This window comes from Commensalibacter sp. M0133 (genome assembly GCF_016101485.1).
GTDB classification, from domain to species: Bacteria; Pseudomonadota; Alphaproteobacteria; order Acetobacterales; family Acetobacteraceae; genus Commensalibacter; species Commensalibacter melissae.
Window position 1 is genome coordinate 173,015 of record NZ_JACFQI010000002.1, and the last position, 57,671, is coordinate 230,685.

54 protein-coding genes and 2 tRNA genes (2 of these 56 running past the window's edge) are annotated in these 57,671 nt (G+C 39.4%); 18 read left to right on the top strand and 38 right to left on the bottom strand.

The features are described 5' to 3' along the window. Positions 1 to 11 carry the end of a helix-turn-helix transcriptional regulator gene (locus H3T46_RS05680; RefSeq protein ID WP_155572375.1) on the top strand. It extends 715 nt beyond the left edge of the window, so 11 of the gene's 726 nt are visible here — the last part of the coding sequence; its start codon lies off the left edge, out of view; the stop codon is at positions 9 to 11. A gap of 40 nt (positions 12 to 51) precedes the next feature. Here H3T46_RS05680 and H3T46_RS05685 read toward each other — a convergent pair. Next, positions 52 to 127 (bottom strand) — tRNA-Ala (locus H3T46_RS05685). 109 nt (positions 128 to 236) lie between these two features. On the opposite strand from H3T46_RS05685, the gene H3T46_RS05690 reads away from it, so the two are divergent. Further along, positions 237 to 539, top strand: a complete 303-nt coding sequence (locus H3T46_RS05690) for a YggT family protein (protein ID WP_155569721.1) — start codon at positions 237 to 239, stop codon at positions 537 to 539. Positions 540 to 634: 95 nt separating this feature from the next. On the opposite strand, the gene H3T46_RS05695 is transcribed toward H3T46_RS05690, so the two are convergent. The 8 genes from H3T46_RS05695 to H3T46_RS05730 all read right to left on the bottom strand — a co-directional run bounded on the left by H3T46_RS05695 (position 635) and on the right by H3T46_RS05730 (position 6,480). Further along, positions 635 to 2,320, bottom strand: a complete 1,686-nt coding sequence (locus H3T46_RS05695) for a glycosyltransferase family 39 protein (protein WP_198197822.1) — start codon at positions 2,318 to 2,320, stop codon at positions 635 to 637. Positions 2,321 to 2,353: 33 nt separating this feature from the next. Continuing rightward, positions 2,354 to 3,079 carry a glycosyltransferase family 2 protein gene (locus H3T46_RS05700; protein WP_155581010.1) on the bottom strand — a complete coding sequence of 242 codons (726 nt, stop codon included), beginning with the start codon at positions 3,077 to 3,079 and terminating at the stop codon, positions 2,354 to 2,356. A gap of 23 nt (positions 3,080 to 3,102) precedes the next feature. Continuing rightward, positions 3,103 to 3,612: a F0F1 ATP synthase subunit B gene (gene atpF / locus H3T46_RS05705; RefSeq protein WP_232350014.1), complete on the bottom strand. Its 510-nt coding sequence runs from the start codon at positions 3,610 to 3,612 to the stop codon at positions 3,103 to 3,105. Positions 3,613 to 3,627: 15 nt separating this feature from the next. Continuing rightward, positions 3,628 to 4,239, bottom strand: coding sequence for a hypothetical protein (locus H3T46_RS05710; RefSeq protein ID WP_110439175.1), 612 nt, complete (start codon positions 4,237 to 4,239; stop codon positions 3,628 to 3,630). A gap of 13 nt (positions 4,240 to 4,252) precedes the next feature. Further along, a complete protein-coding gene (locus tag H3T46_RS05715; protein WP_110439176.1) occupies positions 4,253 to 4,486 on the bottom strand; it encodes an ATP synthase subunit C family protein in 234 nt (77 codons plus the stop codon). Between the two features lie 45 nt (positions 4,487 to 4,531). Further along, complete coding sequence (locus H3T46_RS05720) at positions 4,532 to 5,299, bottom strand: F0F1 ATP synthase subunit A (RefSeq protein WP_110439177.1); 768 nt, start codon at positions 5,297 to 5,299, stop codon at positions 4,532 to 4,534. Between the two features lie 28 nt (positions 5,300 to 5,327). Next, entirely contained in the window at positions 5,328 to 5,639 is a 312-nt protein-coding gene (locus H3T46_RS05725; protein ID WP_110439178.1) for an AtpZ/AtpI family protein, read from the bottom strand. Between the two features lie 76 nt (positions 5,640 to 5,715). Continuing rightward, the gene (locus tag H3T46_RS05730) at positions 5,716 to 6,480 is read right to left on the bottom strand and encodes a hypothetical protein (protein WP_198197824.1); all 765 of its coding nucleotides are present in this window, start codon (positions 6,478 to 6,480) and stop codon (positions 5,716 to 5,718) included. A 145-nt stretch (positions 6,481 to 6,625) separates the two neighbouring features. On the opposite strand from H3T46_RS05730, the gene H3T46_RS05735 reads away from it, so the two are divergent. After that, the gene (locus H3T46_RS05735; RefSeq protein WP_198197826.1) at positions 6,626 to 8,119 is read left to right on the top strand and encodes an oligopeptide:H+ symporter; all 1,494 of its coding nucleotides are present in this window, start codon (positions 6,626 to 6,628) and stop codon (positions 8,117 to 8,119) included. Between the two features lie 9 nt (positions 8,120 to 8,128). On the opposite strand, the gene H3T46_RS05740 is transcribed toward H3T46_RS05735, so the two are convergent. Both H3T46_RS05740 and H3T46_RS05745 read right to left on the bottom strand, forming a co-directional pair. After that, positions 8,129 to 9,490: an MATE family efflux transporter gene (locus H3T46_RS05740; protein WP_230873116.1), complete on the bottom strand. Its 1,362-nt coding sequence runs from the start codon at positions 9,488 to 9,490 to the stop codon at positions 8,129 to 8,131. A 71-nt stretch (positions 9,491 to 9,561) separates the two neighbouring features. Next, positions 9,562 to 10,362, bottom strand: coding sequence for an SDR family oxidoreductase (locus H3T46_RS05745; protein ID WP_230882891.1), 801 nt, complete (start codon positions 10,360 to 10,362; stop codon positions 9,562 to 9,564). Positions 10,363 to 10,429: 67 nt separating this feature from the next. On the opposite strand from H3T46_RS05745, the gene gmk reads away from it, so the two are divergent. Genes gmk through H3T46_RS05765 form a run of 4 tightly spaced genes read left to right on the top strand, consistent with a single transcriptional unit; the run spans position 10,430 to position 15,295 of the window. Next, a complete protein-coding gene (gmk, locus tag H3T46_RS05750; protein ID WP_155567436.1) occupies positions 10,430 to 11,086 on the top strand; it encodes a guanylate kinase in 657 nt (218 codons plus the stop codon). 7 nt (positions 11,087 to 11,093) lie between these two features. Continuing rightward, positions 11,094 to 12,539 carry a D-glycero-beta-D-manno-heptose-7-phosphate kinase gene (gene rfaE1, locus H3T46_RS05755; protein ID WP_198197980.1) on the top strand — a complete coding sequence of 482 codons (1,446 nt, stop codon included), beginning with the start codon at positions 11,094 to 11,096 and terminating at the stop codon, positions 12,537 to 12,539. A 34-nt stretch (positions 12,540 to 12,573) separates the two neighbouring features. Next, a complete protein-coding gene (locus H3T46_RS05760) occupies positions 12,574 to 13,785 on the top strand; it encodes an AGE family epimerase/isomerase (RefSeq protein ID WP_155572381.1) in 1,212 nt (403 codons plus the stop codon). A 4-nt stretch (positions 13,786 to 13,789) separates the two neighbouring features. Further along, complete coding sequence (locus H3T46_RS05765) at positions 13,790 to 15,295, top strand: replicative DNA helicase (protein WP_347400856.1); 1,506 nt, start codon at positions 13,790 to 13,792, stop codon at positions 15,293 to 15,295. A gap of 32 nt (positions 15,296 to 15,327) precedes the next feature. Here the strand turns inward: H3T46_RS05765 and H3T46_RS05770 are convergent, their stop codons facing one another. From H3T46_RS05770 to H3T46_RS05835, 15 genes are all read right to left on the bottom strand, one after another. Next, complete coding sequence (locus H3T46_RS05770) at positions 15,328 to 15,873, bottom strand: hypothetical protein (protein WP_155581015.1); 546 nt, start codon at positions 15,871 to 15,873, stop codon at positions 15,328 to 15,330. Positions 15,874 to 15,887: 14 nt separating this feature from the next. After that, positions 15,888 to 17,462: a bifunctional phosphoribosylaminoimidazolecarboxamide formyltransferase/IMP cyclohydrolase gene (gene purH / locus H3T46_RS05775; protein ID WP_198197828.1), complete on the bottom strand. Its 1,575-nt coding sequence runs from the start codon at positions 17,460 to 17,462 to the stop codon at positions 15,888 to 15,890. Positions 17,463 to 17,511: 49 nt separating this feature from the next. Further along, a complete protein-coding gene (gene rapZ / locus H3T46_RS05780; RefSeq protein WP_198197830.1) occupies positions 17,512 to 18,438 on the bottom strand; it encodes an RNase adapter RapZ in 927 nt (308 codons plus the stop codon). Between the two features lie 90 nt (positions 18,439 to 18,528). Further along, positions 18,529 to 19,338: a metal ABC transporter permease gene (locus H3T46_RS05785; protein WP_232342162.1), complete on the bottom strand. Its 810-nt coding sequence runs from the start codon at positions 19,336 to 19,338 to the stop codon at positions 18,529 to 18,531. 23 nt (positions 19,339 to 19,361) lie between these two features. Continuing rightward, on the bottom strand, positions 19,362 to 20,120 hold the full coding sequence (locus H3T46_RS05790; RefSeq protein WP_110439190.1) for a metal ABC transporter ATP-binding protein: 759 nt from the start codon (positions 20,118 to 20,120) through the stop codon (positions 19,362 to 19,364). Beyond that, a complete protein-coding gene (locus H3T46_RS05795; protein WP_198197832.1) occupies positions 20,120 to 21,022 on the bottom strand; it encodes a metal ABC transporter solute-binding protein, Zn/Mn family in 903 nt (300 codons plus the stop codon). The genes H3T46_RS05790 and H3T46_RS05795 overlap by 1 nt, the downstream gene beginning before the upstream one ends. 48 nt (positions 21,023 to 21,070) lie before the next feature. Then, the gene (locus H3T46_RS08980; protein WP_255412377.1) at positions 21,071 to 21,202 is read right to left on the bottom strand and encodes a hypothetical protein; all 132 of its coding nucleotides are present in this window, start codon (positions 21,200 to 21,202) and stop codon (positions 21,071 to 21,073) included. Between the two features lie 97 nt (positions 21,203 to 21,299). Then, complete coding sequence (locus H3T46_RS05800) at positions 21,300 to 22,247, bottom strand: electron transfer flavoprotein subunit alpha/FixB family protein (RefSeq protein ID WP_198197834.1); 948 nt, start codon at positions 22,245 to 22,247, stop codon at positions 21,300 to 21,302. Between the two features lie 2 nt (positions 22,248 to 22,249). Beyond that, entirely contained in the window at positions 22,250 to 22,999 is a 750-nt protein-coding gene (locus tag H3T46_RS05805) for an electron transfer flavoprotein subunit beta/FixA family protein (protein WP_155568637.1), read from the bottom strand. Between the two features lie 39 nt (positions 23,000 to 23,038). Continuing rightward, complete coding sequence (locus H3T46_RS05810) at positions 23,039 to 24,685, bottom strand: electron transfer flavoprotein-ubiquinone oxidoreductase (RefSeq protein WP_155568638.1); 1,647 nt, start codon at positions 24,683 to 24,685, stop codon at positions 23,039 to 23,041. An 84-nt stretch (positions 24,686 to 24,769) separates the two neighbouring features. After that, a complete protein-coding gene (locus H3T46_RS05815) occupies positions 24,770 to 25,426 on the bottom strand; it encodes a 2OG-Fe(II) oxygenase (protein WP_155569737.1) in 657 nt (218 codons plus the stop codon). Positions 25,427 to 25,440: 14 nt separating this feature from the next. Continuing rightward, entirely contained in the window at positions 25,441 to 26,805 is a 1,365-nt protein-coding gene (gene hemN, locus H3T46_RS05820) for an oxygen-independent coproporphyrinogen III oxidase (RefSeq protein WP_198197836.1), read from the bottom strand. 18 nt (positions 26,806 to 26,823) lie between these two features. Then, a complete protein-coding gene (locus tag H3T46_RS05825; protein ID WP_110439197.1) occupies positions 26,824 to 27,690 on the bottom strand; it encodes an OmpW family protein in 867 nt (288 codons plus the stop codon). 367 nt (positions 27,691 to 28,057) lie between these two features. Continuing rightward, positions 28,058 to 29,776: an ATP-binding protein gene (locus tag H3T46_RS05830; protein ID WP_408869274.1), complete on the bottom strand. Its 1,719-nt coding sequence runs from the start codon at positions 29,774 to 29,776 to the stop codon at positions 28,058 to 28,060. Between the two features lie 85 nt (positions 29,777 to 29,861). Then, on the bottom strand, positions 29,862 to 30,572 hold the full coding sequence (locus tag H3T46_RS05835) for a response regulator transcription factor (protein ID WP_198193594.1): 711 nt from the start codon (positions 30,570 to 30,572) through the stop codon (positions 29,862 to 29,864). Positions 30,573 to 30,828: 256 nt separating this feature from the next. On the opposite strand from H3T46_RS05835, the gene H3T46_RS05840 reads away from it, so the two are divergent. The 6 genes from H3T46_RS05840 (at position 30,829) to H3T46_RS05865 (ending at position 37,765) form a co-directional block, all read left to right on the top strand. After that, positions 30,829 to 31,446 (top strand): nucleotide exchange factor GrpE, encoded by a 618-nt coding sequence (locus H3T46_RS05840; RefSeq protein WP_155579845.1) that lies wholly within the window; start codon positions 30,829 to 30,831, stop codon positions 31,444 to 31,446. Positions 31,447 to 31,680: 234 nt separating this feature from the next. Next, entirely contained in the window at positions 31,681 to 33,618 is a 1,938-nt protein-coding gene (dnaK, locus tag H3T46_RS05845) for a molecular chaperone DnaK (RefSeq protein ID WP_122124196.1), read from the top strand. 129 nt (positions 33,619 to 33,747) lie between these two features. Next, positions 33,748 to 34,884: a molecular chaperone DnaJ gene (gene dnaJ, locus H3T46_RS05850; protein ID WP_122124197.1), complete on the top strand. Its 1,137-nt coding sequence runs from the start codon at positions 33,748 to 33,750 to the stop codon at positions 34,882 to 34,884. Positions 34,885 to 34,918: 34 nt separating this feature from the next. Continuing rightward, on the top strand, positions 34,919 to 35,716 hold the full coding sequence (dapB, locus tag H3T46_RS05855; protein ID WP_198197838.1) for a 4-hydroxy-tetrahydrodipicolinate reductase: 798 nt from the start codon (positions 34,919 to 34,921) through the stop codon (positions 35,714 to 35,716). Between the two features lie 97 nt (positions 35,717 to 35,813). Beyond that, positions 35,814 to 37,001 (top strand): methionine adenosyltransferase, encoded by a 1,188-nt coding sequence (metK, locus tag H3T46_RS05860; RefSeq protein WP_198197840.1) that lies wholly within the window; start codon positions 35,814 to 35,816, stop codon positions 36,999 to 37,001. 11 nt (positions 37,002 to 37,012) lie between these two features. Beyond that, a complete protein-coding gene (locus H3T46_RS05865) occupies positions 37,013 to 37,765 on the top strand; it encodes a tRNA (guanosine(46)-N(7))-methyltransferase TrmB (protein ID WP_198197842.1) in 753 nt (250 codons plus the stop codon). On the opposite strand, the gene H3T46_RS05870 is transcribed toward H3T46_RS05865, so the two are convergent. Next, the gene (locus H3T46_RS05870) at positions 37,760 to 38,338 is read right to left on the bottom strand and encodes a DedA family protein (protein WP_155564739.1); all 579 of its coding nucleotides are present in this window, start codon (positions 38,336 to 38,338) and stop codon (positions 37,760 to 37,762) included. The two genes, H3T46_RS05865 and H3T46_RS05870, sit on opposite strands and share 6 nt — an antisense overlap. Before the next feature lie 168 nt (positions 38,339 to 38,506). On the opposite strand from H3T46_RS05870, the gene H3T46_RS05875 reads away from it, so the two are divergent. Next, a complete protein-coding gene (locus H3T46_RS05875) occupies positions 38,507 to 40,438 on the top strand; it encodes a S9 family peptidase (RefSeq protein ID WP_198197844.1) in 1,932 nt (643 codons plus the stop codon). 49 nt (positions 40,439 to 40,487) lie between these two features. Here H3T46_RS05875 and H3T46_RS05880 read toward each other — a convergent pair whose 3' ends face one another. The 8 genes from H3T46_RS05880 to dalD all read right to left on the bottom strand — a co-directional run bounded on the left by H3T46_RS05880 (position 40,488) and on the right by dalD (position 48,342). Next, positions 40,488 to 41,180: a pirin family protein gene (locus H3T46_RS05880; RefSeq protein WP_155566145.1), complete on the bottom strand. Its 693-nt coding sequence runs from the start codon at positions 41,178 to 41,180 to the stop codon at positions 40,488 to 40,490. 74 nt (positions 41,181 to 41,254) lie between these two features. Further along, entirely contained in the window at positions 41,255 to 41,524 is a 270-nt protein-coding gene (locus H3T46_RS05885) for a DUF333 domain-containing protein (RefSeq protein ID WP_196424063.1), read from the bottom strand. 159 nt (positions 41,525 to 41,683) lie between these two features. Continuing rightward, on the bottom strand, positions 41,684 to 42,799 hold the full coding sequence (nagA, locus tag H3T46_RS05890) for an N-acetylglucosamine-6-phosphate deacetylase (RefSeq protein WP_198197846.1): 1,116 nt from the start codon (positions 42,797 to 42,799) through the stop codon (positions 41,684 to 41,686). Positions 42,800 to 42,801: 2 nt separating this feature from the next. Beyond that, positions 42,802 to 44,103, bottom strand: coding sequence for a sugar MFS transporter (locus H3T46_RS05895; protein ID WP_198197848.1), 1,302 nt, complete (start codon positions 44,101 to 44,103; stop codon positions 42,802 to 42,804). A gap of 36 nt (positions 44,104 to 44,139) precedes the next feature. Further along, positions 44,140 to 44,928 carry a glucosamine-6-phosphate deaminase gene (nagB, locus tag H3T46_RS05900; protein ID WP_198197850.1) on the bottom strand — a complete coding sequence of 263 codons (789 nt, stop codon included), beginning with the start codon at positions 44,926 to 44,928 and terminating at the stop codon, positions 44,140 to 44,142. Beyond that, positions 44,928 to 45,821, bottom strand: coding sequence for a BadF/BadG/BcrA/BcrD ATPase family protein (locus H3T46_RS05905; protein ID WP_198197852.1), 894 nt, complete (start codon positions 45,819 to 45,821; stop codon positions 44,928 to 44,930). Before H3T46_RS05905 ends, nagB begins: the two co-directional genes overlap by 1 nt. 142 nt (positions 45,822 to 45,963) lie before the next feature. Continuing rightward, on the bottom strand, positions 45,964 to 46,866 hold the full coding sequence (locus tag H3T46_RS05910; RefSeq protein WP_155564745.1) for a glycosyltransferase family 2 protein: 903 nt from the start codon (positions 46,864 to 46,866) through the stop codon (positions 45,964 to 45,966). Positions 46,867 to 46,965: 99 nt separating this feature from the next. Beyond that, on the bottom strand, positions 46,966 to 48,342 hold the full coding sequence (gene dalD / locus H3T46_RS05915; protein ID WP_162988620.1) for a D-arabinitol 4-dehydrogenase: 1,377 nt from the start codon (positions 48,340 to 48,342) through the stop codon (positions 46,966 to 46,968). A 280-nt stretch (positions 48,343 to 48,622) separates the two neighbouring features. Between dalD and H3T46_RS05920 the strand changes: the two genes are divergently transcribed. Further along, positions 48,623 to 53,602, top strand: coding sequence for a type ISP restriction/modification enzyme (locus H3T46_RS05920; protein ID WP_198197854.1), 4,980 nt, complete (start codon positions 48,623 to 48,625; stop codon positions 53,600 to 53,602). Between the two features lie 256 nt (positions 53,603 to 53,858). Here H3T46_RS05920 and H3T46_RS05925 read toward each other — a convergent pair. Together H3T46_RS05925 and H3T46_RS05930 are read right to left on the bottom strand one after the other, a co-directional pair. Next, positions 53,859 to 53,934 (bottom strand) — tRNA-Ala (locus H3T46_RS05925). Between the two features lie 217 nt (positions 53,935 to 54,151). Beyond that, the gene (locus tag H3T46_RS05930) at positions 54,152 to 54,592 is read right to left on the bottom strand and encodes a carboxymuconolactone decarboxylase family protein (protein ID WP_198197856.1); all 441 of its coding nucleotides are present in this window, start codon (positions 54,590 to 54,592) and stop codon (positions 54,152 to 54,154) included. 468 nt (positions 54,593 to 55,060) lie between these two features. On the opposite strand from H3T46_RS05930, the gene hemE reads away from it, so the two are divergent. The 3 genes from hemE to hemJ are packed head-to-tail and all read left to right on the top strand — an operon-like array spanning position 55,061 to position 57,326. Next, the gene (gene hemE, locus H3T46_RS05935) at positions 55,061 to 56,125 is read left to right on the top strand and encodes a uroporphyrinogen decarboxylase (protein WP_198197858.1); all 1,065 of its coding nucleotides are present in this window, start codon (positions 55,061 to 55,063) and stop codon (positions 56,123 to 56,125) included. A gap of 14 nt (positions 56,126 to 56,139) precedes the next feature. After that, positions 56,140 to 56,874, top strand: coding sequence for an HAD family phosphatase (locus H3T46_RS05940; RefSeq protein ID WP_198197860.1), 735 nt, complete (start codon positions 56,140 to 56,142; stop codon positions 56,872 to 56,874). A gap of 2 nt (positions 56,875 to 56,876) precedes the next feature. Further along, positions 56,877 to 57,326, top strand: coding sequence for a protoporphyrinogen oxidase HemJ (hemJ, locus tag H3T46_RS05945; RefSeq protein ID WP_110439218.1), 450 nt, complete (start codon positions 56,877 to 56,879; stop codon positions 57,324 to 57,326). Positions 57,327 to 57,405: 79 nt separating this feature from the next. Here hemJ and H3T46_RS05950 read toward each other — a convergent pair whose 3' ends face one another. Next, positions 57,406 to 57,671, bottom strand: partial view of a hypothetical protein gene (locus H3T46_RS05950; protein WP_155579859.1) — the final stretch only. Its footprint extends 514 nt past the window's final position; 266 of the gene's 780 nt are visible here — the last part of the coding sequence; its start codon lies beyond the right edge, outside the window; it ends in the stop codon at positions 57,406 to 57,408.

Genomic DNA, 57,671 nt, shown 5'->3' on the forward strand with positions numbered 1-57,671 from the left:
GATTTCTTTAATTCATTGAAACCAGAGAATCAATTCAGGTCTTAACATCTATGGTGGAGTTAAGGGGAATCGAACCCCTGACCTTCTCATTGCGAACGAGACGCTCTCCCAACTGAGCTATAACCCCCTAAAATAAAATCTAATTCATTGATACTATTCCTAGAAAAACTGTCAAGAAAGAATTATATAATCCATACCATAATTTACCATCAGAATCCGTTATCAAGGAATTAGATATGTTTGAACTATATCAATTACTTCAAACCTTATTAAGCCTTTATTCTTTCATCCTGCTCGCTTATTGTATTTTCAGTTTTCTATTTGCACTTAACATCATTAATCCTAACGCACGGGCCGTTTATGTAATTGGCACTTTCCTGAGCAAGCTTTGCGAGCCGATTTTACGACCCATTCAAAGAATTTTACCAGATCTTGGTGGTATAGATATCAGTCCTATCATTGTGTTTTTAATTATTGATTATCTTATTCGTCCATTATTGTTTCGTATTTTTTTTAACTTATCAATTTTTACCCATTAAATTAAAAAATGCCGTTATTCAAAATTAAACAATACCCAATAATGAATCATTATCTTTGCTTTTCAAAAACAGCATTTCGTATCAATTTCTTTTAATTACCATGAATGAACTTTATACAGACCCAAATTCAATTTTTTTCCAGTCGAATAATTTAATCCTTTGATTTCTCCCAATAAATCGACGGAAATATTATCTTTATCCAAATACTCTTTAAACACTTTCTGATCTTTCCGATCAACCAAAGCTATTCCACACACCTTATTCTTTTCAAGAAATGCAGCTGTTTTCATCACGTTAATCAGCTGTGTCTCTTTCCCAACTAAAAAAACCAGGCTTGGTTCTGAATAAGAGGCCGAAGCCAAAACCGTTTTCTGACAGGGTTTAAGAAAATGAACAGTTCGTGCGATTTTATAACTTAGCCATTCTGGTTGTAAAGAAGGAATCAAGATTACGAATAGTTGAATATAAACAATTAGAGCGGCCAATATGGAAAAAAGAGAAGCCCTTTGAACATTTTGTTTGCAGAAACAGTAAATAACATACCCAATCAGACATAATACAGTGACTGCCCCGATCATCGCGGCATAATACCATTCCCCTGTCATGAAATGTGCCCAGATAACACTTCCAACAGCCAGAATGACTCCAACCAAACACCATAAAATCATATAAAAATAAAATAGTCCCTTTCCCAAGACAGAAATTGGACCATGCCACCTTTCAGAAATTTTCCATAATGCAGCAGATGTAAGAATTGCAATCGCAGGATATGTAGGCAATACGTAATGGGGAAGTTTGGTTGCAATAACCTCAAAGACCATCCAATGGGGAATAATCCAACATAACAAAAATTTTACTGATTCAGTTTTTCTTTCCATCCATATAAAAGGTAACGACCATGCCGTAAACAGGGAACCCGGCCAAAATGCAATTAGAAAAACCAGAAGATAATACCCTGGTGGTAATCCGTGCGCCTGTTGTCCTGACGCAATCTTCCCTAAAAAATTCGTACCAACTGCATTTGTGAAAAACTGTCCATGACTTATCAAGGCAATGGCAATACACCAGGGTAGGGCAATCATTACAGAAATTAACCAGCCATAGCCGGGCCTTAATTGTTTCCACCATGATTTATCCTTTTGAACCCAGGCTAGAGTCAAGGGAGTCAATAAGGTTGGGATGAGAATAACTGGCCCCTTCAACATCAATCCACACCCAATTGCGCCCCAATAGATTGCGGCAATGTGAAAAGGTGATTTTTCCACAGATGAACGGGATAACCACGCTTTTGCAACACTCGTTTGGGCAAGTAAAATGAAAAACAGTAAAGTCGTATCTATTGTGGCCATACGACCTTCCGCAGTAAGTATTACCGAAACTGCCAGAAAAATACCCGCAAATAAACCAATACATGAATCAAATAATAGACTGCCTATCCATACAGTCAGTAAAACAGATCCAACCGCAGCAAAGAGGGAAGGAATACGATATGGCCAAACCTCTTTATGACTGATGGAATATGCCGCCTTAACAGAAAACGCTTCCAACCAGTAAATTCCGGCAGGTTGCAGATAACGAGGCTTGTCCTGAAACCGAACATCAATATAATTACCGCTCTCCAGCATTTGAGATGTTGCCTGCATATACCGGGCCTCATCCCTATCCAGTGGTGGAAGGCTTGCTCTACCAGGTAAAAACAACACAAAAACAAACAAGGCAAGCCACAAATAATGACTTGCCTTCAAACGAAAAGACGATTCCGAGAGATGAGAAATACTCATGCTTATCCCTTTTTATCTTGATCTGTTTCGGTCTTAAGACTTTCTAATATTACTAGGCAAATGAATACGATTTAATAACCACATTACCCCCAGTAAATCCCTTATTCCCACAAGGGCACGATTTAAATTGGTATATTTAGAAAATCCATTCAATCTTTGTCTATGATGGACAGGATAACATAATAAAGGAACGCCATAATGGGCAAATAAAGCCGGTAAAAAACGATGTAACCCTTCAAACTGCGGTAAGGAAAGAAAATCGTTTTTCATAAACAATTTCATTGGCGCACCCGTATCTGGACAGCCATCATTCAACAAACGGCGTCTTAACCCATTTGCAAACCGCGTTGCAAACCGACGGGAAAAATTATCATGTCTCTTTAATCTTACCCCTACAACTAACGGGGGTTTTCCTTGATATCGCTGCATTACATTCCACATTGCAACAATATCAATGGGATCATCCTGACCATCCCCATCCAGAGTTGCAATCCATTCCCCCTTTGCAACTTTGATTGCAGTCAATAATGCAGCTGATTTACCGCAACATTTAGGATGAGATAAAATAACAAGCCCGGGAAGAATCGTTTTTTTTATTTCGATTAACTGATCCAGCGTATGATCAGTACTTCCATCATTAACAAAAATAACTTCACTATCAGGCAACTTTGGCAAAACAGAAGCAATTTCCTGACAGACAGGTAAAATATTATCCGCCTCGTTTAAAACAGCAACTACAATTGAAAGTTTATAATTCATGTGCATGAACGAGACGAATAAAATTAGGCATTATATTGATCTTTGGCCAACATCTTGGGAACTTCAGCAATTGCATGATCAATTAAGGACTTATCTTTTTCCTCAGTCATAACAGATGCAATTACTTCTCTTGCAGCTTTTACAGCAATTTCAGCGACCTCTTTACGAACAACTGAAATGGCTTCTTGTTCAGAAGCGGCCATTCTTTGGCGAATAAGCTGTTCATGACGTTCAGCCGCAAATTCTGCATCCTTTTTTGCTTTGGCAGCAATACGGGCTGCAATTTCCTTGGAATTTTGCAACATTCTCTCTGCCTCTTCTTTGGCAGCCTCATGCTCTTTTCTGGCATTCGTATATATTTCTTCAGCTTCCCGACGCAAACGGCTGGCCTCTTCCAGTGCCGCCTGTATCTGTGCAGACCGTTTATCCATCATTGCAGCCAAGGGGCGCCAAATCTTTTTACCAAACAGGACAAAGAATAAAATAAATGCAATAGCAGCCCAAAAACGTGGTTCTTGTAAAAAAAGCATCATACTCTCTCTGCTTGTTTAATGTGAAGACGAAGGGACAAATTGTCTGATCTTTTGATCAATAACGCCGCTATCTATCTCTTCATTCAGCATTTTCTTCACCAAAAGATACGCAACCTCTTTTGACATTTGATCAACCTGGGTCAGGGCTTTATTTCGAGCTTCAATGATGCGTTTTTCAGTATTCTTCATTTCCTGATCAAGCTTACCTTGCAATTCCTGCATTTTTTTTGCAGAATCTGCTTTGGTTTCCTGTAAAATAGCATCAACATGTCTTTGCGCTTCCAGGGCAGCATCATGACGTGTTTTATTTAATGCAGCGACAGCTTTATCAGCCTGTGCCTTAGCCTGACGTGCGGAATTCAAGTCTTGATCAATTTTTGAACGACGATGAGAAATGACATTTTCAACCTGAGGAATTGAAAAATATTTCACCACCAGAAATAAACAAAAGAAAATAATCAATACCCAAAAAAATTGACCCATTACCAATGGGTTTTTAAAGTCCATCTGGGGCATGCCAGCAGCTCTGGCATTCGTAGCAAAAACAGGTGCCAGCAACAGGCTTGCACATCCCCCCGCCACGAGAGACGCCGCCAGACGGGTAAAAAAGACTGAAAAGCGTCTCATATAAAAGAACCCTTTACATGAACAGAATAAGAAAGGCGATCAGGAGTGCGTAAAGAGCCACAGCTTCTGTAAGAGCAAAGCCCAACATTCCCAAACCAAATACATGAGAACGTGAAGCTGGATTGCGAGCAATACTGCTTACCAGAGTTGCAAAAATATTACCAATACCAATACCAACACCGGAAAGAGCGATAACAGCGAGGCCGGCACCAATCTGTTTTGCAGCCAAAAGAAGCGAATGATCCATTTGTTTTTTCCTTGTTATTAAAAATAAAGTAAACGAAACCCAAAGTTAATGATGAACGGCTTCTTGTAAATACATACAGGTAAGGATTGTAAATACATAAGCTTGCAATGCACCAACCAATAGTTCAAGGGCAAATAAGGCTATATTGAGCAAAATAGGAAATATACCTAAAAAACCGCCAACAGCCAATCCCAATCCAGCAGCCAACATAATCGTGAAAGCAGCAAACATTTCCAACATGACGTGACCAGCAACCATATTCGCAAACAAACGAATAGACAGGCTGACAGGTCTCGACAAATAGGACAGGATTTCAATGGGCACCAATAACGGGGCCATTAAAATTGGCGCTCCAGCAGGCATGAAATGGGCAAAAAATTTCAGTCCCTGATTTTTGAGGGAAACAATGATTGCCAAGACAAACACCATCAAGGCCAAGCTTACCGTTACAACGATATGACTGGTAAAAGCGAAAGAAAAAGGCAAAAGCCCAAGATAATTCCCCGTCAGGATGAAGAAAAACAATGCGAATATAAATGGGAAAAACCCTTTGCCCTTTTCACCCATGGTTCCCACAGCCATACTATATACAAATTCATATAGTATCTCTGTTGCCGCCTGATAACGACCGGGAACCACTGCCTTACGACGCATGCCAAAATAAATAGCGACCGGGACAATTACTGCTGCAATCACCATCATTAATTCTGACTGGCTGAAACGGATTGTTTCACCCAAGGTTCCAAAAACTGGATGCAACTCAAATTGACCGAGCGCGTCTATATTATGACCGGCCACTAATTTTCTCCCAATATAAACCGAATCTTACCAAAAATAGCATTTATTTTAACCTTATATCATTAGGTTTAACAAGATGCCAGATATTAAAAATGCCCGCAATCATTCCTAAAACTGAAAATATAAGAATAAAAACTGGTTTTGTTGATAACCAATAATCCAATCCATATCCTATTACAAGACCGACAATAAAGGCAGATACTACTTCTACACCAGCACGACAGGCAAAAAACCAAGGATTAGCGCCATATTCTGTTTTTTTTTCTCGTTTTTTTGAAGAGCGTGGATTTAATCGATCTTCAAAACTATTCAATTTCTGATCAAAGGCATCAAACTGATTCTTTTCCTGATTCATTGTTATAGCTTCAAACCTCCAAACTGAGATCAATAACTGATCCAAACACTTCTTCAAAAATCAATTTCAAAGAAAATTACTGCGGAATATAATCATACGATGGACTTCCTGCAGGGGCACCAGCTGGTGGAACATTAAATTGCGACAATTCTACCATGGTATTTTCCGTCTTACCGATTATCCTTGCCTGTAACGCTTTACCCAGAGAATTGACATTTCCCATCCCGCTAACATAAATTTTCTGACCTACACTCAAAATAAAATCAAGTTTTTTAACATCAGAAGAGCGAATATAAATAACTGTTCCATCCTTTAAAACAACACCCATTTTTTCACCTTGCAAATTATATAAAACTTGCTTGACTATACCATTTACAGACAAATCTGGTCCAATAATAGGTACAGGTGAAAATTTTGCCTCGGGACTATCCTCCTCAATCTGTTCTCCACGTTGATTGATAATCACAAAAGCCTGGACAAAAGGTAATGAATAGGCTTTCAACCCACGAATCACCACGTCCTGACCCGGATGAACAAAGGATTTCACAATTTCCCCAAACATTGTGGAAAATATGATTTGCGTTCCATCCGTCAATAACAATCCACCCAAATTGCCATAAGGGGTAGGAAGATATTGTGCAACATTTCCCTTAACAACAGGCAATACTGAAAAATCCAGAACAGTTTTTGCAACCCGATTATTTTTCTGAACCGGATCAACCTCCCGTATATGATGTATATTTCCATTTTCTGGCCTGGCCTGGCTTTCTGACAGATTGGCATTAACAAAGACAGAACTTACCAAAAAACAGCCGGCTAATTTCCATTGATTGTTTTTCATAAACGACCACAAACCTAAATAAATTTAATAAATTTAATACGAATATACACATATTTATGGTTTTCTGTAATTATATACTGTTTACTTCAAAATGAGAAACAATCAATTTTTTTATAATAATATCCTTTTTTAGACCGAGACACATGTGCATACCTCTTCTGTAACCATCCATCCTTTCAGGGAGAAAAATAGAGCTTTCTCCGTTGTCCTTTTCATCGAATTATGGGAGCGCTTTGGCTATTACGGTATGCAAAGCATTTTAGTGCTGTTCCTCATTAACAGAATGCATTTCAATGATCAGAATGCCAATCTTCTAATCGGTGCATTTTCAGCGATGACTTATGCCGCACCAGTACTTGGGGGATGGATTGGCGATAAAATCATTGGAAACAGAAGAGCGATGCTTTATGGCAGCATAATTCTTGCAATGGGCTATCTTTTATTGGCAGAGGCAACCCATGATACAGCCATTCTATATCTTACCATGGCTGTCATCAGTACAGGAAACGGTCTTTTTAAACCCAATGCGGCAACGCTGGTTCGACGCATTTATGATCAAAACGATGATCAACTGGACATTGCCTTTACCCTTTATTATATGGCAGTCAATGTTGGCTCGACCGTTTCCATGCTTCTCTGTCCAATTCTTAAAGACTATTATGGATGGTCCGCTGCCTTTATCACCTGTTTTATAGGACTTGTCCTTGGCATTCTCAATTATTTTGCCACACATAAAAGATTAAATCCCTATTTGCCCAAGAAAGATCAGGATCCATTATCCTGGCCGGTTCAAGGTCTGATTTTTCTAGGGATTGTCACCTTTATTTCCGGAATGACCTTTCTGATTCAATCGGCAACCTTGATTGCTGCATGTATGTGGGCTGCGGCTATACTGATCTTTCTTTTATGGATCATCATGTATTACAGGATTGATTCATCAAATCGTTATGGTCTAAAAATAATGTATATCCTAACTCTGGAAGGAATGCTTTACTTTATTTTCTATCAACAAATGTCAACATCTTTGACCTTGTTCGCGCAACGGAATATAAATCCCGCTTTTTATATCGGATCATATCATCTTTTCAATTGGTCTTCGGGACAGTTTCAGGCGCTCAATCCCATTGCGATTATCATTCTCAGCCCCATTCTGGCAAAACTATATGACTATATAAACAGGCAATCATATGATATTTCCATTGCCACAAAATTCATTACCGGTTTCAGTTTTGTCGCCTTCGCCTTTGGTATTTGGTGGTTTGCCTGTTTTAGAAGCACAACTCCACAATTATCCTCCTGGGTTATGATATATGGTTATTTTTTCCTTTCTCTGGGAGAACTTTTAACCAGTGGTCTCGGTTTGGCAGTCATTGCCCGCTATGTCCCGGCATCCATGAATGGGTTTATGACCGGATCTTATTTCATGGCTTCAGGTATCTCCCTTTACATAGGCAGTAAAATCGCAAATCTTGCAGCCTCAAAAAATATCAATACAGCAACTGACCATCTTACACTTCAATTATATCAAAATTTATTTTTAAATCTTTTTATCGCTGCCATTATTGTCTTGATTTTGCTGGTTGTTTTATATCCCCTTATTCAAAAATGGGATCGTAATTTTAAAACCAATCAAATATGAAATGAGATTTCATTGATACGAAACCATGTTTATTTTAATATTACGCAAGACATAAAAAGCGCATAAAACCGCAAAAAATCCAAAAGGCATAACCCCAATTGCCTGACCAACCAATATTCCTTTCGGGCCATAAGTTGCACCAAACCAGACAAAGGGAATTGTCCCCAACGTGGCTCTACCCCAATTAAACAGGGTCGACAATAAGGGATATCCCAAATTGTTAAAAGCCGTATTGGAAACAAATAACATCCCCAAAAATAAATTGCTTAAAATAACCCAGTGACAAAATAACCGCATCAGTTCAATACCTGCCGCCTTTAACGCAAACATTTTGACGATCCATTCCTCTCCAACAAAAAAAAGGATCCATGCACATAAAACACATAAACATACCAATTTTAGCGAGACCATCAAAGTTTCACACATCCGATCCCTAAACCCGGCACCGAAGTTTTGCGAAATAATCGGCCCTACCGAACCTGTCAAAGCAAATACAAACGCAAATGCTACAGGAACGATACGATCAATCGCGGTTTGCCCCGCAATTGCATCGCTTCCAAAAGATGCCATTGTTTTGATAACAAAAGTGTTTCCTGCTGGTGTCGCTAGATTGGTTAAAATCGCAGGAAATGCAATTACAAAAACAGGATAAGAATCAGAAAAGATCTTTTTCCAAACTGGCTTATGAATTAATTGATACTTCCTCAAACTATAAAAACCAAAAACGGCAACAGCCGCTCGTGAAAAAACGGTACTTACTGCCGCTCCTTCCAATCCCCAACCAAAATATAAAATGAACAAAGGATCCAAAACCGCCGTGACCAGGGCTCCTGCAATTGTGATATACATGGATCCTTTTGCATCACCCACCGCCCTTAACAATCCAGACAATGCCATTCCCAACCCTATAAAACATAAAAAGGGGGAAGTAATAGCTATAAACTGACCGGCTTGTTCAAGCACTAAATCCTGTGCCCCTAACAAAGATAAAATTGGATATCGGAAAACCATGATCGCAATACCAATTACAATCATAATTACCGTCATCAATAATAAAAACGAATTTATAATCTGACCTGCCAAATCATGTTTTTTGGCCCCAATCAGCCGTGCAGTCACGACCGTGATTCCAATAGACATACCAATACAGATCGCCACCTGCAAAAAGTTAATTACATTGGCAAAACCAATAGCTGCTGTGTAACGTGTATCCCCCAATCTGGAAATATAAAAAAGATTCAGAAAATCAACCAGAAAAACAGCCATTAACCCAATTGTTCCGGTTCCGGCCATAACGATCACATGCCGCATAATAGACCCTTCACAAAAACGGGGTTTATGTATTGATGGATCTTTGGCAGAAATTGTCATAATAAATCACGGTCTTAATTTTAAAGAAATAATAGAAACTTTTACACACAGATCATTGATTCATAAATCTTTTATTTATGACGATCCTGTTCCTGAAGATAAGGCAAATAGATTTTTTCCAAAAAAGAAACAGGAAACAAATCAAGGATTCTTGCGATAATGGCAAGCCAAACTGGAAAAATAACACGCCTTTTTCGTCCTTCTATCCCTTCCAATATCAATTGTGCCGCCTTATCCGCCGATATTTTCCCTGGCATATAAAATTTGTTTTTTTGTGTCATCGGTGTTTCAACAAAACCACAACAAACACTCGTTAACTGAATTCTGCATTTTTTCCACCAACCCATACCACTCGCCACCATAAACCGATCCACAGCCGCTTTTGACGCACAATAAGATGGAGCCCAGGCCGAAGTGAAAAAGCTTGCAATTGAGGCAATAGCAGCTATTCTTCCTCGTATATGTTCTGAATTGCATTCCTGTCTTTGCATCACCTCAATTGCGGGAAGAACTGTATTGAGGACACCATTCATATTGGTCTGCATGATTTTATAGCACTGTGCAATTGGTTCTGGAATAACATGCGCATGGGTCTCAACATGGGGAACGAAAGAAATTCCTGCACAAGCCAATACAAGATCAAGCTGTCCAGCAGATTTAATCCATTCATCCATTTCCTGATGATTGCAGACATCAATAATTTTCGTATGAACATTGGCACCCAGTTGACAACATTTTTCAGCCAATCCTGCCAAAGCATCCGAACGCCGGCCTGATAAATGCAATATAACCCCTGGTTTGGCAAGCCGAATAGCCAAGGCATACCCAATACCTGATGATGCCCCCGTGATTAGAACTGATCGTAATTTCATATACATATATTGTTTACTTTTCTGTTATAAGCTTGAATAATTACTGCTTATCAAGGAATATCAAGGTATGTCTGAATCTAAAGCCAAATCAACATCAACTCCAAGAAAAAGAGGAATCTGTTTTGTTCTTTCCGCCCCTTCTGGTGCTGGAAAATCAACAATTGCCAATGCTCTCCGGGCGACTCAACCCAATTTGTTTCCTTCGATCTCAGTAACAACCCGTGACCCTAGACCCGGTGAGGAACACGGTGTTCATTATCATTTTATCAGTCAAGAAGAATTTGAAAAACAAGCAGAAAATGATGAGTTACTGGAATGGGCAACCGTCTTTGGTCGAGGTTATGGTACACCCAGGGCTCCTGTCGAAAAACTATTGTCGGAAGGCAAAGACCTTATCTTTGACATAGATTGGCAAGGACATCAACAGATTCGTAAGGCTTTACCCCATGATGTTGTAGGTATCTTTATCTTGCCCCCCTCACTTAATGAACTAAAAAATCGCCTTCAACTGAGAGGGTCAGACCATATTGACGAAATTAACAATAGAATGAACAAGGCAATGGATGAAATATCCCATTGGAATGAATTCGATTATGTTATTATTAATCATCAATTAAACAAGGCTATTGAAGAAATTGAATCTATTTTAGCCAGCGAACGATTAAAAACAGACAGACAATTATTTTTAGACCCTTTCATTCAAAATTTTCAACATGAGCGATAATACTAAAATGGATTTTTCAGCCTTAACCATCCTGTGCATAGGCGATATTATGCTGGACCGCTTTATTTACGGAAATGTCCAGCGTATTTCACCCGAGGCACCAGTACCTGTTCTTCATTTAAACAGCCAAAAAGAAATGCTGGGCGGTGTTGGAAATGTTGCCAATAATATTTTATCCCTAAATGGTAAGGCTGTTCTGGTTGGATTAGTCGGAAATGATGAATATGCATTGAAAATAAAAAAAATAATGCGTTCGAAATATATTCCCGAAGATTCCATTATTTCCTCTCCCTATCGCCCAACTATCTGTAAATCGCGCTTTATCGCTGCAAATCAACAAATCATTCGTGCAGATGAAGAAAGTCTTATTCCCCTTCATTCCGAAGAAATCACCCTATTGATTGAAAATATTGAAAAAAATATTCCATCTGTTCAGGCTGTTATCATATCTGATTACGGAAAGGGGGTCTGTCACCCTGAGATTATTCAGTTTATCACACAAAGGGCCAAGCATTACAGCCTGCCTGTATTTGTTGATCCTAAATCCAGGGATTTTTCCCTTTATAGACATGCCACCTGTATCACACCCAATATTGCTGAAGCAAGCCAGGCCGTGCAGATGTCCCTGAAAACTGATACCGATTTTGAAAAGGCAGGACAGGAACTCTTAGATATCACCCAGGGACAAGCCATTCTGATCACGCGATCAGAAAAGGGAATGACATTAGTTGAAAAAAACAGAAACATCCAACATATACCCTCCCGAGCTAGGGAGGTATTTGATGTTTCTGGCGCGGGCGATACAGTTATTGCAACCTTGGCATTGGGGGTCGCCTCGGGATTATGCATAAGGGAATCAATGCATATTGCAAATGCAGCTGCTGGTGTCGTAATCGGAAAAGCGGGAACCTCCACCGCCACCATTGCAGAAGTTCAAAATGAACTGAAAGCACAATCCTCAGAAGAGACTTTTCCTCTTGTTACACCTGAACTGATTTCACTGAATGATTTGACCCTTCAAGTCAATAAATGGAAAAAACAGGGGCTTACTATTGGTTTTACCAATGGATGTTTTGACATCCTCCATACAGGTCATATATCGCTTTTGCAATCAGCACGCACACAATGTGACCGGCTTATCGTTGCACTGAATTCAGATACAAGTATTCAACGTTTAAAAGGACCCAAAAGACCTATTAATCCGTTAAAAGAACGCGCCAGACTCATTTCTGCCATACGGTATGTCGATGCCGTTGTTGCCTTTGACGACGATACCCCCCTTAATCTTATTCAACATATAAAACCTGATATTCTAATCAAAGGGGCAGATTATATTGGAAAAGAAGTTGTTGGACAGAATATCGTTGAACAATATAACGGCAAAGTTATTTTGACAGAATTGCAGAAAGGTTTTTCAACCACCAATATTATTGATAAAATAAAACATTTATAAATCAATGTAATTTGAGTCTAAAAAGTCAAGTATTATGCCTATCTCCCAAAATATAACCCGATACTATATCCTCTTTACTTCCTGGTTATTTGATAAGGCCTTACCATATTGGGGAACAATAGGATGTGATGGAACCGCAGAAAACCCTTTTCTTTACGGAGTTCATGAACAACTAAAGCTTGATGGACAACCTGATTTTCCTGGATACAAACGAATGCGTGTTCAGGCACGTCAACTTTATACCTTTAGTCAAGCAGGACTTTTGGGATGGACAAAGGGCAACATAATTGCTGAAAGAATATATGTTTTTATGCAAAATGCCCTTCAAGGTGAGGGACATTGGGCAAAATCCCTAACACGAAAAGGAAAAATTCTTGATAAAGCTTCTGATTTATATGATCTAGCCTTTATCATTTTCTCTCTGGCCTGGTATGGAAAATTGAGTAATAATCCCAGACCCATTCAACAGGCCCGCCAGACCATACAATGGATCCTGCAATTTATGGCTTATCCTGAGGGTGGTTTTAAAAATATTCTCCCCTTGACTGCCGGATATCGTCAACAAAACCCGCATATGCATCTCCTGGAAGCAACGCTGGCCTTGTTCGAAGTTACCCAAAATGAACGAGATCTTCTTTTAGCCCACAAACTTATTTCTCTATTTAAAAATCATTTTTTTGATCATCAAGCTGGTGTTTTAGGTGAATATTATACTGAAGGGTGGTTTAATGCTCCTTGCATGGCTCGGGAAAGTATCGAGCCGGGACATCAATATGAATGGATTTGGCTGCTTTACGAATATCAACGCTTGACTGGAATCAGTTATAAAAACGAAATTGACCGTCTATTTCTTTTTAACCGTTTACATGCCATTGATCAAAAAACCGGACTCGTTGCGGATAAAGTAAGAAGAGACGGGACACTAACCCATAAATCTGCCCGATTATGGGTTCAGACAGAAGCTTTACGGGCGACAATTCATAATCAAGATGAAACAAGTTGCCGCCATCTTGTCCAAATTCTTCATAACTTATTATATCGCTATTTTACCCACTGCCCGTCAGGCACATGGCAAGATCAATTAGATGATCACTATCATTATAGAAACGATAAAATACCCACCAGTTCATTTTATCATATCATGAGTGCCTATATACAACTTCATAAAACAATCAACTTATCCACATTATCCACAGATTTCCCCACAATTAACACCCCCATTAGTCAACAAAAAGTGATACAATAAAAACGTGAGTAATAAAGAATCCAGTTCTAGTAAATCATCTTTGTTGGAAATGTCTCAAAGACTGCCTCCAACCAATATTCAAGCAGAACAGGCATTGCTTGGTGCTTTACTAACCAACAATAAGGCTTATGATAAAATCGCCGATTTTTTGATTGGTGAACATTTTTCAGATCCCATCAATAAAGAAATCTACGATGCTATTGTAAAGCGTATTGAAGCCGGTCAAATAGCGGATGCCGTTACTTTGAAAGCTGAGTTTGAACATTCGGGAAAATTGGATCAGGTTGGCGGAGTAGCTTATCTAGGACAATTGTTACAATCCATGGTGGGAATTATTAATGCCAAGGATTATGGTAAAATTATTCATGATGCCTGGATAAGAAGACAGTTAATTGATATTGGCGAGGATATTGTCAACGAAGCTTTTCAATCAAATACTGAAATAAATGGCACTGATCAGATTTCTTTGGGCGAAGAAAAGCTTTTCCAGCTTGCCACGCATAAAGGGCAAGAGGGTGGTTTCGTCACCTTTGAAAATGCATTAACAGAAGCCATTACAATTGCTGAAAAGGCTTTTACAAACAGTAGCGGAATCGCCGGACTCACCACAGGATTACGTGACTTGGACAAAAGAACTGGGGGATTGCATCCTTCTGACTTAATTATTCTGGCTGGTCGGCCTGCCATGGGAAAAACTGCCCTGGCAACTAAAATCGCTTTTAATGCAGCACGGAATCTTTTACAAGAATCACAAATTCAATCGGATACAAATCATCATAAAATAGGAACTGTTGCCATTTTTTCTTTGGAAATGTCTTCTGAACAATTGGCCACCCGTTTACTTTCCGAGGAATCACGTGTTTCAAGTGAACGCATCCGTCGTGGAGAAATTGGACAAAAGGAATTTGATCGCTTTGTTCAAGTCAGCCGAGAATTATCACAGCTTCCTCTCTATATTGATGATACACCTGCAATCAGTCTATCCGTCATGCGAACACGCTGCCGGAGATTATCTCGAACAAAAGGGTTGCGATTGGTTGTCGTCGACTATTTACAACTGATGCGTCCATCCGTTGGCAGTAAACCTGAAAGTCGGGTCTTGGAAATTTCACAAATTACCCAAGGATTAAAAGCTCTGGCAAAAGAATTTAACATTCCCGTTATTGCACTTTCACAACTTTCAAGACAAGTCGAAAGCCGAGAAGATAAACGTCCGCAACTTTCAGACTTACGAGAATCTGGTTCAATTGAACAGGATGCCGATAGCGTCATGTTTGTCTATCGTGATGAATACTACTTACAGCAACGCATGCCGAAACCGACCACATTTGAAAATGAGGATAAATATCAAATTGCCTTGGAAAAATGGCAAGCAGATATGAATAAGGTTCATAATAAAGCAGAACTCATTCTTGAAAAGCAACGTCACGGCCCAACCTGTAAAATTGACCTCTTTTTTGAAGGAGAATTTACACGCTTTACCGATCTTGACGAAATTCACGATTATTAATTCAATAAAAAAAATCAACAAAACCATTCATGTTAATGGCTGTTAACATCCCCCTGAATCAAGGGAACCTGCGTGACTTTTTGAGGGGTAAGGGTTACAATCCGATAAATAATGCCATTCCCTTCCCCAGCGACACCACTTAAATCTGATTCTTGATTGTAAAAAGAATAGTCTTCATCATTTTTAACCACAGGAATATTCATTACAAAAATCCATTTTCCTGCCGGCAAATAGGCAATGTGAAAATCACCTTCTTGATCACAAGTTACGGAAAAACGGTATTGAACAGACTGTGGATTTAAATTCTTGATATTGGTAATACCTCGCATTCTAAACTGCAACTGTTCCATTACATAATCAGAATAGGGATAATAATAGACGGTTTGTCCTGCACAACTTTTCATCGTACCATCGGATAATCGATAGATACCCATACCTGCGACCGCTGCATTTCCTGTTGTTTTAGACCATTGAACCGAAGCTGGATCAAATTGACTTTTCAAGCGATATTCTTTCGCATAAGCAAACTGCACAAACAGAAATAAAGAAGAAATACAGAACAAACCTATCCGTTTCATTTTCCCTTGACCTTTTAATGACGGAAATGGCGCATTCCCGTAAAAACCATTGCAATTCCAGCCTCATCTGCGGCCGCAATCACCTCATTGTCACGCATTGAACCACCTGGCTGAATAACCGCAGTGGCTCCTGCCGCTACGGCAGCCTGCAAACCGTCTGCAAATGGAAAAAAGGCATCTGAAGCAACAACACTTCCCCGGGTCATGGGTTTTTCTAAACCGGCTGCTTGAGCTGCTTCCGCACTTTTGTGGGCAGCAATCCTGGCTGAATCGACACGACTCATTTGACCCGCACCTATCCCTACAGTCGCTTTATCTTTAACATAAATAATTGCATTTGATTTAACATGCTTGCCAATCGTAAAGGCAAAAATCAGATCTTCCATTTCCTTTTCAGTAGGTTCGCGTTTAGTTACAACCTTAAAATCGGAAGGTCGTCCATTATCACGATTTTGTAAAAGATACCCACCCGCCAAAGTACGAACCGTCATACCTTGTGCCAATGGATCAGGCATTGCCCCTGTTTCTAAAACCCTTACATTCTTTTTCTTTGAAAGGATCTCCAATGCATCTGAATTGACCTTTGGAGCAATAATCACTTCACTAAATATAGTTATAATTTTTTGTGCGGTTTCTTTATCTAATGGACGATTGACCGCAATAATTCCTCCAAAAGCAGAAACAGGATCACACCGTAAAGCCAAATCCCAAGCTTCTGATAAAGAAGATGCGCTTGCTGCACCACAAGGGTTTGCATGTTTGACAATAACAACAGATGGTTTATCAAATTCAGCCACCGCTTCAAAAGCTGCATCTGTATCGTTAAGATTATTATAGGAAAGCTCTTTACCCTGTAATTGTTGGGCTGTTGCAACACCCGGACGTTGTTCATCATTCATATAAAAAGCAGCCTGTTGATGAGGGTTTTCCCCGTATCGCAAAATCTGTTTCCGTTGGCCACTTAAATTTAGGCGTTCTGGAAATATATCTTTTGCCTGACCTGCAAACCAACAGGCAATCGCAGCATCATATGCAGCGGTCCGGGCATAAGCCGCCTGGGCCCATTTTCGCCGCTGCTGTATTGTTGTTCCACCATTCTGCTTCATCTCTTCTTTAAAAGCAGCATATTGATGAACATCCGTCAACACCGCGACATGACTATGGTTTTTAGATGCAGCCCTGATTAAAGCTGGACCACCGATATCAATATTTTCTATAATATCTTCTTTACCGGCGCCTGACACGACTGTTTCCTCAAAAGGGTATAAATTGACACACAACAAATCAATCGGCAAAATATTATGCTGTTTCATTTGTTCCTGATGACTGGCCAGATCACGTCGTCCCAATAACCCACCATGAATTTGAGGCACCAGTGTTTTAACTCGACCATCCAGAATTTCCGGAAATCCTGTAAAATCCGAAACCTCCACCACTTTTATTCCGGCATCCCGAAGTGCATTGGCTGTCCCACCTGTTGACAAGATTTCCACGCTGTTTTCAGCCAATAACTTGGCCAAATCAATTAAACCTGTTTTATCAGAAACAGAAATCAAAGCCCGACGAACAGGAATAATCTGTTGATCCATATTAATATTCCAAACCTAATATTCTAACAATTTACACTTATTATAATTTTTATTGAGGATGGGCAACCCATCGCCATGCCTGAATTCCCTGCCGCGCCAGTTCACGATGGATAACCAATGCAGGGAAACGCATTTCTTTATCTTTAGAATTAACAATACGACGTGCAAGGTCCTCTATAACGGTAACTGAACGATGACGTCCACCAGAACATCCTACCGCAATTGTGACGTATTTTTTTCCTTCTATCGCAAAACGGGGAAAAATCAAACTTAGCATCTGATAAATCTGATCAACAAATTTCTCATAATCAGGATCACTTTTAACATAATCCTGGATCGACATATCCAGCCCCGTCAGTGCTGATAATTCTGATATATAATAAGGATTATGCAAAAACCGTGCATCGAATACCATGTCCGCCTCTCTCGGAATTCCAACAGGAAAGGCAAAAGACATCAAGGTTAGGGTAAAGCGGTTTTTAGTATCCAGATGATTAAAGTTATACCTTGTTTCCACAAGCAACCTTAATTCCGTAGGGGGAAGATCCGATGTATCAATAACCAGATCAGCAACATTTCGTAATGGATTCATCAAGGCTATTTCAGCATTAATCCCGTCCTTAACCGTACCATTGGCAGCCATTGGATGACGACGACGGGTTGCTGTATAACGTCGCAACAAAACGTCCAACTCTGCCGTGGCATAAATTAGTTCAACCTTAAGGGATGAATTCTGCTTTAAACTATTTAAAACCTCTAGAAATGCATTCACCTCAAACCCATTGGTTCTGGAATCAATGCCTATTGCAATGGGCCCCTGAACACGCCCAACAACATCCGCAATAAGCTGTAAAGGCGCATTATCAACCAGTTCATATCCTAGATCCTCAAAAACCCGAAGAATGGACGCTTTACCAGCTCCTGATAATCCCGTTACAAAAATTACCAATTTCTTACTTGACGTGAAATCATGCATTCTGAAGAAATCAACTTTTTAAATAAAAATTTTCAAATACCCCATAAAGGGTTATGTTAAGCAATCCTTACTCTTTATACAATATGATATTTATAAATACTTTCGAAATGATATTTTTCTTTTGAAAAAAAGCAAACTTATTGAATAAATGACAAAACTAAAAAAGCTGATCCAAAAAGATACTGGCAAGTCTGTATACCAAGAAGCCACTATACCACTCCAGGCCTCAAATACAGCCAGGAAAACCGAAACCATAAGTGCCCGCCATATTGTCTTACCCCATTGCCTGGCAACAGCAGCAGGTCCAATCATCAAAGAAAAGGTCAAAAGAATACCGGTCACTTGAACACAAGCAACAGTTATGCAGGCAACCAGCATTAGAAAGACTATCGAAACCCATCGTAAAGAGATCCCTCTTGTCTCGGCCAAATCTGGTTGCAAGGTGGCAAATAACAAAGGTCGCATAAAAAATAGCATAACAGCCAGGCAAAATAATGCGAGACCGACAAGATCATATAAAATGACTGTATCAACCGCAAAAATATTGCCGAATAACAAGCTCGTAACTTGTGTCGCGTAATGGGTATAAAAATGAAGAAATAACAGACCTAAACCCATTGATGCTGACAGAACCAGGCCAATAGCGATATCACGATCCCTCAACTGTGGACCTATAAAACCGATCAATCCACCAGCAAATAAACTGAAAACAAGCAGTCCGGCAAAAGGGGATATTCCCAACAGTCCCGCCCCTGTCGCCCCAGCGAACCCTATATGCGATAATGCATGTCCTGCAAAGGCCTCTCTTCTCAATAAAAGAAAATAACCAATAAACCCTGTCAATAAAGCCACAATCCCTGCAGCGGCAAAAGCATGATACATAAATTCAAGGGTAAGCATCCAAGAATATACTTTCGAATTTCTTAATTAAAGGATGTTGTTACAAAACACGTATTATTTGCCTTTATCACCTGTATTGGGAAACCATAAAGCTTCGTTAAAGTCTTTGCTGTAATGACATCCTGAACCTTACCCAGAATTGCTGATTGATTACCAATACATAATACCTGATTCATAACATGAATTAACGGATTTAAATCATGCGTTGACAATAAGACAGAAATTTTTCTTTCCTGCTGTATATTTTTTATCAGGGCTAAAATAACTTTTACCCATTTGGGATCCAAGTTATTAAAAGGTTCGTCCAGTATAATAAATCTTGGCTCCCCCAAAAGGGCTTGTGCCAATAAAATTCTCTGTTTTTGGCCTCCCGACATTTCCATCAAGGATAGATCAGCCAGATCCCTTGCCTCCACATCATCCAGAACCCGATCTATTTCCTGATGGTCTTTTCTTGCTAGAAACGGTAAACCCAAACGATTCCCATGGACAGAACTTGCAATAAATGATCTTCCCGTCAAATGAAAGCTATCCATATTTTGATACTGAGGGATATAGGCTATTTCCTTCCTTACCTGTCTTGGATGTTTTCCAAAAATTTTTAAGGTTCCTTGCTGAACAGGTAAAATACCTAAAATTGTTTTCATAAAACTTGTTTTGCCCGCCCCATTAGGACCGAAAACCCCTATAAACTGGGGTTCATCAATGCTAAAGGTTAAATCTGATAAAACAAGCCGGTTACCAAACTGGATACGCAGCTTATTGCAAGCGAGGATTGTCATCAGGGGATGCTCTGTATTACCGCCTCAATTTTATCTAATGTCTGGTTAATCCATGTTTGATAAGAAAGAGAAACAGGCATAATCTCTTCAACACCAATTACAGGAATTTTATATATTGACGCCATTTTTTTCAAATGCTCTGTCGCGCCGTTACTGACCTGATTATTATAAAACAAGATTTTTATTTTATGGGTTTTAAAATCCTGGATAAATTGGGCTGTTTGCTGGGGAGTCGGTTCTCCACCGTTCATAATTACCCATTGATAGGATTCTTCCAATACCCTAAAGCCCATATGTTTGGCCATCAACCCAAAAACAGGTTCCGTAGCAGCCACGCTTAAATCAGGATGCTGAACACGAATTTTATGAATACGCTGATCTATACTGTCGATTTCATGCAAAAAATAATCACGATTATGCAAAAAAGAATTCTTGTGTTCAGGATCCTGAACAGATAATTTTTGCTCCAAATACCCAGCCAATTTCTTGACTGACTGAAGATCATACCATAAATGTGGATTACTACCATCAGAACGATTTAACAAATCCTGAATGGAGATAACCTTTCCGTTTTTTATTTCAACACGGGAAATTAGCCGATTGATCCAGTCATCATACCCTAAACCATTCATGATGATTAAATCAGCTTGACTTGTCATTCTGCTGATATGCGGGGTCAATTCAAATAGATGCGGATCTTGATCAGGATTATTTAAAATCACGTCAACCTTGACGTTATCACCCCCTATTTGTTGGGCTATGTCCCCGTACATATTTTCAGCAGCAACAATATGAACAACTTTGGCTTTTACATCATCATGACAAGCATAAAATAACAAAGCAAAAATACTTAATAAAATACTGAAAAAAAAATTGCCCTTGATTATGTCACCATTTTTCATTATTTAGAATGCCATTCCCCAACTTAAAATTAAACTGCTCACCAATTCCTATAATTCCCAGGCACCAATAATCATAATACTAAGCAATACAATTAGGGCCAGATGAAGAATCAACAACCATTTAATGGTTATAACTGGAACATAATACTTATCTCTTGGTTGCTGTAATTCCCATTTCATCGCCCTAATCCTAACCTTATTAATATTATTATTTCCACTTAACCTTATTCATTCAATTGAAACATTGTTAAAAAATCATGCCTCAATTGAAAATCTTTTATCTTAATGCTTTAAGTTTTTCCTCTAATTGAGGGAGAATTTCAAATAAGTCACCAACAATACCATAATCTGAAGCCTTGAAAATTGGAGCATCGGGATCTTTGTTAATTGCAACCACGATCTTACTGTCTTTCATACCCGCAAGATGCTGAATGGCACCAGAAATGGCTACTGCGATATATAATTCCGGAGCAACAATTTTCCCTGTTTGGCCAACCTGACAATCATTATTGATAAATCCGGCATCAACTGCAGCACGAGATGCCCCAATGGCGGCATTTAATTGATCCGCCACCTTTTCAATTAACACAAAGTTTTCACCGCTTTGCATACCCCGTCCGCCTGAAATAACAACACGGGCAGATTCCAATTCTGGTCTGTCCGATTGGGAAATTTGCAGTTCACAGAATTTGGATAATGATTTTTCTGAACCGGGAAAATTACCCAGAATCTCAATCTCGGCACTCCCCCCATCTTCAGCAACAGGAGCAAAAGCCGTTCCACGAACAGATAAAAGCTTTTTGGAATCATGAGACTTAACCGTTGCCAAAATGCTCCCAGCATAAATAGGTCTCACAAAGGTGGAGGCATCAATAATTTCGATAACATCAGATACAGGCTGCATATCCAACAACCCAGCAACACGAGGCAAAATATCTTTTCCTTCAGCATTTGCAGGAACAATAACCGTATCATAAGAATCGGCCAGAGATGCAATCAGATCTGCGGTTGGCTCTGCCAACATATGGGCATACACCTCATGATCAGCAACCAGCACCTTTGAAACACCAGCCAGCGCCACAGCCTTTTTCGTTATTGCTTCTAGGTTTTTCCCAGCTAATAGAACATGAACTTCCCCTAGTTTGGATGCGGCTGTAATCGCTGATCGGGTAATAGAACGAATTTGATCACCTTTTTCATAACTTGCCAAAACTAAAACGGTCATTCTTAAATTACCTTTGCTTCATTTTTAAGTTTATCAAGTAATGCATCAACGGAATCAACAATGACGCTTTCACGAGATGAAGAGGATTCTTTTACGGAAATAACTTCCAAATGTTTTTTTGCCTCAATTCCCAATTCACATAAAGCGACCGTTTCCAAAGGCTTTTTACGTGCTTTCATAATATTAGGTAATGATGCATAACGAGGTTCATTCAATCGTAAATCGGTTGTAATGACTGCTGGCAATGTTAGCTCGAGAATTTCCTGTCCATCATCGACTTCCCTGGCAATTTTTGCGTGTCCATTAGATAACTCCAGTTTACTGACAAAAGTACCCTGTCCCCATCCAAGTTTGGCAGCTAATATCTGCCCTGTCGCATTCATATCATCATCTGAGGCCTGTTTACCCATTAACACAAGGTCGGGTTTTTCCCTGTCCACAAAGTGTTGCAAAATTTTTGCAACGGTCAGAGACTCCACAGCCTTATCCGTTGTCACCAGAATTCCCCGATCCGCCCCCATTGCCATAGCTGTTCGCAATGTATCTTGGCATTTCGCTTCTCCTATGGAAACAACCACAATTTCCGAGACAATTTTTTTCTCCTTTAAACGAACAGCCTCCTCAACAGCTGTTTCATCAAAAGGATTCATGGACATTTTTACACCATTAATCTCAACATCAGATCCATCTGATTTTATCAGCGGTTTTATATTGGAATCAACAACCCTTTTAACCGGAACAATTACTTTCATAATGACCTTTCTCTATAATTACACATAATTAAATGATTTCTACATTCCCCCTGAATAATTGGGACCACTGCCACCTTCAGGTGTTTCCCAATCGATATTCTGTGTTGGATCCTTGATATCACAAGTCTTACAATGAATACAATTTTGCGCATTAATCTGTAATTTGGGTTCTTGATTCTCATGATCAACATCAACAACCTCGTAAACACCAGCCGGACAATATCTTGTTTCAGGAGCCTTGAAAATATCCCAATTAACCGTTTTCCAAATTGAAGGATTTTTTAATTTCAGATGAACAGGCTGATCATCACGATGATCAATATTCGCCAAAAATACGGAAGATTCACGACTGAATGTCAATTTGTCATCGGGCTTTGGATAATCAGGTTTAACACATAAAGAAGCCGCTTTTAATTTATCGTTATCAGCCAAACGATGGCGAAAGGTCCAAGGCACTTTCCCCCGAACCAAGGAATCAAATCCCGTATACAATGTTGCAAACTTTGCACCAAATTTTGCAAATGCGGGACGAATATTCCTCACTTGATACAATTCATCATAAACCCAGGATTTACGGATACGAAATTGATAAATCATAGGTTCTGCTTGTTGTGTATTTAATGCCTCAACAATCGACTCAGCGGCAATCATTCCTGATTTCATTGCAGTATGCGTTCCCTTAATTTTTGGAACATTCAAAAAGCCTGCTGCATCTCCGATTAATAGACCACCAGGAAAGGTCAGTTTTGGAATGGATTGGTATCCACCTTCAGATAATGCACGGGCAGAGTATCCTATTCTTCTGCCTCCCTCTAAATATTTGCGGATAATGGGATGTTTTTTTACACGCTGCATTTCATCAAATGGAGAAAGCCAGGTATTTTCGTAATCCAATCCCAAAACAAAACCACATGAAACCAGATTACTGCCAAAATGATAAAGCCATGAACCACCATAAGTGCGATTGTCCAAGGGCCAACCAAAGCTATGCTGTATATATCCAGCCGAAAATTTTTCCTGTGGAATTTCCCATAATTCCTTAATTCCAATTCCGTATGTTTGTGGGTCAACACCTTGACGTAAATTGAAATAGCCCATGAGCTTTTTGGATAAGGAACCACGACAGCCTTCTGCAAATAACGTATATTTTGCCCTTAGCTCCATACCTGGAACATAATTGCCTCCCTGGCTGCCATCTTTTTCAAGTCCCATATCACCAGTCACTACACCCATAACTCGATTATTTTCAATGATGAGATCACTACCAGCAAATCCTGGAAAAATTTGAATGTCCATTGCTTCAGCTTCTGCGGCCAGCCACCGACAAAAATCACCCAAACTTCCCACATAATTTCCCTCATTGTTCATTTGAGGCATAATAGATTTAATAATGGGGATATTTATAGACTTGTCTTCATTCGGCAAATAAAAAAATGCCTCATGCTGAACCGACGTGTCTAAAGGGGCATTTTTTTGCTGCCAATCTGGGATCAACTCATTAAGCGCTGTCGGTTCGATCACCACTCCTGAAACAATATGGGCACCAATTTCAGAAGCTTTTTCAATCAAACAGATCTCAAGAGATGGAAGTAATTGCTTTAATCGTATTGCCGCTGAAAGACCAGCAGGTCCTCCACCAACGATTAAAATATCGAATTCCATTTGCTCTCGCACAACCTCACCCATAATTCCTTAATCTCTCTTCTGCTGATATTTATCAAGTTGCAAATTATATATATCTTTAATCTTAATTAAAAAGACTTTATTCAATTATGAGGGAAATGCCAATTCATGTTTTGCACGCCAACTTGAATCTACATAATTTAAAATAAGGGTACGACGCACTCCCTTGATAGGTCGCTGTTCAAAACCATGCCAGGTATTTTTAGCGGGAATAAATAAAAATGCTGAATTGAAAACGCCTGAGCTTCTTCCCAAAGACTGACCTTCCTCATTCATGATATCGGTCCCCCATCCCTCGGCCCCTTCTGCAGTGGACAAAGAAAGCAAAAAGGTTAATTTCTTTGCCCCAATATCTGTATGTGGTTCCAACCAGAACCCATCAGTATCAAGGCATAATTCCAATCTTAACCAAGTATTGGAAAGGTCACCACCTGTTAAATGAGAGAAAGCAGAACGAATTTCCTCTGAATCAAAAACTTGCGCCAAAACCGCACAGGCGGGGTCCTCCCTCTGTTTTTGCTGGGTTACAAATACACGATCTTTATTATGATTTTCCCTTTTGCCCTTCACATCACCGGCAATAGATCTTGAATCAGGCATCCAATTCAACAGAGAGTCACAAATAAACGAAGGCAAGACATTCGTCATTGTCCAATAGGAATATGGCAGCGAATGATAATCAGCATGATCAATTACGTTTTTGATATCTTGTTTAGTTTGCTTTATCTCTTCTACAAGTTGCATAATTTTTCTTTCACCTAAATCGCCTGCGCATGGCGATGGGGAGCTGCACGGTAATAAGCATCAAAAACCACGGCAATATTTCGTAAAAAGGGACGACCTTCTTCTGTCACTGTAATTTCATTATTACGAATAATAACCAGACCATCCTCTTCAAAACTGCGTAGCTTTGTAAGAAACTCACCTAATAAAGACGTATCTTGTTTATATTGACCAATCATTTTCTTTAAATCAACATGTAAGTCACACATTAACCGCTCAATTATTTCCCAACGGAACAAATCTGCTGTACTACGCTGTACCCCCCTTACAACGGGCAAGATATCGGACTGCTGCATTGCCTTTTGATAGCCATAGGAAGATGGCTGATTTTGAAAAATACCTTGCGGTAAAATTGAAATTGATGAAGCACCAACCCCTAACAGTGCTTTGGCTTGGTCTACGGTATATCCCTGGAAGTTGCGATGAAGTGCACCTTTTTCCATTGCCTTACTCATGGAATCATGAGGCAAAGCATAATGATCAAATCCGATAACTCGATAACCCGCTTTTTTTAAAACTTCATCAATAATCTGTCTCTGCTCAAAACGTTCAGCCGGATTGGGTAAGATTTCCCCCTCCAACAAAGTTTGGCGTTTAAATTTCCATGGGACATGTGCATAACCAAAAACAGCCAAACGATCAGGCCTTAACGTCACAATAGCTTCTATCGTTTCTCGAACACTGGCAGCTGTTTGATTGGGCAGACCATAAATCAAATCACAATTAACCGATTTTATATTTTTCTGCCTGACACGATCAATACAATCAGAAATCATTTCAAAACTCTGGATTCGACCGCAAGCCTTTTGCACTTCAGGAGCAATATCCTGAACTCCAAGGCTAACCCGTGTAAACCCAACAGAGGGTAATAATGCAAGATAATCCTCGGAGATATGTCTTGGATCTAATTCTATCGATATATCGGCATCTTGCTGAACATAAAATAAGGATCGTATTGTTGACATTACTTTTTTCATCGCTTCAATCGGTAATGTTGTAGGAGTACCCCCACCAAAATGAGCAAAACTTACTTTACGACGCGATTTTAAAAGGGTTGCCAGTCGTTTCAATTCATCACATAGAAGACTACCATAAGCAACCCGCACATTAACCTGATGAACGACCTGTGTGTTACAGGCACAAAATTTGCACAACTCATCACAAAAAGGAACATGGATATACAAAGAAACAGGCTCTTCTTCAGGAAAAGCCTGCAACCAATGTTTATACTCGTTAAACCCGACACACTCTTCAAACTGTACAGCTGTTGGGTAACTTGTATAACGCGGCACGTTCCCTTCATACCGCGCAAGACGGTCAAAGGAAACTTCGGGTTTCATGCCAATCTCCGCAATGAATTAAAAGCGATATCCAATACCCATACTTACAACGGTTGGATTCAAAGAAGTACGAGCATCAATTCTGTTGGGACTGTCATTAATATGGGCACGTTGTTGTAAAAGAATCTGTTTTACATCAGCATTATAGAACCAGTTTCCAACAATCTGATAATCAAACCCGAAATTGAAAGATGGACCAACTGCTGTTTCCAACCCCACTTTTTTGACAATACCCCCTGCAGGAGAGATATTATGCCAGAAAGCGACTGTCAAGCCAACACCTACATAAGGATTAAAGGCCTTATGAGGACGGAAATGCCATTGTGCTGTCAAGGTAGGAGGTAAAATCCATCCACTGCCCACATCCACCTTACCAAGACCCGGGACACCCTGTGCCTTGATTTCATGACGTGTACTTGCCGCAATTAATTCAAATGACAAATTATCCGTGACAAAATAATCAAAACTTAATTCAGGCATAACCTGGTTTGTTGCATTGACATGCCCTCCAACGGATGTTTTAGAACTTGTATTATTCGTGATAACACCCAATGCACTTAATCTGATGATAAAATCACCTTTACCCAAACCAATTCTGGTTACACCAGGACATGTTTTAAATAAACCACAATGAGGTTTTGGTTTTTTAGGTGGAGCATACATTGGAACTTCACGATACTGGATTTTTCCACTCCAGCCAGAAGCCCAGATTTCTTCTCTTCTCATAGGAATTGCCGTTGCTGGGGCAGTTGTGCTTGAAGCTGGAGCCAATGCTGGATTGGCAGCAGGAGTCAGATTAGGAGAAGCATAATGTTGTTGTGCATAGCCTGCGACTGGCGTAAACAAAAATGCACAGGTAAGAATACGACTTAATGATTTTTTCATTGTGATGAAACCTTACTGATCAAAGTAAAGATGAAATGATCAAATTAAATAGTTAAATGTTCTTTTTTATTAGGATCATAACCATTGATCAGGCAACCAGTTTCTAACAATATATACTTAAACAATACATAATGTGACCAAATAACAACAAATAAATATGTAATCTTTCGCAAAAAAAATTAATTAGTTCCTGATAAAGCTTAACAAATTAGGATAATCATTATTTTAATAAGTATTTTTTTTACATATTATATTACAAATATATATTTGTAATATATCTTTAATTGAAATTAAATATTCGAAAATTCTTTGAACGAATCGGTTTTTGTTTGATTAGATTTTTAAATTTACAACAAAATCCAATCAGTTATTTTGCCCTTGGTAAAGAAACCACAAAAGAGGCGCCAATAACTTTTCCTGCATCATCATACCGGTTATAGGCACGAATTGACCCTTTCAAGGCAACCACAATTTGCCGACAAATTGATAGTCCAAGACCTGAATGTTGCCCAAAATTTTCTCCTTGAGGTCGCTCTGTATAGAACCGTTCAAAGATATTGTTTAATTTGTTTTCAGGAATCCCCGGCCCCTCATCACTGACCATGATTTCCACGTTATCTTTGACTGCAACAGCCGACAAAATAATTCTTCCCTTTGATGGAGAAAAAGAAGATGCGTTTCCAATCAAATTCCTTAAAACCTGTACCAGTCTATCTTCAATTGCCAAAACAGAAAGCGGATATTTAGTATCGTCATTTTTCAGATCCACGACAATATAAGGATCATCTTCTTTCTGTGTGGCTGCATTGATATCAGCAAGCAAACGAAAAATAGGCGCTACAGCAACAGCTTTTGGAGCCACCCTTGACATTTCAGATTCAATACGACTTGAATTGGCAATATCCGTTATTAAACGATCCAAACGTTTAACATCATCGGTGATGATAAATAATAACTGTTGACGATGTTTATCGTCTTTTATTCTTGGCAACAATTCAATTGCAGAACGAATGGAAGACAAAGGATTTTTCAGCTCATGACTGACATCAGCCGCAAAACGCTCAATTGCATCCATCTTGGCCCATAACTCTCTTGCACTATCCTGAATTGCCCTTGCCAGATCACCGATAACATCTTTTCGGATCAAAAGGGAATCAGGAACCATTCTGTTTCGTCCCGTAGATTTATGAATCCTGTAAGCGGAATTAGCCAAACTCAGTAAAGGTTTTGCAATAGTCAAAGACAAATACCAAGATAATAGGACCGTTATTGCCAAGGCAACTAAAAATAGAATCAAAATTGATGCACGCACAGAAAATAGCGCCTGATCGATATCCTGTGCCTCTCTTGTCAGTTCAATAATACCTACAAGCTGGTTCTGATGGATGATAGGTTCAGATACGGTAATCAATAAACGATAATCAACCGTCCTACGAATATAAGGGGGAGCTTCATAATTATTTGATAATTCATGCAGCTTAAATGTCTGATTATCATAAGGTACACTATCTGGATCGGCACCCATTTCAAGAAACTCAATTCTTCTTGCATTCGTATAGGGAAGCCAACTTAAAAGATGATCATAAATCTGTTCTAAAAATCCGTCATAATTTAAATATTTATTTTTATTACTCTCACCAAATACGGCTATTTTTTTCTGTGTATCTTGTTCAGTATTTGAAAAAACCGAATTATCAAGTCGATTATCTTTATGAGATCTATATGTTTTTTTTCTTTCATTTTGACTGTCAATAACCAGTTTTCCATTAACGGCATAAACACGTGCACGTACACGTGGACTGGGGTTTGTTAGGCTTAACAAAAGAGGTCTGGCCAATTCAACAGATAAAGATTGATTATTCCGCTGTTCTGGTACCAAAGCATAAAAATCCAAGGATCGAAAAAAAACATCATCCTTAATCTTCTTAATTGCGCTTTGGCTGAGTGCTCCAGCATAAATTTTTGCCTGCTCCCGTAAAACATTGATTTCTGTTTCCAACAGGCTATTCTGAAATTGATTCAAATAAAGAAGTGTAACAACCAAAACCACAAGAGGAAGCGTATTAACCAATAATATCCTCTTCATCAGAGGAGAGAAAAAAAGCTTCCTGAATCTTCTATTCTCCAAAGGATGGTGACGATAAAAAAAACCAAAGAGTTTATAGACTTTTCTAATCTTCTTTGTAACGATATCCAATGCCATACAACGTTTCTATTTTATTAAATTCAGGATCAATCTGACGAAATTTCTTGCGGATACGTTTAATATGACTATCTATTGTTCTATCATCAACATAAATATTTTCACCATAGGCAGCATCAATCAACTGATCCCTTGATTTTACTAGGCCAGGCCGTGTTGCCAATGCTTTGGTCAATAAAAATTCAGTTACTGTCAATTGAATATCCTGGTCATGCCAACGACATTGATGGCGCATATCATCCAAGGTTAAAGCACCACGAACAACCAAACCGTTATTGATCCCACCATCATTTTCAGCCTTATTGACTTCATGACGCCTTAACAAAGCACGGATACGCTCCAGAAGAAGACGCTGGGAAAAAGGTTTAGTGATATAATCATCTGCTCCAAGGCGCAACCCCATTAACTGGTCAATTTCCTCATCCTTGGAAGATAATATTATCACGGGCATTTGGGAACGGTTACGCAGTCTCTGCAACAATTCTATTCCATCCATCCGAGGCATCTTAATATCCAAAACCACCAGATCAACAGGACGTGATAAAAGACCTTGCAGCGCACTTTCACCATCCGTATAGGTCTGAACAATAAAACCGTCAGCTTCCAGCATCATAAAAACAGAGGTTAAAATATTACGGTCATCATCAACCAATGCTATGACATGTTTCCCTGCTTCCACCTGTTACACTCCATCAATCCATTAAAAATAAATCAAAATCTTATATAAATATGCTAGAATAAAGTTAAATAGAAAATAAATTATAAAATCAATTCTAAAGGTTAATTTCTATATCTTATTTGCTCTATTTCATTCGTATTTCTTGTAACTTTCAAAAAGTTTATTAAAATAGATCTGTCTTAAATTTTGTAAGGATACCGATCTTACCTAATATCTTTTACAATCTTTTTAACAGAATAAAACAAATTTGGTTATTATGACAAAAGAAGAAAATTTACACGCCAATCCAGAAAATAGCTCTGTTCCTGATCAGGAACAAGATTCACGGGGTCATGAAACTATTTTCCCACAAGAGGAAAACGGCACGGAACCTTCAGATTCCTCTTCCAGCCAGAATAGTGAAGTTGACAAGTTGAAAAATGAACTGCAAGCCATGAAAGATCAGTGGATGCGTTCAGAAGCTGAAAATCAAAATCTGCGCAATCGCCATAAAAAAGAGCTTGAAGATACACGCCTCTATACTGTACAGAAATTTGCTCGTGACATCGTAGAGGCAGCCGAAAACCTGCGTCGCGGCATTGATAGCTTGCCAAAACCAGCTGAGAATGAAGATCCAATGATTACAAAAATGCGTGAAGGTTTTGAAAGTACTGAACGTTCATTTTTAAAAATTCTGGAAAAAAATGGTATCAAATGCGAAGATCCGACAGGCAGTCCATTTGATGCAAATAAACATCAAGCAATGGCAGAACAACCATCTGATGAACACCCTCAGGGAACCATTATTCAAAGCTGGACACCAACATGGACCCTAAATGACCGTCTGTTAAAACCAGCCATGGTTGTCGTGGCCAAATCTCCTGAAAACACATAATGCAGATATTAAATAACTAAATTAATTAGCTGACTTCCATTAATTAAATGTGTATAATGGAGCTGTTCAAAAGGTTTCTTGAAGATTTCACTAAAGAAACTTATATAATGGTAACAAGTCATAACTGTAACCTCGCCATTATTGGGGGTTAATGTTTAATGACCATGATTTTTAGAAAAGGACTTTTAGAAGACGCTTCGGGTCTTGTGAAAGTTGCTATTAGGAGATGAATTAATGAGTAAAGTTATTGGTATTGACCTTGGTACAACAAACTCCTGTGTTGCTATCCGTGAAGGTAATGAAACCAAAGTAATAGAAAATAGTGAGGGGGCCCGTACTACCCCTTCGATGGTTGCTTTCACTGAAAACAATGAAATGCTTGTTGGTCAGTCAGCAAAAAGACAGGCTGTCACCAATCCAACAAATACATTTTACGCCGTAAAACGGTTAATTGGTCGTCGGTTTGACGATCCGACTGTAAGCCGTGACAAGGGGTTGGTTCCCTATTCTATTGTCAAAGGTGAAAATGGCGATGCATGGGTTGAAGCCAGAGATAAAAAATACGCCCCTTCACAAATCTCTGCATTCATTTTAGGTAAAATGAAAGAAACAGCAGAAGCATATCTGGGCGAAAAAGTAACACAGGCTGTCATTACTGTTCCAGCTTATTTTAATGACGCGCAACGTCAGGCAACCAAGGATGCTGGTAAAATTGCTGGACTTGATGTTCTTCGTATTATCAACGAACCAACAGCCGCCGCGCTGGCCTACGGTTTGGAAAAGAAAAATAGCGGCACCATTGCTGTATATGACCTGGGTGGTGGTACTTTTGATATTTCTGTTCTAGAAATATCTGATGGTGTAATTGAAGTTAAATCAACCAACGGTGATACTTTTCTTGGCGGTGAGGATTTTGATGCTCGAATCATTGATTTCTTGGCTGATGAATTCAAAAAAGAACAAGGAATTGACCTTCGCAGTGATAAACTCGCCTTACAACGTTTGAAAGAGGCGGCTGAAAAAGCAAAAATCGAACTTTCCTCTTCAAAAGAAACGGAAATTAACCTTCCATTTATAACCGCTGATGCTTCCGGTCCAAAACACTTGGTCATTAAACTAAGCCGTGCAAAACTGGAAAGCTTGGTTGATGATCTAATCACCAAAACCCTAGAACCTTGTAAGGCAGCGATCAAGGATGCCGGATTATCAGCAAATAATATTGATGAAGTTATTTTGGTAGGTGGAATGACCCGTATGCCAAAAGTCATCGAGGTCGTCAAAAGCTTCTTTGGCAAGGAACCCGCCCGTAACGTTAACCCTGATGAAGTCGTTGCAATTGGTGCTGCCATTCAAGGTGCTGTTCTTAAGGGGGATGTTAAAGACGTACTGTTGCTTGACGTTACTCCTTTATCCCTTGGAATTGAAACACTCGGAGGTGTTTTCACACGTTTAATCGATAGAAACACAACCATTCCTACAAAGAAAAGCCAAACCTTTTCTACAGCAGAAGACAACCAAAGTGCTGTTACCATCAAGGTTTACCAAGGTGAACGTGAAATGGCGGCAGACAACAAGTTGCTTGGCAACTTTGACCTGACAGGAATCGCACCTGCACCACGTGGAGTTCCACAAATTGAAGTAACATTCGATATTGATGCAAACGGTATCGTTTCTGTATCCGCCAAGGATAAAGCAACCGGTAAAGAGCAGCAAATTCGTATTCAGGCTTCTGGTGGCCTGTCAGATGCCGATATCGAAAAAATGGTTAAAGATGCTGAAGCGAATGCTGAGGCAGACAAGCAGAAGAAAGAAATGGTTGAAAGCAGGAATCAGGCAGATATGATGGTCGCCCAGGTAGAGAAAAACCTGCAAGAGCATGGTGACAAGATTGATGCTTCAACAAAATCAGATATTGAAGCTGCCGTAGCCGATGTTAAAAGCAAAAAAGAAGGTGATGATTTGGAAGCCCTAAAATCATCAACTGAAAAACTTTCCCAGCTTTTAATGAAAATCGGTGAAACCATTTACAAAGCAACCAATGATGCAAATGCAGCCGCAGGGGCTGCTGGAGCAGAAACTGCAGATCAAGCGGGTTCCTCTGCAAAGCCAGAAGAAGACATTGTTGATGCTGATTTTGAAGATGTCAATCATAATGACAAAAAATCTAGCTAATGGGTCAATGCCTATTAAATAAGATATATTAACTAATTTGATATGTCGTAAGAAGTCAAGCCCGTCCTTTCAACAAAGGCGGGCTGCTTTTTGTTACGATACCTATTTGAAGATAATTTGAGGACATCAATGTCTAAACGAGATTATTATGAAATTCTAGAGATTAGTCGCACGTCAAGTAGCGAAGAAATTAAAAAAGCCTATCGCAAGAAAGCAATGCAATACCATCCTGATCGTAATCCTGGCGATCAGGAGGCGGAAGCCAAATTTAAAGAAATCAATGAGGCCTATGATGTTCTAAAAGATGAACAGAAAAAAGCCGCTTATGACCGTTTTGGTCACGATGCTTTCCAAAATGGCGGGGCCGGTAATGGTTTCGGTGGTGGTTTTGGAGCTGGTGGCTTCAGCGATATCTTTGACATGTTCGGCGATATGATGGGTATGAACCGTGGCGGTAACAGTCGCAAACGTTCTGGTGCTGATATCCAAATTCAAACCGAAATCCAGTTAACTGAAGCTTTTACAGGCATTAAGAAAAAGGTAAAATATAAAACAAAAAAACCTTGCCAAAGCTGTGATGGATCAGGATCAACAGACAAAACCAATGGAAATAAAACCTGTCCGACCTGTCATGGTTCTGGAAAAATCCGTGCTCAACAGGGATTTTTTCTGGTAGAACGCCCTTGTAATACCTGTCATGGAACAGGCCAGGTCATCAGTAACCCATGTAAAAAATGTCATGGTACCGGGCTTGAAAATCAAGATAAAGAGTTGGAAATCGATATACCTTCTGGAATTGAAGATGGAACCCGTATAAGGATTTCGGGGGAAGGGGAGGCCGGCAGCAATGGAAATCCACCTGGGGATTTATACGTATATGTTTCTGTTTTACCCCATGATCTATTTCACAGAGAAGGGGCAAATATATTCTGTCGTATCCCCATTCGAATCACGCAGGCTGCTTTGGGAACAGAGCTTGAAGTACCTATCATAGATGGTGGCAGATCAAAAGTGAAAATTCCTGCCGGTACCCAAACAGGTAAACAATTCCGTTTACGAGGTAAGGGGTTTTCTGTTCTACGCTCTTCATCACGTGGTGATATGTATATTGAAGTCAAAGTCGAGATTCCTCAACATTTGACAAAACGCCAGAAAGAGCTGCTTGAAGAATTCGAGGCAGAAGCACAAAATAAAGAAAATGAGGGAAATCCGGAAACAACAAGTTTTTTTAAGAAAGTCAAAGATTTCTTTGAAGGAAAATCCTGATTAATCTATTCTTTGATAAATGAAAGTGTTTAGAATGAATACATCTGTTTTACGTATTGGTATTGCTGGCATAACCGGACGTGTTGGACATCTTTTGATGGAAGAAATTACCTCTAGAGATAATGCTGTTTTATCTGGAGGTACATCACTTTCAAAAGACATTCATGATATACCAGATTCTGTTCAAATCTTCTCTGACATTGCAAGTCTGGTCGAAAAAAGTGATGTAATTATCGATTTTACAAATGCTACAGCAACGGAAACACATGCAAAAGCATTAAACAATAGTAAAACAGCATGGATTTTAGGAACAACAGGCATATCTGAATCCGTCCAAAAACTTATCAAAGAAACCGTAAAAACCATTCCCGTTGTTCAGGCGGCTAATTTTTCACCTGGTGTAACCTTGATAACCCGACTGGCTTTTGAACTGGCGAAAGCTTTGCCTGCCGATCAGTATGATGCTGAAATTGTGGAAACACACCATCGTCAAAAAATTGATGCTCCATCTGGAACAGCTTTGGCAATCGGAGAGTCCATTGCAAAAGCAAGAAAGGTGGATTTAGGATCTGTTGCAGAAATTGGCAGAAAAGGGTTTACAGGGGCCCGGAAAAAAGATGCCATCGGATTTGCTTCCTTAAGGGGCGGACAAATTGTTGGTGAACATAGTGCCATATTTCTCTCCGATGTTGAGGAAATTGTTCTTACACATAAAGCTTTTGATCGTCGCATTTTTGCAAAAGGTGCCGTTCGAGCAGCTTTTTGGTGTATCAATAAACCCGCAGGTTTATATGACATGAACCATGTTTTGGGACTGGATCCGGTCAAATAATAATTTTTTTTAAATTAATACTTGACGGATAGACCACAAAAGGGTCTGTTTACAATACTTGTGTTTTTTTATTTATTAGTGAGATAGCAGAAAAATTATGCGAAACAATAGCGATTTTCTGTTCGCTTCGGAATCGGTATCAGAGGGTCATCCAGATAAAGTTGCCGATCGTATCAGCGACACCATTTTGGATACCTACCTTGCCGCAGATCCAGAAGCGCGCGTAGCTTGTGAGACTCTTGTTACAACCAATCAGGTAATTTTGGCTGGAGAACTGCGTGGCCCGAAAAGCATTACCAAAGAAATGCTTAATGAAAAAGCCCGTGAAACCATACGTGAAATTGGATACGACCAGGACGGTTTTTCTTGGAAAACCGCAAATATTTTAAACCTGTTACATGCACAGTCTCCCCATATTGCAGTCGGGGTTGATAGTAATGAAAGTAAAGATGAAGGCGCTGGCGATCAGGGAATCATGTTCGGTTTTGCAACGTCTGAAACCGAAACCTTAATGCCTGCCCCAATTTATTATGCTCATAAGATCCTAAAAAATCTCAATGACCTACGTAAATCAAGTGACCCTAAGGGTAAAGGATTTCTTCCGGACGCAAAAAGTCAGGTAACCTTGCGTTATGTTCACGGTAAACCTGTTGGCGCAACATCTGTTGTTTTATCAACCCAACATGAGGAATCCATGCCACAGGAAAAAATTCGTGACGTTTTAAAAGAACTGATTACGAATACATTGCCAGAAGGCTGGATGTGTCCAGAAAAAGAATTTTATGTCAATCCTACAGGAATTTTTGTTATTGGAGGTCCTGATGGCGATTGTGGCCTGACAGGTCGTAAAATCATCGTCGATACTTATGGTGGGGCTGCCCCTCATGGTGGTGGAGCTTTCTCGGGTAAGGATCCAACCAAAGTTGATCGCTCAGCAGCATATGCCTGTCGTTATCTTGCCAAAAATATTGTAGCTTCCGGTCTTGCTGATCTTTGTACCCTGCAAATTTCATATGCGATTGGAGTTTCCCATCCTCTCTCTGTTTATGTTGATTTACATGGAACAGGCAAAGACATTGATGAAGCAAAACTTGAAAAAGTTTTACGTGAATTAATGGATCTTTCTCCAAGAGGCATCCGTAAACATTTACGATTAAATCGTCCCATATACAAACAAACTTCAGCCTACGGTCATTTTGGACGCCATCCAGACCCGGTAAAAGATGATTTTACATGGGAAAAAACTGATCTTGTTGATGCTTTGCGAAATGCTTTTAATCGTTAAAACTTAAGTATATGACCATAATTCAAAAAGGTTCTTGTGGAGAAAGTGCTCAAGAGCCTTTTTCCAAAACAGATTCATCTCTACCCAAAGACCGTTTGTACGGGCGTCGTCGTGGTCATCCTTTACGCGACAGACAAAAACGGCTTCTTTCAGACTATCTTCCCCGAATCAAATTCCCAACCAGAAATATCAAACACCCCTTTGAGGCTTTTGAAAGTCAGCCCAGGGCACTATGGTTGGAAATTGGGTTTGGGGGAGGTGAGCACAGTCTTGCCCAGCACCAAATACATTCTGATATTGGTTATATTGCATGTGAGGTATTCGAAAACGGAATTTGTTCCCTATTATCCAATCTTGTTCAGGAAGATGTTAAGGAAACAGAAGCAACTGTTCCAAATATGCTTCGGATATGGAATGAAGATGCACGTATCTTGATCCGTGCATTACCGGAAAATTCAATTGAAAAGGTTTTTCTGCTTTTTCCTGACCCTTGGCCAAAAACGAGACATGCAAAAAGACGATTTGTCCATCCAGAACGTCTGCCTTTGCTTCATCGTATTCTAACCCCAAAAGGACAATGGCATATTGCAAGTGATGATCCAACCTATCAGGCATGGGTTGAAGAAACCATGGAGAATCAACCCTATTTCAAGAAAATCATGCAAACGAACAAACGTCCTGAAAACTGGCCACCAACCCGTTACGAACAAAAAGCCTACAAGGCTGGAAGATCACCCATTTTCTGGATATTTGAAAAATCATGATTTTTTATTATTATCAACTTTTAGTTCCTGTTCTGCGCGTTTGACAAGCCTATGTTCGTTATTACGTAAAAATATAAACACCAGAACAGCAACTACAACAAAGATAATCCCTATAACAAGGCCTATAGTCCCTTTTAGTCTAAGAAATTCCTGCCCCAGGAAATATGCGGTATATGTAAAGGCACCTGCCCAACACATACCCCCCAAAGCGTTATAGATTAAAAAATCCTTCCAATGCATATGTGTTGCACCTGCCAATAAAGCCGTAAAAAACCTTAAAATGGCAACAAAACGCCCAAAAAAAACAGCTTTACCCCCATGATGCCTAAACAAATATTGTCCTAATAATAGACGATCTGGAGTCAATTTGAATTTAGGACCATATTTTTTCAATACTGGATATCCAACAATACGACCAATAAGATATCCAAAATTATCCCCCATAATCGCACCGACAATCGCGGATAAGGCTATATAATTAATATTGAGGCTACTGTAATGAGAGGCACAGTAAATGGATATGGTAATCAGCAAGCTTTCAGCTGGTAGGATTAATCCCATACTTTCCAACATAATGATAAGACCAACAATATAATAGGCATGGGATTCATAATGATGAACAAATTGTAAAATATAATCTAACAGTGTTTAAAATCCATATTGTTTCATTTCTAAAAATCTTACTATCTTTATGACCGATTCTAGCCAATTAAGAAAGATTTAATTTTTATCGAGTTTGTTATGAATATGTTCAAAAAAAATGGCCCTTGTGGAAGTTGGCCCTCCCCTTTCACAACGGAAACTGTTGCAGGGAAGAACGTTATTTTTTCCGAATTACAAATAGATGAGGAAAACATATATTGGCTTGAAAGACGTCCACAGGAACAAAATAGAACCGTTCTTGTCCAATGGAATAAAAACAAGGGTATAAAAGATATAACCACACCATCATTTTCTGTTGGAAATAAGGTACATGAATATGGTGGAGGATCCTATAGCGTTCATAAAAACAGTATTGTTTTTAGCGATCTTTATACAGGTGGGATTTGGACTGTTTCACAAGATCGGCAGGCTACTTGTCTGTATCAGGACAAAGCCTTGCGTTTTGCCAGCTTTAACTTGATTGATAAACATGTTTTCTGTGTTTGTGAAGATCATTCAACAAATAATGTTAAAAACAGTCTTGTTCTATTTTCATTGGATAATCCAAATATAATGATAACACTGGATGAAAAGGCTGATTTTTATAGCACACCAACATTATCAAAGGATCAAGCGAAGCTCGCCTGGATTGAATGGTATCATCCTTTCATGCCATGGGAATCAACGTATTTATGTTGTGCAGATTTTGATATTAAGGATAAAGCGATTAAAAATAAAAGGATCTTGGCTGGTAATAAACAAATTGAATCTCTGATTGAACCAGGCTGGACAGAAAATAATCAGCTCTATGTTTGCAGTGACCGTGAAAATTGGTGGAATCTTTACCATGTAAATTTACACACTAACGAAGCTGATAACTTAAGAGCCATTACCCAGATGAATGCCGAAATTGGTAAACCACATTGGATTTTTGGCCAAAAAAACTGGTATCCGGTTTCAAATAATAATTTTGTTGTCCAGGCTATTCATCAGGGATTTCCTGAAACATTTATCATAAGTCATAATAAAATCAAAAAAATTTCCCTAGATCAACCTGAATATTGTCCTGTTCCCATAAAAAATAATGAATTTGCCTGGATAAACTGCTCAACTTCCCGACCAACGGAAATCATTTACCAGGATAATCATCACAATAGACAGGTTATTCAAATATCAAGTCTAGTTCATATACACAAGGAAGACATTTCCATTGGACATACTATATGTTTCCCAACACAGGACCATCAATATGCTTATGGTTTTTTCTATCCACCAACCAATCGGCATTTTCAACCAAATAAAAATGAATTACCTCCCTTGATGGTCATTGCTCATGGTGGACCAACAGGTCAAACTGTTAACAGTTACAATTCAAAGATACAATTCTGGACCAGTCGAGGTTTCGCGGTTGTTGATGTTAATTATCGAGGATCTACGGGTTTTGGAAAAACCTACCGGAATGCATTACAAAAAAAATGGGGAATCCTGGATGTCCAGGATTGTATTGATGCCTGTAACTATCTGATCAAGCAACAAAAGGTTGACCCAAAAAAAATCGTCATAAAAGGCAGTAGCGCAGGAGGCTTTACCGTATTATCAGCCCTAGTCAAGTCCAAGATTTTTGCTGCAGGATCATGTTTATATGGTGTGGGGGATTTAACAGCCCTGGCCGAGGAAACACATAAATTTGAATCCAACTATTTAAATGGTCTTATCGGATCTTATCCAGAAGAAAAAGAGCTTTATCATGAACGCTCCCCTTTGACCCATATTCATCAAATTGCATGTCCCCTTATTCTTTTTCAAGGCCTTAAAGATATGGTGGTCCCTCCATCACAGGCAAAAAATATTATTAAAGTTTTAAAAAACAACCATATTCCCCATGCATATTATACATTTAAAGAAGAAGGACATGGATTTAAACAAGAGGCAACCGTAAAAAAAGTTCTTGAGCTGGAGCTGGCTTTTTTTGGTAAAATTCTTGGGTTTAAACCGGATAGTATTTCTGAAAAGGTAACATTACACACTTAGATAAAAAAGCAAATCCTTTTTTGGATTTGTTTTAATGGGTTACAAACATTTACAATAATTCAAAAAGCAATATTTCAGCAGCTTTAACTGTTGTGATCTGAATATTTTCCTCATCAAACACAGCAACGCCATCACTTGTTTGAATCAATTGTCCATTTACTCTCAATTCACCAGTAACAACTTGAATCCATACATTTCCGTATCTTTTTAAAATTGTATATTCATGATCTTCTTGTGCCTTAAATCGCCAACGCCAAAGATTCATGTCTTGGTAAATCTTTAGGGAATTTTCACGTGCGTCTGATGATAAAATGAGTTGCCTACCCTCAACCTCAGGAAAATATCTTGTTTCATACCGTGGCTTAATATTTATTTCATTTGGTTTAATCCATATCTGATAAAAATGTAACGTTTCCTGATCAGAGGGATTATATTCTGAATGATGAATTCCGGTACCGGCACTCATGATCTGAAACTCGCCGGCTTTTACCCGTTCCCTAAAACCCATACTATCTTGATGTTCAATGGTTCCTTCCAATACATAGGAAAGAATTTCCATATTCTTGTGTGGGTGCTGACCAAACCCTTTACCCACCTGTACCCGATCTTCATTAATTACCCTTAAATCTGAAAACCCCATAAAATCCGGATCATAGTAATTTGCAAACGAAAAACTGTGATAGGTTTCAAGCCAGCCATGGTTGGCATGCCCTCTTGCATTTGCCTTACGTACATAAATCATTCTATAGACTTTCAAATATTCAAGATAATGGAATCGATATTAATCAAGAATGTTTCATAAATACCATTGGTTTCCTAATTCTTAACGGAATGGTCTCTGCGAAATAATGTCCATTCCTCAATAACCTGTCCACCAGGTAAAAGACAATCATTATATTCTCCAAGATTATTTTGTCTTTTGATCAGCTTTCCCTTTAACTTTAGACAATAAACAGAGGCGGGATTGGGCATCCCTATTTTTTGGGCGGGAAATGAGATTTTATGATTACTTTTATTGGCCGCCTGGCAATTGGACAGGGTAAAAACCGATAATAATATTCCAATATTAACAAAATATTTATTCAAGTTTTACCCCTTTTGAATGTATTTACTGTTTTATAATACTATGTTTCAGATAATTTCAGAACAAATTATTTACCTCCATTCTCTCATCAAATATCAAATAAAAAAACCTAACCTCAAACAAGGTTAGGCTCCATATCAGAATTTAAACCCAATTTGTAGCTAAACTCTTCTTTTGCCTGCAATCCAAACCTGTTCAACCTGCATATTGGCATTCATCACAACAAAATCTGCCCTTTTTCCAGGTGTGATCTCACCACGATCAGTCAATCCCTGATATTGGGCTGCATTTGTACTTACCAAACGTGTCGCTTCCGGTAGTGTTGCCCCATGAACCAAAGCGTTACGAAAGGCTTGATCAAGCGTTAGGACACTTCCTGCAAGATGTCCATTCATTCCCATCACACAACCATTTTTAATGATCACTTTCTGTCCACCCAATTCACTTTCACCCTCAAGCATTCCAGCTCCACGCATCGCATCTGTCACAAACAGCAAATGATCGGGTTTTTGACGATGTGCCAATCGAAAATTGACAGGATGAACATGATGGGTATCAAAAATCATCTCAGCGTATGCCTTATCATCATCTAATATGGCCCCGGCAAGACCTGGAGCGCGTCCTTCAATCCCACCCATTGCATTAAATAAATGGGTTCCTCCCACAACACCATGATGCGTATGAGCTATTTGCAAAGCATGTTGGGCTTGGCTATAGCTGCATGCCGTATGTCCCAAACTGACACGAATTCCAGCCTTGGTTAATAAAGGAACAGCCTGTTCAATATATTCAACTTCAGGGGCAATGGTAATGACTCTGACAATATCCAGTTCTATCATTTCCTGAAGCACTTCTGCCTTTGGCATGATATTAAATGGAGGCTGGGCACCCAGTTTTTTACTACTGATAAAAGGACCTTCCAAATGGGCACCTCGAATATCGGGAAGATCCGCTAATCCCTTTTGTCGCACCTCTTTAACTGCCCGAAGTGAATCAAGAATTTCTTTCCATGGCCGTGTTATGGTTGTTGGTAGAATGGTTGTCGTGCCATGATGCATATGAAATCTTGAAAGCCTTTCAATTGCCTCCGCACCATCCATTGTATCCGCGCCATCTCCACCATGAACATGACCATCAATAAAACCCGGCAGAATATAATATTGTGGATCTTTATTGGATAAATTTCCAGCCTCTATATCAGAAATTATCTCACCAAAAAATATGTTACCTGTAACAACCCGATCACGTAATACAATACGTCCTTGTAAATTGGTCATCCCTATGCACCCTCATTAATAATGACAGGTCGAGATGCTTTGCCTCTTTTCAGGTCAAAATAACCATAAATGCCATATAAACCCATAATCGTGTAACAAATAATGGCTATACTTGCAAAAATCGTTTGGAAATCAATAAATTTCGTATAATAACTGTAAATTTGCGGAATAACAGCACCTCCACAAATCCCCATTACCATTAAAGCTGCACCACTAGCTGTTCGTTCACCCAAACCACGTATGGCAATTGGAAAAATAGCGGGCCACATCATTGAATTGGCAAATCCCAATAGAGCGATAAAAGTAATTGAAATATATCCGGTGGTCAACCATGCACCAATAGCAAAAATAATGCCTAAAACATTGGATACAACCAGATAACTTTCTTGAGAAAGAATTTTAGGGGTAATAATAATTCCTGCAAAATAACCGGCCAACATTGCAGAAAGGGTAAAAGAAGAAAAAAACTTGGTAATATCGAGAGAAATATGAAAATCTGATCCATAAGTACCGATGGCACTTCCAGCCAAAACTTCCATACCTACATAGGTGAAGATACACAAAACACCAAACCATAAACGAGGAGAGGTAGGAATTCCACCACTATTTCCTTTTTGCTGTCCATCATCTTCATTGTTGATTTCTGGTAAAGTCGAACGATAAATTCCAAAAGCAACCAAAAGCAAAATCAATGCCATTCCCATATATGGATAATAAACTTTATCAGCAAAAACAGATATAATTTGCGTTTTCTCACTAATGGATTTGGCGGCATCAATACGTTCCTGGATGCCACTGATATTTGTAACAAACATTCCAAAGATTACAGGGGCAAGAATACCAGCACCCTTATTGCAAATACCCATTATTGCCTGCCTTTGGGCACCTTTTTCAATAGGCCCCAAAATACTAACATAAGGATTTACAGCGGTTTGTAGACACGACAATCCAACCCCAATAATAAATAAACCTATTAAAACCCCAGTATACCAATGAGATTTTATAAACTGGCCAAAAATTAATGCACCTATTGCCATGACAATCAATGCAATACACAAGCCATTTTTCATGCCTGTCTTTTTTAACACCCATGAGGCGGGAAGTGAAAAAACAAAAAAGGATATGTAAAAAGCAGATAAAACAAAAAAAGCATTGAAATCATCAAGCGAAAAAGCAACTTTTACAAAAGGGATTAAAGGGCTATTAATCCAAGTAAAAAATCCAATAACAAAAAAAAGAACACCTACAATAATAAGAGGTTTTGTCGTATTCTGAGGAACATTAGACGATATCTGATCAGACATATATTTTCCTTTTATCCACACCTTGAATTGTTATTTTTAACGATATTGGGCATATTCAGGTTCGTTTTGGAAAACCCAATCATAATATTGGCGACCTGACAATTGAGAGGCTGCCGCTTCATCAACCAGAATCTTACATGCGGAATGAAGTTGTAGTGCAGACGCACTAATCATCGAAGTGATAGGTCCCTCAACTGCCTTTGCCAAAATTGATGCTTTGCTTTCTCCTAAGGCAACCAATAGGATTGACCGCGCTTCCAAAATCGTACCAACACCCATGGTCATTGCACGACTGGGAACCTTTTCCGGATCTCCTCCAAACATTTCTGCATTTTGTTGACGTGTATGAGGGGTTAAGCTTTTATCCCTGGTTCGTGACATTAACGCAGACAAGGGTTCATTAAAACCAATATGACCGGTTTCACCAATACCTAACAATTGAAGATCTATTCCGCCCACTTTACGAATTTCTTCTTCATAGCGTTTACCTTCGGAATGCACATCCTGTGCCATACCATTTGGAACATGTGTATTTTTCAAATCAATATTCACATGCCTGAATAAATGATAATCCATATAGCTACGATAAGAATTGGGGTCTTCTGCGGACAAACCAATATATTCATCTAGATTGAAAGAATGACATCCGGAAAAGTCCAGCCCTTCATTTTTATGCATCTGGACCAAAATTGCATAAATCCGTTCCATGGTTCGACCCGTTGCCAGTCCTAAAACAATCTTTTGTTTTTCTTTGATTTTCTGGGCAATAAAAGTTGCCGCCAACTGTGCTGTTTTCTCTGCATCTGGGCGAATAATGACTTCCATTAATGTACTTCCTTATTTTTATATGCTTGAAGCGCCAGATAATAGGCACCATCTAAAGATTGACCTTGAGCAGGAATAATATGTTCACGCACTTTTGGAGATAATCGAGATAAGAAAATATTCGCCAGTCCCCCTAATAAACACAGAGGAAGATCCGCATATTCGTCTTTTAGTAATGCCAAAGCCAAATCAGATATAATTTCCGCCGCTTTATCCAAGAATAAACTTGCGTCAGAACATCCAGTTTCCGCTTGCTCAATCAGCCATGGAACCAAAGAACCAAATTTTTGTGGTTGCGCTCTTACTGCCCACAACATTGGATCCTCTCCCTGCCGCTTTAAATGGTTATATAATTTTCTGCTTAAATCGGTTTCCGGCTTACGTCTCTCTATACGTTGCAACATGTCAGATATCAATTGCAATCCCAGCCAGGCTCCACCTCCCTGATCATCCTGCGGAAAACCCCAGCCGCTTAATTTTTTATGTTTATCATTGAAAATGGCATAGGCCACTGTCCCTGTTCCAATGGCAATAACCGCGCCATTTTTACCTTTATGCGCACCTAGACATGATGTATGAGCATCTGTTTCAAATATAAATTTTTCAAAACCTGTGCATAATTTCCTAAAATTTTCACGGGCAACAGGAACCTCTGCACCGGCCAGACCAGCACCTCCATATAAATTAACATCCTCTGGTGTAATATCCAATTGTTTTAAACTGTTATCCAGAGTTTCTTTAATAGAAAACCAGCTTTCTTGCGTGTTACTCGCAATATTCGCTGGCCCCCCTTTATTTTCTAATAAAAATTTTCCATCAGCTGTAAAAATTTGTAAGATGGATTTAGTGGCTCCACCATCAATACTGATTAATAAATCTTGTTTTTTTTTCATAGTCACCCAATCTAGATTATTCGTCGATTAAGCAAATAAAAAATTTAACAAATAAAAAAAATTTATTTACTTTATAAGCCCCTCATTTATTAATTAATTATTAACTTTTAAAATTCCAATAGAAGATAATAAATACGTTTCATTATTCTGGTTTAATTTTGCGATTTTCTTTACATCCATAAAGAATGTAATGCTGAACAGGGTTAATACCTGCCGCTTTTACATCAGGATAGGTTTCCAGATAAAAATCCTGATCAAATTCACGAATAATGTCCCATTCTTTTAAATGAACTATTTGACTTTTATCTTTTAAATCATTCAGGAATTCTTGTTTTTGATTTCGTGAAAACCAGGGGTACCGGAAAAGCGGCTCCTCTTTTAGGTCATTTAGCGTTTTTTCATTATTTCTTGCTTCTTCTGGGGAACCTGTTGAGGGAATGGGCATCAATTTTAATCCACTATCCATAACCGCATAAACGATGGAATTATCTTCCCTGATAATTCCCCCAAATCCAGATTTAACATATCTTGTTGAATAATCCGTATGTTCATGTCCATAACGCCCAAAACGGTTATCCATATAACCGACCAGAGGAAAAGCCTCCCTGCTGACCGTGATACATGAACCCGCAATTAGTGGGGATATGCCCGGATTCTGCGCATTACAATCACCATAAAGCAATTTGTCCTTCCATTCTGGAACGACAAAGGTGACATGTCCATGAATTTGGGCTGCCTTTGCCCATTCCACATCCCATCCATACATCGTTGGGAAAATATCATCATCCAGTAAAATAAACATATCGGCTTGCGTATAGTTGGCCAAGTAGTAAATCCCCCTGTTTTTATTCCAGGCGATACCCTTGTTTTTTCCCGTAATGTAATTTATTTTTTCCCTGTTTAAAACATCAACCGTTTCATCTGTTGAACCATCGTCACATACAATCAGTTCATATTCATTCAAGGAAAACTTTTGGATCAGGCGTATTTGTTCTATTAAATATTCAATCCGGTTAAATGTAGTTATTGCAATACCAATTTTCATAAAATTATCAACTTCACAAAATTAAATTCATTAAAATAACCCTCAATTCTGGTGTAATTAACACTCAACAGGCTTTAATGCTGGTTAAGGGTTTCATAACTAATTATTAACTTTTTTCTGCCAATCTCTCAAATAATTAATTTTGTTGTGTAATAATTTTACAAATTCTGGTTTGCCTGCCAATTTCCCGAACAGCATTTTGTCTCCCGCATATTCCGCAACGGGGTCCCCTGCCTTGAACATTTCGTGAACAGCTTGCTGATCCATAATACCATCCTGATATTGATAGGGAATTAGATCCTTTACATAATTTTCCAGGAAAACAAAAAATAATGCTGGTAAAACGGCAGTTGCATCAGGTGTTTTACCCCGATCGTAACATTCGGTTAAGGTGGGTGTAATAAACCCCGGGATTTTGGAAAAACTGTCTGCAGCCACGCGTTGATTCGTATCTTTTATATACGGATTACTAAAACGATCCAATACAACATCCCTGTATCTGGCCAAATCAAGGGGACTTGGTGTCAGACAAGGGATAACGTCCTCTGTAACATAATTCCATGCCATTTTCCTGATCTCAGCATTGGCCACATCCTCATGAATAAAGGAGAGCCCTGCCAAGGTTCCCGCCCAAGCGACACAACTGTGACTTGAATTCAGGATACGAATTTTTGCCTCTTCCCATGGATCAACCGATTTTACCATTTCAACCCCGACTTTTTCAAGTTCGGGGCGACCATCGATAAAATGATCCTCGATAACCCATTGAATGAATGATTCCGCCATAACGGGGGCGGCATCCCTGAAATGCGTGGCCCCATATACCCGTTCCGGTAAATCGGCTGAGGGGCGAGGGGTGATACGATCCACCATAGTATTTGGAGAGGAAGTGTTTTTCCTTACCCATTCCAGCAACTGGTCTTCCCGCGACAGTTTCAGGAATTCGATAAACCCGTTTCTGAAACGTTCCCCATTGTGACGTAAATTATCACAACTTAACAGGGTGACAGGTTGGCCACCCTTTCTAATTCTTTCCTTTAGAATTGCCTTTAAGGCACCATAAATCGTGCAGATTTCACCCTTGAGTTCAGACTGGATATCCCTGCTGCTCTTATCAAGCTGATGATTGGTATCCAGATAATATCCACCTTCTGTAACGGTAAAAGCGATAATTTTTGTTTCAGGCCTGATCCCCTGTTCAACAAGGCCTTGCATTTTATCATCATAGGGCAGGATTTTTTGAATAGATGTGATTTTTTCATAATCCCGTTCACCTTTTGGGGTGACGGTTTCCAATATATACTGACCATCCTGTTTTGACAGGGCGTCCAACAACGGAGCCGTATCCTTGCGTATCCCCCCAGCCGCCACAATCCATTTTTCCCTGGTATTTTCCTGTAACAAACGATGAAGATACCATGCCTGATGGGCACGCTGAAAAGAACCAATACCAATATGCATCCATATATTTGTCATGACTGAACCCCTTGAGATGATTGTACCTAATATTGCAGGATCATTGTGAATGAGATTATGTTCTGTATTAAAACATATTATATAACCAATTGAAATAATTAATAAATATTTTAGACAATGCGAATCATAATCAATTGACCGATTATTAATAAATTAATTGATTTATCAAAATAATTTGATGGAATGGAACGATATTTACCAACAATGTTATTTCAAAAAGGTAAGAAAATTTAATAATTTTGATTATTTGTTAATTTCTTTTTAGTATTCATCATTTAAAATGACCTCGGCATTACAGAATTTACTGGAACAATTCCGTCATGCAACGCAAACGGAACGGGATAAGGGAACCAGTTTTGAAAACCTGATGATCAAGTATTTCAAAACTGAACCGGCTTATAAAAATAAATACAAGGATATTTTACCCTATTCTGACTGGGTGTCCTGTTATGGAAAGATCCTGAACATCACGGATAAAAAGGATACGGGTATTGATTTGGTCGGGGTCACTTTGAATAATGAACTTCATGCCTTTCAATGCAAAAACTATGATCCGGACAGGACAATCAGCAAAAATGACATAGACAGCTTCTTTACCGCTTCGGGCAAGAAATATTTTACCTATCGCTATATCATATCCACGACTGACAAATGGACAGAAAATGCTGAAAATGCCCTGGAAAACCAGAATCCCCCGGTCAGCAAGATCGATCTGCATCACTTGGAACAGAGTGTTATTGACTGGTCAAAATACTTGCATGAAGAAAAACCGGTTTTAAAACCCAAGAAAAAGCTGCTTGATCATCAGGCGTCCGCCCTGGAAGCCGTGCAACACGGCCTGAAAACCGCGGATCGCGGCAAACTGATCATGGCATGTGGTACAGGAAAAACATTTACCTCGCTAAAAATTGCCGAGACCATGGCGGGTAAGGGGAAAACCGTATTATTTCTGGTTCCAAGCCTTTCCCTGCTCAGTCAGAGCCTTACAGAATGGACGCAAGAGAGTGCCATTGAAATAAACAGTTTCGCGGTATGTTCAGACAGTGATGTAGGCAAGAAACATGCCAGGGAGGATGACCGTGTCATTGCGGGAATCAGTGATTTGCAATATCCGGCAACAACCCATGCCGAAAGTTTGAAAAAAGCGTTTCACGTGGCCCTTGATAATAATCCCGAAGCCATGACGGTCATTTTTTCAACCTATCATTCCATCGAGGTTCTTAACCAGGCGCAACAGGGTGAAAACGCCATTCCGGCATTCGATCTGGTCATCTGTGATGAAGCGCACCGTACGACGGGTGCAACCTATGAGGGGGATGATGAATCCGCATTTGTCAGAATTCATGACAATGAATATATTCATGGAAAAAAACGTTTATACATGACCGCAACCCCCCGGATTTATGCCGAAGCCAGCAAGAAAAAGGCCAGGGATGAATCTATTGTCGTCTATTCAATGGATGATCCGGCTATCTATGGTGAGGATTTATATGTCATCACATTTTCCCAGGCGGTATCACGGAACTTGCTGGTTGATTACAAAGTCATCGTTCTGGCCGTGGAGGAAAGCCACATCAACAGACGCCTGCAAGAATTGCTGAAGGATCAGGATAATGTCTTGAAGGTTGATGATGCGGCAAAAATCGTTGGTTGCTGGAAAGCCCTGTCTAAACAGGGTCTGTATGAAAATCCCGATAATTCGGCGGATCCCATGCAACGCGCCGTTGCCTTTTGCCAGGTCATTGAGGCAACCTATAAAGGCAGGACACACAAAGTCAGTTCCAAACTAATCGCCGAGATGTTTGGCAAGGTTGTTGAACAATATCAACATCACGAAACCGAAGAACGTTCAAAAGAAAATCCTGACGCATTTCCGGACAGGGCCTTGAGCATGACTTGCGAGGCAGAACATATTGATGGGGGAATGAACGCGGGGGAAAAGGAAACGAAACTGGAATGGCTGAAATCCGAAATACCAGAAAATACCTGTCGCATACTGTCAAATGTCCGGTGCCTGTCCGAAGGGGTAGATGTTCCGGCACTGGATGCCGTTCTTTTCCTGACAGCCCGTTCATCCCAGGTGGACGTGGTTCAATCCGTCGGCCGGGTTATGCGCAAGGCACCCGGGAAAAAATTGGGATATGTCATACTGCCCATTGTCATACCGGCAGGCATTGAGCCTGAAAAGGCACTGGATGACAATCAGACCTATCGTGTTGTATGGCAGGTTCTAAATGCCCTCCGTTCCCATGATGACCGTTTTGACGCAACCATCAACAAGCTGGAATTCAATGGAAAGGCCCCCTCAAGAATAGAGGTGATCGCTGTTGCCGACAAGATCGGCCCCAAAAGACAAAAGCAAACCAGATCTCAGGAAATAGCGGCAAGGGCGAGGAAAAGCCATATTATTGGCCAGGCTTCCCAACCCTCATCGAACCGGCAGGGAGACCTGGTCTTCGAGGTTGGGGAAATTGAACGGGCTCTCTATGCCAAAATCGTTAAAAAATGTGGAAACCGGCATCACTGGGAGGACTGGGCAAATGATGTCGCCAAAATTGCCCAAACCCATATCGATCGCATCCAGCACATTCTGGACAACCCGAAAAATCATCAGGCCATTCATCTTTTCAACAAATTTGCCAAAGAGTTGCGGGACGATATCAACCCAAATCTCGATGATCATGAAATCATTGAAATGCTGGCCCAGCATATGGTCACAAAACCTGTCTTTGACGCCCTGTTCGGACATTACCGGTTTACCGAGCACAATCCCATCTCAAAGGGAATGCAGAAAATCCTTGAACAGCTGGACAGGGAAAAACTGGACAAGGAACGTGCAACCCTGCAGGCCTTTTACGAATCCGTAAAAATGCGTGCCACGGGCATTGACAGCGTACAGGGCAGACAGCGCATCATCATCGAGCTATATGACAAATTCTTTCGCAATGCCTTTCCCCGCATGACCGAAAGGTTGGGAATTGTCTATACACCGGTTGAGGTGGTGGATTTCATCATCCACAGCATCGAGCATGTCCTGAAAACCGAATTTGGCAGCAGTCTCGCCGAACCTAATGTCCATATTCTTGAGCCATTTGCAGGTACCGGAACCTTCATCACAAGAATGCTGCAAAGCGGCATTATCACAAAGGACAAACTACCCCACAAATATAAACGTGAAATCCATGCCAATGAGATTGTCCTGCTGGCCTATTATATCGCCACGATCAATATTGAATCAACCTATCACAGTATAATGACGCAACAAAACGATGCTGGCAAAACAGAAAAGAAAGAAGGGGAATATACATCCTTTGCCGGAATCTGTCTGACCGACACGTTCGAAATGGCGAAAGGCAGGCAAAAGGATATCGGAAAGGATATCCTGCTAAAGGAAAACAATGAACGGGTTTCCCGTCAGCAGGCGCTTGACATTCAGGTTATCATGAGCAATCCGCCCTATTCCGCTGGACAGGAATCCGCCAATGACAATAATGCCAATCTTTCCTATCCAGACCTGGATGAAAGAATTCGTGAAACCTATGCCAAATATTCAACGGCAACCAATAAAAACGCGTTGTATGACAGTTACATAAGAGCCATCCGCTGGGCATCGGATCGAATCATGGAATGCGGTGTTCTCGGTTTTGTCAGCAATGCCAGCTTTATCGACAGCAACACTTGTGATGGTTTGAGAAAATGTCTAGCTGAAGAATTCACCAGCCTTTATATTTTTCATTTACGTGGTAATGCAAGAACTTCCGGAGAGCAAAGACGTAAAGAAAAAGATAATATATTTAATATAGGAAGTCGTGCCCCAATTGCCATTTCAATTCTGGTTAAAAACCCCAACCAAAACCAGAGGGGACAAATATATTTCCATGATATTGGCGATTACCTCACCCGTCAGCAAAAACTGGAAACAATACGGAAATTCGGCAATATCGATGGAATCACCCGAAACAATGGCTGGATCAATATTGTTCCTGACCGGTTCAATGACTGGAACAATCAGCGTGATCCCGATTTCAATACCTATATCTCCATGGGTGATAAAAAGGATAGGCAAACAATAAGCATATTTGACAACTATTCTCGTGGCGTTGCAACAAGTAGAGATGCCTGGGTTTATAATGCCTCTCGCGGAAAATTGATTGCCAATATCCAAAATTCCATTCAGTTCTACAATGACGAGGTTGATCGTTATCTTGCCCAACCCCAATCCACCAAAATTATAAAGGCTGAAGATTTCGTCATTTTTGATTCAACCAGGTTTTCATGGGATCGTCAAAATAAAAAAGATTTAGAAAAAGGAAAAAAATATCAGTTTGATTCTTCCTCCCTGTATAAATCCCTATATCGTCCCTTCACGAAATCTTACTTGTATTTTAACAAAGATTTAAATAACATGACTTATCAAATGCCGCGAATTTTTCCAACTGCACAGGCTGATAATCGAGTTATCAGTATTACAGGTTTGGGAGTTACAAAAAAATTCAGCTGTATAATATGTAATGTTATTCCAGATGTACAATTACAAGCCAACGGTCAGTGTTTTCCCCTATATCTCTATGACATTTCCCCTCGTGAAAATGATTTGTTGGAAAAGGAAACACCCAAAAGACGGGACGCCATCTCCAATGATGCCCTAAAACATTTTCAGGCCGCCTATCCCGATCAGGCCATTACCAGGGAAGATATTTTCTATTACATTTACGGCCTGCTTCACAGTGAAGATTACCGCAGCCGTTATGAGGACAATCTGACCAAGGAACTTCCCCGTATTCCCCGTGTCAAATCATTTGATGATTTTACCGCCTTCACACAGGCGGGACGCATGCTTGCCGACCTGCACCTGAATTATGAAACTGTTGACTGTTACACCAGGGTTAAAATTGATGGGTTAACCCTTACCCCATCAGGAATTGTCGGGGGGAAAGACCATGAATTTCACGTTACCAAAATGAGATTTCCTCAAAGAAACCAAAAAACGGAAGTCATTTACAATGACTGTTTCACCATCAAAAACATACCTGAGGAGGCCTATGACTATATCGTAAATGGAAAATCAGCCCTGGAATGGGTTATGGAACGTCAATCCGTTACAACAGACAAAAAAACAGGCATTACCAATGATGCCAACGACTGGGCCATTGAAACCATGCATAATCCAAAATATCCGCTTGAACTCTTTCTTCGTGTCATCACTGTCAGTCTGGCAACAAGTAAAATTGTCAATGCCTTGCCTAAACTGAAACTGTAACAGTCAACAGAAATGATATTCAAGGAACAATCCTCATATATCATTCCGAAACCAATTGTTATAAAGATAGAATATTATCGTTGAAACTTGTCTATTAAGAAAGCGAATTTAATAATTCAAAATATTGTACCCATTTTTGTACCCACTTTTTATCACATAGTCTGTCATGAACTGGCAAGAATATGATAGGTAAATATGTATTTTTTGGGAAAAACAAGGTATCTGTCAGGAATTGGCAATATCCAACCTATTTAAATGGTGGAGCCAAGGGGAATCGAACCCCTGACCTTCTGAATGCCATTCAGACGCTCTCCCAACTGAGCTATGGCCCCTTTTGAAAAAAATATATAACGGTTAAACCTGTAGATGGCAAGTTAAAAATGGTAACTTTTAATTTTTATCAAATGATGGAAAATTCAGACAATATTCCGGCTTTCTTTGATAAATCTCCACTTCAGGAAAGATATTCAAAACAAAATCCGAAAATATCTATCATCCGAACAGCAATTATTGATTGAACCAACAACAAACATCCCGGATTTCAATCAATTATTCAGGTTTGGTCGCAAAAGCTATCGCAAAACGGTTCCAGGCATTGATAACATTAATGGTAACCGTCAACTCGACAATTTCCTGATCATCAAAATGTCTTCTGACCTGACTGTAAATTTCATCAGGGGCATGTTTTTCCGATACAAGCGTCAGTGTTTCCGTCCATAATAAGGCTGCCTGTTCCCGTTCATTGAAATAGGATGTCTCCCGCCAGGCACTGAGGGTCAAGATCCGTTTCAAATCCTCGCCTGCAGCCAGGGCATCCCTGGTATGCATATCAATACAGAAAGCGCAGCCATTAATCTGGGAAGCCCTTATCTTTACCAATTCCCTCAATGAAACGGGAAGAATTGACTTTTTTGAAGCCTCTTCCAAATTCCACATGGCCTTCATCATTTCAGGAGCGGCCTTAAAATAATTCAGTCGTTTTTCTACCATCTCAAATTCCCTTTCTAAAATAAATTTTGGTTTCCCATAATAAAAAATACCTATTATAAGATGTATTTACAATGAATTTTATTCTCGGTTTTTCCAAATCGATTCCGACAATTTTTCATCTGATTTTATGATTGGGGTACAATGAGGTACATGGGGATTAAATTTCAAGAAAAACAGTCAGGTACTGAGTACCGGGGATTGTACCCTTTTTTATTTTTCAGTGAGTTGTACACAGGTTTGGTTTAACAATATCTGGATAACCTAAATTTATTGAATGAATTCAACCTGTTAAAAACTGTACACTCTGTTGGAAAAATGGGGTACATTTTTTAAATAACGGGTACCACAGTACTAACAGGATTTATAAACAAACATCAAAAAATTTAAATTTTCTTTTTATTTTAAAGGACATGAAAAAAAAAAAAATTTTTGATACTGTTTTATCAAGACGAAAAAGAAAGAATATGAATGTTAAAATCTGAAAAAAAATTGATGAAAGTTCTGAAAGGGGAAAAAATATGGCCACCCCCTTTATGGATGATGCGACAGGCAGGAAGATTTTTACCTGAATTTCGAAAATTAAGGGAACAGGCAGATTTTCTTACACGTTGTCTGACACCTGATCTTGCCGCTGAAATAACATTGCAACCCATAAGACGTTTTGCTTTTGACACCGCCATCCTTTTTTCAGATATTTTAATCCTGCCATGGGCGATGGGACAAAAATTACAGTTTGTTGAAGGAAAAGGCCCCATTTTACACCCTATTCATTCGGAGGAGGATCTGAAAAAACTCCATCCGGAACAGATTGATGAAAAAATTGAACCGGTCCTGATCACCCTGCAAAATCTTAATAAATTGCTTAATAATGGTGAATCGATTGGAAAAGCCTCACCTGGATCGGTAACCCTGATGGGATTTACAGGATCGCCTTTTACAGTTGCCTGCTACATGGTTGAAGGTAAATCCTCGAAAGATTTTTCAACTGTGTTTAAAATGATTTATCAAAATCCTGACTTGTTTGATAAGATCATTGATCTTCTTGCAGAAACAACAGCAACCTATCTTTGTCATCAAGTAAGGGCCGGTGCCGAAGCCATTATGCTTTTTGACAGTTGGGCGGGTCTGCTCCCTTCAACCCTGTTTCAGCGTTATGTCATTGATCCCACCCGACAAATCATTGACAGAATCAGACAGGTCTATCCTCTGGTCCCGATTATAGGTTTCCCGCGGTTGGCCGGGGCACAACTGCTAACCTATATTGAACGGACAGGTTTAAATACGGTTGGAGTGGATCAGTATAACGATATATCCTTCTTAAACCGTCAAGTATCCCCCACAGTTGGATTTCAGGGTAATCTTGATCCCTTGTGTCTGTTATATGGCGGGAACATGCTTCAGAAGGAAATTCATCGCTTATGTCATGAATTGAAAAACAGGCCGCATATTTTTAATCTAGGTCATGGAATATTACCTGCAACCCCTATTGAACATGTCGAAGAATTGGTTAACACTGTACATAATTTGAAATAATTGGGAGATTGGGAATGGACGATAGAATAAAACAGGTCATTCAACAGGCACCGCAGGCAGTTCATACTAATGGATCTTTAAAATTGGTTATTTTTGATTGCGATGGTGTTCTGGTTGAAAGTGAGCATATTGTCGCAGAAATTATGGGAAAAGAAGCGCGTCAATACGGATGGAACATAACCGATAAACAGGCCCGTGAAGAATTTACCGGAGTGCAAATGGTGGATATCGGAAAAAAGATAGCCAAGCATGCAAAAAGGAATTTACCGGATAACTGGGCTGAGGAAGCACATAAAAAGGTTGTCGAGGGCATGTTCGGCAATGTGGAAAAAATTCCTGGCGTTGAATCAATTCTGCAAACCCTACATGATTTGAAAATACCTTATCGTGTCGGCTCGAATTCCTCACAGGAGGAAATGAAAACAAAATTTGAGAAAACCGGATTGATGAAGTGGTTTCCCAAGGATCGTATTCATTCTGCTTATGAGGTTAGAAATTCAAAGCCTTTTCCTGACCTTTATTTGTATGTTGCTGAAAAAGAGGGGGTTAACCCTGATGAATGTCTGGTTATAGAGGATTCTGATACAGGTTTAAAAGCTGCCTATGATGCGGGGATGGCCTGTATGTTATTGAGGGATTTAAATAAAGCAGCGCCAAATTATAAAGGGGTTATCCGTGTTGATTCTCTTCAGAAAGCTATCGATATCATAAAGGAAATTGTTCAATCTCAGCATAACAGGGAACATTAGTAATGATGTCCTCTCTATTGCCTTATGTCCTGTGGATAAAAGCTTTGCATGTCATTTCAGTTATTGCCTGGATGGCAGGTCAGTTTTACTTGCCCCGGTTATTTGTCTATCATTGTCAGGTAAACAAAGAAACAGATGAAAATGAAAGATTTAAAATAATGGAGTATAAATTGCTTCGTTATATTATTAATCCTGCAATGATGGCGGCTTTTTTATTTGGAATTTTATTGGCCTTGACTCCTGGGATCATTGATTGGCATGCAAAATGGTGGGTGGTTAAGCTGGTGGCTTTATTGATCTTAACAGGATATCATGGGTTTTGTTCACGTTGGCGTCGGCAATTTGCTGCAAATAACAACCATCATTCTGAAAAATTTTATCGCTGGATGAATGAGATTCCTACAATATTAATGATTATTATTGTTATCATGGTTATTGTGCAGCCTTTTTAATATTTTTAAAAATATTCATAATTACAGTAATTGTTACAATTTATATTTGTAACAATTGCTGTTCATACAGGATCAGTCCTTAATCATTATCTTTCTGGGAAGCGTTACAACTGACCCATTGATAGGATTTTGGAGAGGATTTGTTATAGGATAACATGAACTGATTTTTTTCTTTTTGACAGATATTGTTTTGTTTTAGCAAACCAAGAACAGTTGAATATTCTTTCTCGCAGGTTTCCCTATCATTTTTTTCCTCTTTGCATTTTCTAGCCAGTGCAGCCTGTTGTCTGAATAAGGGATATAGATCTGGAGGAACGATATTGGGTATATCCATTGTCGTGAATT

Excerpts from the sequence above, each read along its gene's own strand:
- H3T46_RS05840 (WP_155579845.1), top strand. The coding sequence starts at position 30,829 with ATGACAAAAGAAGAAAATTTACACGCCAATCCAGAAAATAGCTCTGTT.
- H3T46_RS05805 (WP_155568637.1), bottom strand. The coding sequence starts at position 22,999 with ATGAAAGTAATTGTTCCGGTTAAAAGGGTTGTTGATTCCAATATAAAA.
- H3T46_RS05865 (WP_198197842.1), top strand. The coding sequence starts at position 37,013 with ATGACCATAATTCAAAAAGGTTCTTGTGGAGAAAGTGCTCAAGAGCCT.
- H3T46_RS08980 (WP_255412377.1), bottom strand. The coding sequence starts at position 21,202 with ATGAAATGGGAATTACAGCAACCAAGAGATAAGTATTATGTTCCAGTT.
- H3T46_RS05940 (WP_198197860.1), top strand. The coding sequence starts at position 56,140 with ATGGACGATAGAATAAAACAGGTCATTCAACAGGCACCGCAGGCAGTT.
- H3T46_RS05695 (WP_198197822.1), bottom strand. The coding sequence starts at position 2,320 with ATGAGTATTTCTCATCTCTCGGAATCGTCTTTTCGTTTGAAGGCAAGT.
- H3T46_RS05905 (WP_198197852.1), bottom strand. The coding sequence starts at position 45,821 with ATGAAAAAAAAACAAGATTTATTAATCAGTATTGATGGTGGAGCCACT.
- H3T46_RS05700 (WP_155581010.1), bottom strand. The coding sequence starts at position 3,079 with ATGAATTATAAACTTTCAATTGTAGTTGCTGTTTTAAACGAGGCGGAT.
- hemN (WP_198197836.1), bottom strand. The coding sequence starts at position 26,805 with ATGAAACCCGAAGTTTCCTTTGACCGTCTTGCGCGGTATGAAGGGAAC.
- H3T46_RS05690 (WP_155569721.1), top strand. The coding sequence starts at position 237 with ATGTTTGAACTATATCAATTACTTCAAACCTTATTAAGCCTTTATTCT.
- H3T46_RS05710 (WP_110439175.1), bottom strand. The coding sequence starts at position 4,239 with ATGAGACGCTTTTCAGTCTTTTTTACCCGTCTGGCGGCGTCTCTCGTG.
- H3T46_RS05815 (WP_155569737.1), bottom strand. The coding sequence starts at position 25,426 with ATGCAACTTGTAGAAGAGATAAAGCAAACTAAACAAGATATCAAAAAC.
- rapZ (WP_198197830.1), bottom strand. The coding sequence starts at position 18,438 with ATGCATGATTTCACGTCAAGTAAGAAATTGGTAATTTTTGTAACGGGA.
- H3T46_RS05745 (WP_230882891.1), bottom strand. The coding sequence starts at position 10,362 with ATGAAATTACGATCAGTTCTAATCACGGGGGCATCATCAGGTATTGGG.
- H3T46_RS05910 (WP_155564745.1), bottom strand. The coding sequence starts at position 46,866 with ATGAAAATTGGTATTGCAATAACTACATTTAACCGGATTGAATATTTA.
- H3T46_RS05790 (WP_110439190.1), bottom strand. The coding sequence starts at position 20,120 with ATGACAATCCTCGCTTGCAATAAGCTGCGTATCCAGTTTGGTAACCGG.
- dnaK (WP_122124196.1), top strand. The coding sequence starts at position 31,681 with ATGAGTAAAGTTATTGGTATTGACCTTGGTACAACAAACTCCTGTGTT.
- H3T46_RS05795 (WP_198197832.1), bottom strand. The coding sequence starts at position 21,022 with ATGAAAAATGGTGACATAATCAAGGGCAATTTTTTTTTCAGTATTTTA.
- dalD (WP_162988620.1), bottom strand. The coding sequence starts at position 48,342 with ATGACAAATATATGGATGCATATTGGTATTGGTTCTTTTCAGCGTGCC.
- H3T46_RS05895 (WP_198197848.1), bottom strand. The coding sequence starts at position 44,103 with ATGTCTGATCAGATATCGTCTAATGTTCCTCAGAATACGACAAAACCT.
- H3T46_RS05930 (WP_198197856.1), bottom strand. The coding sequence starts at position 54,592 with ATGGTAGAAAAACGACTGAATTATTTTAAGGCCGCTCCTGAAATGATG.
- dnaJ (WP_122124197.1), top strand. The coding sequence starts at position 33,748 with ATGTCTAAACGAGATTATTATGAAATTCTAGAGATTAGTCGCACGTCA.
- H3T46_RS05715 (WP_110439176.1), bottom strand. The coding sequence starts at position 4,486 with ATGGATCATTCGCTTCTTTTGGCTGCAAAACAGATTGGTGCCGGCCTC.
- H3T46_RS05800 (WP_198197834.1), bottom strand. The coding sequence starts at position 22,247 with ATGACCGTTTTAGTTTTGGCAAGTTATGAAAAAGGTGATCAAATTCGT.
- rfaE1 (WP_198197980.1), top strand. The coding sequence starts at position 11,094 with ATGGATTTTTCAGCCTTAACCATCCTGTGCATAGGCGATATTATGCTG.
- H3T46_RS05870 (WP_155564739.1), bottom strand. The coding sequence starts at position 38,338 with ATGTTGGAAAGTATGGGATTAATCCTACCAGCTGAAAGCTTGCTGATT.
- H3T46_RS05725 (WP_110439178.1), bottom strand. The coding sequence starts at position 5,639 with ATGAATCAGGAAAAGAATCAGTTTGATGCCTTTGATCAGAAATTGAAT.
- H3T46_RS05810 (WP_155568638.1), bottom strand. The coding sequence starts at position 24,685 with ATGGGTGAGGTTGTGCGAGAGCAAATGGAATTCGATATTTTAATCGTT.
- H3T46_RS05825 (WP_110439197.1), bottom strand. The coding sequence starts at position 27,690 with ATGAAAAAATCATTAAGTCGTATTCTTACCTGTGCATTTTTGTTTACG.
- nagB (WP_198197850.1), bottom strand. The coding sequence starts at position 44,928 with ATGGAAGTCATTATTCGCCCAGATGCAGAGAAAACAGCACAGTTGGCG.
- H3T46_RS05920 (WP_198197854.1), top strand. The coding sequence starts at position 48,623 with ATGACCTCGGCATTACAGAATTTACTGGAACAATTCCGTCATGCAACG.
- nagA (WP_198197846.1), bottom strand. The coding sequence starts at position 42,799 with ATGACCAATTTACAAGGACGTATTGTATTACGTGATCGGGTTGTTACA.
- H3T46_RS05785 (WP_232342162.1), bottom strand. The coding sequence starts at position 19,338 with ATGCTTACCCTTGAATTTATGTATCATGCTTTTGCCGCTGCAGGGATT.
- H3T46_RS05875 (WP_198197844.1), top strand. The coding sequence starts at position 38,507 with ATGAATATGTTCAAAAAAAATGGCCCTTGTGGAAGTTGGCCCTCCCCT.
- H3T46_RS05830 (WP_408869274.1), bottom strand. The coding sequence starts at position 29,776 with ATGAAGAGGATATTATTGGTTAATACGCTTCCTCTTGTGGTTTTGGTT.
- gmk (WP_155567436.1), top strand. The coding sequence starts at position 10,430 with ATGTCTGAATCTAAAGCCAAATCAACATCAACTCCAAGAAAAAGAGGA.
- dapB (WP_198197838.1), top strand. The coding sequence starts at position 34,919 with ATGAATACATCTGTTTTACGTATTGGTATTGCTGGCATAACCGGACGT.
- metK (WP_198197840.1), top strand. The coding sequence starts at position 35,814 with ATGCGAAACAATAGCGATTTTCTGTTCGCTTCGGAATCGGTATCAGAG.
- purH (WP_198197828.1), bottom strand. The coding sequence starts at position 17,462 with ATGGATCAACAGATTATTCCTGTTCGTCGGGCTTTGATTTCTGTTTCT.
- H3T46_RS05880 (WP_155566145.1), bottom strand. The coding sequence starts at position 41,180 with ATGATTTATGTACGTAAGGCAAATGCAAGAGGGCATGCCAACCATGGC.
- atpF (WP_232350014.1), bottom strand. The coding sequence starts at position 3,612 with ATGATGCTTTTTTTACAAGAACCACGTTTTTGGGCTGCTATTGCATTT.
- H3T46_RS05760 (WP_155572381.1), top strand. The coding sequence starts at position 12,574 with ATGCCTATCTCCCAAAATATAACCCGATACTATATCCTCTTTACTTCC.
- H3T46_RS05740 (WP_230873116.1), bottom strand. The coding sequence starts at position 9,490 with ATGACAATTTCTGCCAAAGATCCATCAATACATAAACCCCGTTTTTGT.
- H3T46_RS05770 (WP_155581015.1), bottom strand. The coding sequence starts at position 15,873 with ATGAAACGGATAGGTTTGTTCTGTATTTCTTCTTTATTTCTGTTTGTG.
- hemE (WP_198197858.1), top strand. The coding sequence starts at position 55,061 with ATGTTAAAATCTGAAAAAAAATTGATGAAAGTTCTGAAAGGGGAAAAA.
- H3T46_RS05730 (WP_198197824.1), bottom strand. The coding sequence starts at position 6,480 with ATGAAAAACAATCAATGGAAATTAGCCGGCTGTTTTTTGGTAAGTTCT.
- hemJ (WP_110439218.1), top strand. The coding sequence starts at position 56,877 with ATGATGTCCTCTCTATTGCCTTATGTCCTGTGGATAAAAGCTTTGCAT.